53 protein-coding genes, 1 tRNA gene and 2 pseudogenes (1 of these 56 only partly in view) are annotated in these 56,977 nt (G+C 58.6%); 16 read left to right on the top strand and 40 right to left on the bottom strand.

Features of this window, described 5'->3' with window-relative positions:
• Positions 1 to 38 precede the first annotated feature (38 nt).
• Complete coding sequence (locus AB4P97_RS08720; RefSeq protein ID WP_042558993.1) at positions 39 to 572, bottom strand: MgtC/SapB family protein; 534 nt, start codon at positions 570 to 572, stop codon at positions 39 to 41.
• A 122-nt stretch (positions 573 to 694) separates the two neighbouring features.
• On the opposite strand from AB4P97_RS08720, the gene AB4P97_RS08715 reads away from it, so the two are divergent.
• The 3 genes from AB4P97_RS08715 (at position 695) to mapR (ending at position 4,217) form a co-directional block, all read left to right on the top strand.
• On the top strand, positions 695 to 943 hold the full coding sequence (locus AB4P97_RS08715) for a DUF3203 family protein (RefSeq protein WP_047300913.1): 249 nt from the start codon (positions 695 to 697) through the stop codon (positions 941 to 943).
• A gap of 195 nt (positions 944 to 1,138) precedes the next feature.
• Entirely contained in the window at positions 1,139 to 2,581 is a 1,443-nt protein-coding gene (ccoG, locus tag AB4P97_RS08710) for a cytochrome c oxidase accessory protein CcoG (RefSeq protein ID WP_047300934.1), read from the top strand.
• A 226-nt stretch (positions 2,582 to 2,807) separates the two neighbouring features.
• Complete coding sequence (mapR, locus tag AB4P97_RS08705) at positions 2,808 to 4,217, top strand: GntR family transcriptional regulator MpaR (RefSeq protein WP_042558991.1); 1,410 nt, start codon at positions 2,808 to 2,810, stop codon at positions 4,215 to 4,217.
• Between the two features lie 227 nt (positions 4,218 to 4,444).
• Here the strand turns inward: mapR and AB4P97_RS08700 are convergent, their stop codons facing one another.
• The 7 genes from AB4P97_RS08700 to tpx form a co-directional block, all read right to left on the bottom strand.
• On the bottom strand, positions 4,445 to 5,191 hold the full coding sequence (locus AB4P97_RS08700) for an SDR family oxidoreductase (protein ID WP_395602455.1): 747 nt from the start codon (positions 5,189 to 5,191) through the stop codon (positions 4,445 to 4,447).
• Between the two features lie 116 nt (positions 5,192 to 5,307).
• On the bottom strand, positions 5,308 to 7,389 hold the full coding sequence (locus AB4P97_RS08695; protein ID WP_395602454.1) for a putative bifunctional diguanylate cyclase/phosphodiesterase: 2,082 nt from the start codon (positions 7,387 to 7,389) through the stop codon (positions 5,308 to 5,310).
• 307 nt (positions 7,390 to 7,696) lie between these two features.
• The gene (locus AB4P97_RS08690) at positions 7,697 to 9,157 is read right to left on the bottom strand and encodes an efflux transporter outer membrane subunit (protein WP_047300910.1); all 1,461 of its coding nucleotides are present in this window, start codon (positions 9,155 to 9,157) and stop codon (positions 7,697 to 7,699) included.
• Positions 9,154 to 12,261 carry an efflux RND transporter permease subunit gene (locus AB4P97_RS08685; RefSeq protein WP_261735311.1) on the bottom strand — a complete coding sequence of 1,036 codons (3,108 nt, stop codon included), beginning with the start codon at positions 12,259 to 12,261 and terminating at the stop codon, positions 9,154 to 9,156. The genes AB4P97_RS08690 and AB4P97_RS08685 overlap by 4 nt, the downstream gene beginning before the upstream one ends.
• 79 nt (positions 12,262 to 12,340) lie before the next feature.
• A complete protein-coding gene (locus tag AB4P97_RS08680) occupies positions 12,341 to 15,442 on the bottom strand; it encodes an MdtB/MuxB family multidrug efflux RND transporter permease subunit (protein WP_042558986.1) in 3,102 nt (1,033 codons plus the stop codon).
• Positions 15,439 to 16,746 carry an MdtA/MuxA family multidrug efflux RND transporter periplasmic adaptor subunit gene (locus AB4P97_RS08675; RefSeq protein WP_042558985.1) on the bottom strand — a complete coding sequence of 436 codons (1,308 nt, stop codon included), beginning with the start codon at positions 16,744 to 16,746 and terminating at the stop codon, positions 15,439 to 15,441. The genes AB4P97_RS08680 and AB4P97_RS08675 overlap by 4 nt, the downstream gene beginning before the upstream one ends.
• A 186-nt stretch (positions 16,747 to 16,932) precedes the next feature.
• The gene (gene tpx, locus AB4P97_RS08670; protein ID WP_034155955.1) at positions 16,933 to 17,433 is read right to left on the bottom strand and encodes a thiol peroxidase; all 501 of its coding nucleotides are present in this window, start codon (positions 17,431 to 17,433) and stop codon (positions 16,933 to 16,935) included.
• Between the two features lie 167 nt (positions 17,434 to 17,600).
• Between tpx and AB4P97_RS08665 the strand changes: the two are divergent.
• A pseudogene (locus tag AB4P97_RS08665) lies at positions 17,601 to 17,852 on the top strand (YciI family protein); the annotation flags it as partial.
• Between the two features lie 120 nt (positions 17,853 to 17,972).
• Here the strand turns inward: AB4P97_RS08665 and AB4P97_RS08660 are convergent.
• The 4 genes from AB4P97_RS08660 to AB4P97_RS08645 form a co-directional block, all read right to left on the bottom strand.
• Positions 17,973 to 18,650 (bottom strand): DUF3313 domain-containing protein, encoded by a 678-nt coding sequence (locus AB4P97_RS08660; protein ID WP_395602453.1) that lies wholly within the window; start codon positions 18,648 to 18,650, stop codon positions 17,973 to 17,975.
• A gap of 470 nt (positions 18,651 to 19,120) precedes the next feature.
• A complete protein-coding gene (locus AB4P97_RS08655; RefSeq protein WP_047300903.1) occupies positions 19,121 to 20,095 on the bottom strand; it encodes a hypothetical protein in 975 nt (324 codons plus the stop codon).
• A gap of 222 nt (positions 20,096 to 20,317) precedes the next feature.
• On the bottom strand, positions 20,318 to 20,797 hold the full coding sequence (locus AB4P97_RS08650) for a DUF934 domain-containing protein (RefSeq protein WP_395602452.1): 480 nt from the start codon (positions 20,795 to 20,797) through the stop codon (positions 20,318 to 20,320).
• Positions 20,794 to 22,467 (bottom strand): nitrite/sulfite reductase, encoded by a 1,674-nt coding sequence (locus AB4P97_RS08645; RefSeq protein WP_273877042.1) that lies wholly within the window; start codon positions 22,465 to 22,467, stop codon positions 20,794 to 20,796. Before AB4P97_RS08645 ends, AB4P97_RS08650 begins: the two co-directional genes overlap by 4 nt.
• A gap of 240 nt (positions 22,468 to 22,707) precedes the next feature.
• Between AB4P97_RS08645 and ccoN the strand changes: the two genes are divergently transcribed.
• Both ccoN and AB4P97_RS08635 read left to right on the top strand, forming a co-directional pair.
• On the top strand, positions 22,708 to 24,135 hold the full coding sequence (gene ccoN, locus AB4P97_RS08640) for a cytochrome-c oxidase, cbb3-type subunit I (protein ID WP_115147994.1): 1,428 nt from the start codon (positions 22,708 to 22,710) through the stop codon (positions 24,133 to 24,135).
• 16 nt (positions 24,136 to 24,151) lie between these two features.
• A complete protein-coding gene (locus AB4P97_RS08635; protein ID WP_042558980.1) occupies positions 24,152 to 24,373 on the top strand; it encodes a hypothetical protein in 222 nt (73 codons plus the stop codon).
• 35 nt (positions 24,374 to 24,408) lie between these two features.
• Here AB4P97_RS08635 and AB4P97_RS08630 read toward each other — a convergent pair whose 3' ends face one another.
• The gene (locus tag AB4P97_RS08630; RefSeq protein ID WP_047300897.1) at positions 24,409 to 24,900 is read right to left on the bottom strand and encodes a hypothetical protein; all 492 of its coding nucleotides are present in this window, start codon (positions 24,898 to 24,900) and stop codon (positions 24,409 to 24,411) included.
• A 202-nt stretch (positions 24,901 to 25,102) separates the two neighbouring features.
• On the opposite strand from AB4P97_RS08630, the gene AB4P97_RS08625 reads away from it, so the two are divergent.
• The gene (locus AB4P97_RS08625; RefSeq protein WP_042558978.1) at positions 25,103 to 25,795 is read left to right on the top strand and encodes an aspartate/glutamate racemase family protein; all 693 of its coding nucleotides are present in this window, start codon (positions 25,103 to 25,105) and stop codon (positions 25,793 to 25,795) included.
• 1 nt (position 25,796) lies between these two features.
• Here AB4P97_RS08625 and AB4P97_RS08620 read toward each other — a convergent pair whose 3' ends face one another.
• The 14 genes from AB4P97_RS08620 to AB4P97_RS08555 form a co-directional block, all read right to left on the bottom strand.
• Positions 25,797 to 26,315 (bottom strand): GNAT family N-acetyltransferase, encoded by a 519-nt coding sequence (locus AB4P97_RS08620; RefSeq protein ID WP_042558977.1) that lies wholly within the window; start codon positions 26,313 to 26,315, stop codon positions 25,797 to 25,799.
• Positions 26,316 to 26,507: 192 nt separating this feature from the next.
• Entirely contained in the window at positions 26,508 to 27,488 is a 981-nt protein-coding gene (locus tag AB4P97_RS08615; protein WP_261735308.1) for a LysR family transcriptional regulator, read from the bottom strand.
• A 126-nt stretch (positions 27,489 to 27,614) separates the two neighbouring features.
• Positions 27,615 to 28,562, bottom strand: coding sequence for a peptidylprolyl isomerase (locus tag AB4P97_RS08610; protein ID WP_395602451.1), 948 nt, complete (start codon positions 28,560 to 28,562; stop codon positions 27,615 to 27,617).
• The gene (locus AB4P97_RS08605; protein ID WP_047300891.1) at positions 28,559 to 29,032 is read right to left on the bottom strand and encodes a YbjN domain-containing protein; all 474 of its coding nucleotides are present in this window, start codon (positions 29,030 to 29,032) and stop codon (positions 28,559 to 28,561) included. Before AB4P97_RS08605 ends, AB4P97_RS08610 begins: the two co-directional genes overlap by 4 nt.
• A 30-nt stretch (positions 29,033 to 29,062) precedes the next feature.
• A complete protein-coding gene (locus tag AB4P97_RS08600; RefSeq protein ID WP_395602450.1) occupies positions 29,063 to 29,692 on the bottom strand; it encodes a DNA repair protein in 630 nt (209 codons plus the stop codon).
• 17 nt (positions 29,693 to 29,709) lie between these two features.
• A complete protein-coding gene (locus AB4P97_RS08595) occupies positions 29,710 to 31,407 on the bottom strand; it encodes a putative porin (protein WP_395602449.1) in 1,698 nt (565 codons plus the stop codon).
• Between the two features lie 39 nt (positions 31,408 to 31,446).
• The gene (locus tag AB4P97_RS08590) at positions 31,447 to 32,151 is read right to left on the bottom strand and encodes an energy transducer TonB (protein WP_395602448.1); all 705 of its coding nucleotides are present in this window, start codon (positions 32,149 to 32,151) and stop codon (positions 31,447 to 31,449) included.
• A 3-nt stretch (positions 32,152 to 32,154) separates the two neighbouring features.
• A complete protein-coding gene (locus tag AB4P97_RS08585; protein ID WP_007915482.1) occupies positions 32,155 to 32,580 on the bottom strand; it encodes a biopolymer transporter ExbD in 426 nt (141 codons plus the stop codon).
• 11 nt (positions 32,581 to 32,591) lie between these two features.
• Positions 32,592 to 34,391 (bottom strand): DUF2341 domain-containing protein, encoded by a 1,800-nt coding sequence (locus AB4P97_RS08580; protein ID WP_395602447.1) that lies wholly within the window; start codon positions 34,389 to 34,391, stop codon positions 32,592 to 32,594.
• A gap of 12 nt (positions 34,392 to 34,403) precedes the next feature.
• Positions 34,404 to 36,002 carry a ShlB/FhaC/HecB family hemolysin secretion/activation protein gene (locus AB4P97_RS08575; protein WP_395602446.1) on the bottom strand — a complete coding sequence of 533 codons (1,599 nt, stop codon included), beginning with the start codon at positions 36,000 to 36,002 and terminating at the stop codon, positions 34,404 to 34,406.
• Positions 36,003 to 36,054: 52 nt separating this feature from the next.
• Complete coding sequence (locus tag AB4P97_RS08570) at positions 36,055 to 36,666, bottom strand: transposase (RefSeq protein ID WP_196304147.1); 612 nt, start codon at positions 36,664 to 36,666, stop codon at positions 36,055 to 36,057.
• Between the two features lie 285 nt (positions 36,667 to 36,951).
• Positions 36,952 to 38,160 carry a DSD1 family PLP-dependent enzyme gene (locus tag AB4P97_RS08565; protein ID WP_395602924.1) on the bottom strand — a complete coding sequence of 403 codons (1,209 nt, stop codon included), beginning with the start codon at positions 38,158 to 38,160 and terminating at the stop codon, positions 36,952 to 36,954.
• 74 nt (positions 38,161 to 38,234) lie between these two features.
• Positions 38,235 to 39,563, bottom strand: coding sequence for a D-arabinono-1,4-lactone oxidase (locus AB4P97_RS08560; RefSeq protein WP_395602923.1), 1,329 nt, complete (start codon positions 39,561 to 39,563; stop codon positions 38,235 to 38,237).
• Between the two features lie 76 nt (positions 39,564 to 39,639).
• The gene (locus AB4P97_RS08555) at positions 39,640 to 40,002 is read right to left on the bottom strand and encodes a cytochrome c5 family protein (RefSeq protein WP_042558965.1); all 363 of its coding nucleotides are present in this window, start codon (positions 40,000 to 40,002) and stop codon (positions 39,640 to 39,642) included.
• A 378-nt stretch (positions 40,003 to 40,380) separates the two neighbouring features.
• On the opposite strand from AB4P97_RS08555, the gene AB4P97_RS08550 reads away from it, so the two are divergent.
• Positions 40,381 to 42,006 carry an NADP-dependent glyceraldehyde-3-phosphate dehydrogenase gene (locus AB4P97_RS08550; protein ID WP_042558964.1) on the top strand — a complete coding sequence of 542 codons (1,626 nt, stop codon included), beginning with the start codon at positions 40,381 to 40,383 and terminating at the stop codon, positions 42,004 to 42,006.
• Between the two features lie 37 nt (positions 42,007 to 42,043).
• Positions 42,044 to 43,093, top strand: a complete 1,050-nt coding sequence (locus AB4P97_RS08545; RefSeq protein WP_042558963.1) for an FUSC family protein — start codon at positions 42,044 to 42,046, stop codon at positions 43,091 to 43,093.
• A 4-nt stretch (positions 43,094 to 43,097) separates the two neighbouring features.
• On the opposite strand, the gene AB4P97_RS08540 is transcribed toward AB4P97_RS08545, so the two are convergent.
• Complete coding sequence (locus AB4P97_RS08540; RefSeq protein ID WP_042558962.1) at positions 43,098 to 43,991, bottom strand: DMT family transporter; 894 nt, start codon at positions 43,989 to 43,991, stop codon at positions 43,098 to 43,100.
• Between the two features lie 149 nt (positions 43,992 to 44,140).
• Here AB4P97_RS08540 and AB4P97_RS08535 point away from each other — a divergent pair, with 149 nt between their 5' ends.
• Positions 44,141 to 44,578, top strand: coding sequence for an Lrp/AsnC family transcriptional regulator (locus AB4P97_RS08535; protein WP_042558961.1), 438 nt, complete (start codon positions 44,141 to 44,143; stop codon positions 44,576 to 44,578).
• Between the two features lie 57 nt (positions 44,579 to 44,635).
• Positions 44,636 to 44,962, top strand: coding sequence for a YceK/YidQ family lipoprotein (locus tag AB4P97_RS08530; RefSeq protein WP_042558960.1), 327 nt, complete (start codon positions 44,636 to 44,638; stop codon positions 44,960 to 44,962).
• Between the two features lie 65 nt (positions 44,963 to 45,027).
• Here AB4P97_RS08530 and AB4P97_RS08525 read toward each other — a convergent pair whose 3' ends face one another.
• Complete coding sequence (locus tag AB4P97_RS08525) at positions 45,028 to 45,699, bottom strand: Bax inhibitor-1/YccA family protein (protein WP_007915443.1); 672 nt, start codon at positions 45,697 to 45,699, stop codon at positions 45,028 to 45,030.
• Positions 45,700 to 45,821: 122 nt separating this feature from the next.
• On the opposite strand from AB4P97_RS08525, the gene AB4P97_RS08520 reads away from it, so the two are divergent.
• From AB4P97_RS08520 to AB4P97_RS08510, 3 genes are all read left to right on the top strand, one after another.
• Positions 45,822 to 45,909, top strand: a tRNA-Ser gene (locus AB4P97_RS08520).
• Positions 45,910 to 46,110: 201 nt separating this feature from the next.
• Entirely contained in the window at positions 46,111 to 46,320 is a 210-nt protein-coding gene (locus AB4P97_RS08515; protein WP_034156506.1) for a hypothetical protein, read from the top strand.
• A gap of 308 nt (positions 46,321 to 46,628) precedes the next feature.
• Positions 46,629 to 46,847: a hypothetical protein gene (locus AB4P97_RS08510; protein WP_395602445.1), complete on the top strand. Its 219-nt coding sequence runs from the start codon at positions 46,629 to 46,631 to the stop codon at positions 46,845 to 46,847.
• A gap of 125 nt (positions 46,848 to 46,972) precedes the next feature.
• On the opposite strand, the gene AB4P97_RS08505 is transcribed toward AB4P97_RS08510, so the two are convergent.
• Both AB4P97_RS08505 and AB4P97_RS08500 read right to left on the bottom strand, forming a co-directional pair.
• A complete protein-coding gene (locus AB4P97_RS08505) occupies positions 46,973 to 47,704 on the bottom strand; it encodes a hypothetical protein (RefSeq protein WP_100847995.1) in 732 nt (243 codons plus the stop codon).
• 327 nt (positions 47,705 to 48,031) lie between these two features.
• Positions 48,032 to 49,105, bottom strand: a complete 1,074-nt coding sequence (locus tag AB4P97_RS08500; RefSeq protein ID WP_395602444.1) for an NAD(P)/FAD-dependent oxidoreductase — start codon at positions 49,103 to 49,105, stop codon at positions 48,032 to 48,034.
• 191 nt (positions 49,106 to 49,296) lie between these two features.
• Between AB4P97_RS08500 and AB4P97_RS08495 the strand changes: the two genes are divergently transcribed.
• Positions 49,297 to 50,022 (top strand): hypothetical protein, encoded by a 726-nt coding sequence (locus tag AB4P97_RS08495; protein WP_200617215.1) that lies wholly within the window; start codon positions 49,297 to 49,299, stop codon positions 50,020 to 50,022.
• A gap of 31 nt (positions 50,023 to 50,053) precedes the next feature.
• On the opposite strand, the gene AB4P97_RS08490 is transcribed toward AB4P97_RS08495, so the two are convergent.
• The 3 genes from AB4P97_RS08490 to AB4P97_RS08480 all read right to left on the bottom strand — a co-directional run bounded on the left by AB4P97_RS08490 (position 50,054) and on the right by AB4P97_RS08480 (position 51,498).
• Positions 50,054 to 50,284, bottom strand: coding sequence for a hypothetical protein (locus AB4P97_RS08490; protein WP_395602922.1), 231 nt, complete (start codon positions 50,282 to 50,284; stop codon positions 50,054 to 50,056).
• A gap of 144 nt (positions 50,285 to 50,428) precedes the next feature.
• A complete protein-coding gene (locus AB4P97_RS08485) occupies positions 50,429 to 50,968 on the bottom strand; it encodes a lysis system i-spanin subunit Rz (protein ID WP_395602443.1) in 540 nt (179 codons plus the stop codon).
• On the bottom strand, positions 50,965 to 51,498 hold the full coding sequence (locus AB4P97_RS08480) for a glycoside hydrolase family 19 protein (protein WP_115146942.1): 534 nt from the start codon (positions 51,496 to 51,498) through the stop codon (positions 50,965 to 50,967). The genes AB4P97_RS08485 and AB4P97_RS08480 overlap by 4 nt, the downstream gene beginning before the upstream one ends.
• An 84-nt stretch (positions 51,499 to 51,582) precedes the next feature.
• On the opposite strand from AB4P97_RS08480, the gene AB4P97_RS08475 reads away from it, so the two are divergent.
• Positions 51,583 to 52,641, top strand: coding sequence for an acyltransferase family protein (locus AB4P97_RS08475; RefSeq protein ID WP_395602442.1), 1,059 nt, complete (start codon positions 51,583 to 51,585; stop codon positions 52,639 to 52,641).
• Positions 52,642 to 53,089: 448 nt separating this feature from the next.
• On the opposite strand, the pseudogene AB4P97_RS08470 reads toward AB4P97_RS08475, so the two are convergent.
• From AB4P97_RS08470 to AB4P97_RS08445, 6 genes and pseudogenes are all read right to left on the bottom strand, one after another.
• A pseudogene (locus tag AB4P97_RS08470) lies at positions 53,090 to 53,179 on the bottom strand (cell wall hydrolase); the annotation flags it as partial.
• Positions 53,180 to 53,237: 58 nt separating this feature from the next.
• Positions 53,238 to 53,621: a hypothetical protein gene (locus AB4P97_RS08465; RefSeq protein ID WP_395602441.1), complete on the bottom strand. Its 384-nt coding sequence runs from the start codon at positions 53,619 to 53,621 to the stop codon at positions 53,238 to 53,240.
• A gap of 2 nt (positions 53,622 to 53,623) precedes the next feature.
• Positions 53,624 to 54,385, bottom strand: coding sequence for a hypothetical protein (locus AB4P97_RS08460; protein ID WP_395602440.1), 762 nt, complete (start codon positions 54,383 to 54,385; stop codon positions 53,624 to 53,626).
• Positions 54,386 to 54,402: 17 nt separating this feature from the next.
• Positions 54,403 to 55,083, bottom strand: a complete 681-nt coding sequence (locus tag AB4P97_RS08455) for a hypothetical protein (protein WP_047301281.1) — start codon at positions 55,081 to 55,083, stop codon at positions 54,403 to 54,405.
• Positions 55,083 to 55,388: a hypothetical protein gene (locus AB4P97_RS08450; RefSeq protein WP_395602921.1), complete on the bottom strand. Its 306-nt coding sequence runs from the start codon at positions 55,386 to 55,388 to the stop codon at positions 55,083 to 55,085. Before AB4P97_RS08450 ends, AB4P97_RS08455 begins: the two co-directional genes overlap by 1 nt.
• A gap of 15 nt (positions 55,389 to 55,403) precedes the next feature.
• Positions 55,404 to 56,977 carry the final stretch of a host specificity protein J gene (locus AB4P97_RS08445; RefSeq protein WP_395602439.1) on the bottom strand. The gene runs 1,990 nt beyond the window's last position, so 1,574 of the gene's 3,564 nt are visible here — the last part of the coding sequence; its start codon lies off the right edge, out of view — the gene reads right to left on this strand; it ends in the stop codon at positions 55,404 to 55,406.

Here is a 56,977-nt window from a genome sequence, read left to right as displayed (position 1 = left end):
GAAACGATCGCTCCTACGCACAGTGTGGGAGCGATTGATTACAAGCGATCATCCTTCTGCTCATCCTTGTCAAAAGGCTGATCGTCCTTGTCGAAGATGCGCACGATCCTCGGCATCAGACTGAAAATCCCCAACGTCAGCAGGGTACTGAACAGTGCGGTCGCCTCCTTGCCCAACCCGGCTGCCACACCGATGGCTGCCGTCATCCACAACCCTGCAGCGGTGGTCAGGCCTTTGACGTGCCCTTCATCACCCTCCTGATTTTTCAGGATGGTGCCGGCGCACAGGAAGCCGATCCCGGCAATCACCCCCTGCAACACCCGGCTCATCGCGTCGGACTCTGCACCCGAGGTCTGTGGCACCAGCACAAACATTGCCGCACCCAGCGCCACCAGCATGTGCGTTCGCACGCCCGCAGCCTTGCCCTTTTGCTCGCGCTCGAAACCGAGAATCCCGCCAAGGATCGCCGCCACCAGCAGGCGCACGGTAATGCGCGTCAGTTGCGATGCATCACCGATGTCGGCGAATTCCGCTTGCAGCGTTTCCAGCACCTCTTCCCACCACGCGTTCATCGTCCAATCCTTGTTATGGCTATATAAGCGATGGACAGCGGCGACCATTAATCAGTTGCGCAGAACGATCTGCGAGTCCTGGGCCCTAACCTTTCAGATACCCGTGAAAAAAGGACCGCGTCATGACCGTTCGAATCGATGAAACCAATCCCGACTCAAAAGTGTGTTTTTTCACCGTTGAAAATGGCGAGGAAATTCGCATCTGCGACACCCTTGAGGTCCAGACAGATAGCGAAAAAGCCATGTCATTCGTAGAAATCGAAGCGCGGCGCGTCTACATCACCGAAGTAGAGGCCGACGCCTTGACTGTTGCAGGCGTCAAGGACGGGCGTAAGCATTTGAAGGCCGATACGAGTGATTCGGTGATTTGATTGACCTTGGTCAACACTTCGCGCAAACGTCTGGTTCAGGCGTTTGCGCCTTGGCCTGCGGGCTGCTTCAAGTTGTCGCAGGCGCTGCATCAAAGTTCATCTGATACGGTTTTTATTGAATTAGCTGAGTCTGTTATGCAAACAGATCGACACTCATAGTTCATCGGCCTGATGGAGGCTGATGAGCGAATGACCATGAGCGAACAAATCCCCGTCCGAACCGTAGAAGCAACCCCCACCATAGCTCCTCATATAAAAAAGGTGCCCGCACGCCCAATGAAGGCGACGGCCAAGTCCAGCGACAACCAGATTCATACCCGCAGTTTCACCGGCCTGTTCCGCACGCTGCGCATGAGCGGCGCGGGGTTTCTGTTTTTGCTGTTCTTTGGCACGGTGTGGTTGAACTGGGGTGGTCGTCAGGCTGTGTTGTGGGACCTCGCGGAAAGCAAATTCCATATCTTCGGCGCGACCTTCTGGCCGCAGGATTTCATCCTGCTCTCGGCCCTGTTGATCATCGCCGCGTTCGGCCTCTTCGCCATCACCGTGTTCGCCGGGCGCGTCTGGTGTGGTTACACCTGCCCGCAGAGTTCGTGGACGTGGATCTTCATGTGGTGCGAGAAGATCACCGAGGGCGAGCGCAACCAACGAATCAAACTGCAAGCCGCGCCCTGGGGCTTGAACAAACTGGCGCGCCGCGCGGCCAAGCACACCCTGTGGCTGGCGATCAGCGTGCTCACCGGCCTGACCTTCGTCGGCTACTTCACGCCGATCCGGCCGCTGGCCGAAGAACTGCTGACCCTGCAAATCGGCGGGGTCAGCTTGTTCTGGGTGCTGTTCTTCACCGCCGCGACGTACATCAATGCCGGCTGGCTGCGCGAAGCCGTGTGCATGCACATGTGCCCGTATGCGCGGTTCCAGAGTGTGATGTTCGACAAGGACACCCTGGCTATTTCCTACGACGTGGCCCGCGGCGAAAACCGTGGCCCGCGCAAACGTGATGTAAAACCGCTCGAGGCCGGGCTGGGCGATTGCATCGACTGCCAGTTGTGCGTGCAGGTGTGCCCGACCGGTATCGACATTCGTGATGGTCTGCAGATGGAGTGCATCGGTTGCGCGGCGTGCATCGATGCCTGTGATTCGATCATGGACAAAATGAACTACCCGCGCGGCTTGATCCGCTACAGTTCGGAGCGCGAATTGCAGGGCGGCAAAACACATCTGCTGCGGCCACGGCTGGTCGGTTACGTGGCGGTGCTGCTGGTGATGATCGGCGCACTGGCATTGGCCTTGGTGGAGCGGCCGATGGTGTCGCTGGACGTGACCAAGGATCGCGGATTGTTCCGCGAAAACGGTCAAGGTCAGATCGAAAACATCTACAGCCTCAAAGTCATCAACAAGACCCAGCAACGCCAGGATTACCGTTTGAGCCTGGTCGACGGTGAGGGCTTCCAGTTGCAAGGCAAAACCGAACTGAGCCTGGCGCCGGGTGAGATTGTCGATGTACCGGTGTCGGTGGCGATGACCACGGAGCGGCCGAGCAGCAGCTCGCAGACCTTGAGTTTCAAGATTGCCGACAGCGACGAACCTGAAGTTTATAGCGTGGCGAAAAGCAGGTTTGTCGCGCCGATGAATCGCTGAGTCGTTAGAATCTCTGCCCTCACCCCAGCCCTCTCCCAGAGGTAGAGGGGGCCGACCGAGGTGTCATTCGCTATGCATCGACCTGGGCGACCGAGTCGATTATGGGTTCAGAGAAGCGCGTACTTTCAACATTCAACACGGTCAGTCCCCTCTCCCTCTGGGAGAGGGTTAGGGTGAGGGGCAGTTGCCTGGCACCCCACACAGCCAACAAGCACCAAGGCCCTCGATGAAACGCTACGAAAAATTCGCCGAAGACATCGCAGAACTGATCCGCTCCGGCGTCCTGGGCCCCGGCCAGCGCGTGCCATCGGTGCGCTACGCCAGCCAGACTTACGGCGTCAGCCCGTCCACGGTGTTCCAAGCGTATTACCTGCTCGAACGTCGTGGTCTGATTCGCGCCCGGCCCCGCTCCGGTTACTTCGTCAACACCCATGCACCGAGCCCGTTCTCGGAGCCGGTGATCAGCAGCCACGTCAACGATTCCACCGAAGTCGATGTCAGCGAACTGGTGTTCTCGGTGTTGGAGTCGATCAAGGACCCAAGCACTGTGCCATTCGGCTCGGCATTTCCCAGCCCGACGCTGTTCCCGTTGCAACGGCTGTCGCGGTCACTGGCCAGCGCCGCACGGGAGATGGACCCGCGCATGGTCGTCACCGATATGTCGCCGGGCAACCCGCAACTGCGTAGACAGATCGCCTTGCGTTACATGGTCGGCGGTTTGATGCTGCCGATGGAGGAACTACTGATCACCAACGGCGCCCTCGAAGCGCTGAACCTGTGCCTGCAAGCGGTCACCGAACCCGGCGATCTGGTGGCCATCGAAGCCCCGGCGTTCTACGCCAGCCTGCAAGTGCTGGAACGACTGAAACTCAAAGCCGTGGAAATCCCCGTGCACCCGCGCGACGGTATCGACCTCGGCGTGCTCGCGCAGACGCTGGAACGCCATCCGATCAAGGCCTGCTGGTGCATGACCAGTTTCCAGAACCCGATGGGCGCGACCATGCCCGAGGCCAAGAAACAGGAACTGGTCGAACTGCTGCGCCGCCATCAGGTGCCGCTGATCGAAGACGACGTCTACGCCGAACTCTATTACGGCCAACAGGCGCCAAAACCGGCCAAGGCCTTCGATACCGAAGGGCTGGTGATGCATTGCGGTTCGTTCGCCAAGAGCCTGGCCCCCGGCTACCGCATCGGCTGGGTCGCTGCTGGGCGTTACGCGCAGAAAATCGAACGGCTGAAACTGATGACCTCGCTGTGCGCCTCGATGCCGGCGCAAGCGGCGATTGCCGACTACCTGCAACACGGCGGCTACGACCGGCACCTGCGTAAATTGCGCTATGCGCTGGAAGAACAGCAGAGCGCGATGCTGGCGGCGATTGCCCGGTACTTCCCGGCGCAGACGCGGGTCAGTCAGCCGGCGGGCGGCTACTTTTTATGGCTGGAATTGCCACCGCAGATGGATTCGTTGAAGTTGTTTCAGATGGCGCTGGCGCAAGGCATCAGCATCGCGCCGGGGCCGATTTTCTCGCCGACGCAGCGGTTCAGGAACTGTATTCGCTTGAATTACGGTAGCCCGTGGACCGAGGACTCGGAGAAAGCGATGGAGACGCTGGGGCGGATTGTGCGGTCGTTCTGAAAGTTTGAGGTTGATGGCACTGGCCTTATCGCTGGCAAGCCAGCTCCCACAGGATTCGATGTCGCTCACAAATTGCGTGTTCAACACAAATCACTGGGGGAGCTGGCTTGCCAGCGATGAGGCCAGACCTGACAAAACAAAAGATCGCAGCCTGCGGCAGCTCCTACAGGGGAACACAAATTCCTCTGTAGGAGCTGCCGCAGGCTGCGATCTTTTGATCTTGCTGTTTATCGCCCGCCCCCCAAATCAACAAACGTCCCGGTCGCATACGAAGCCTTGTCCGACAGCAACCAGATAATCGCCTCCGCCACCTCATCCGGGCGCCCGCCACGGGCCATCGGGATTGCCGATTCCAGCTTGCTGACCCGATCCGGATCGCCGCTCAGCGCGTGGAAATCGGTGTAGATGTAACCCGGACGCACCGCGTTGACCCGAATCCCCTCGCCCGCCACTTCCTTGGACAAACCAATGGTGAAGGTATCGAGCGCGCCTTTGGAGGCCGCGTAGTCAACGTATTCATTCGGCGAACCGAGGCGCGCCGCCACAGACGAGACATTGACGATGCTGCCGCCCTGCCCGCCGTGTTTGGGCGACATGCGCAGGATGGCGTGCTTGGCACAGAGGATCGGCGCCAGGATGTTGGTTTTCATGATTTTGAGGATGCGGAATTCGGACATCTCATCGACACGCGACTTTTGCCCGACGGTGCCGGCGTTGTTCACCAGCGCGGTCACTCGGCCCAGCTCGTTGTCGACCCGGTGAAACAGTGCGATCACTTCGTCTTCGATGCTGACGTCGGCGCGCACCGCGATGGCTTGTGCGCCCAGCGCACGGACTTGCTCCAGCACGCTATGCGCGGCCTGTTCGTCTGACTGGTAGTTGATGCAGATCCGATAGCCGTGTTCGGCAGCCAACAACGCCGTGGCGGCGCCAATTCCGCGCCCGCCACCGGTGATCACAATGACTTTATCCATGCTGGCCTTTCCCCCAAATGCACACGTAACCGTCGCGGGGAAGAATAACCGCCATTGGCCGGTTTTGCATGGGCTGCGTTGCGCCCGGGCTTACCCGAAAGAACCCGGGGGTGGGGTCATATCACCGCCAGCTTCTCGCCCCGGGCAATGTCACGCATGAACTGATCCGCCGGCAGCGGATGCCCCAGCAGATACCCCTGCAACGAATCGCAACCCAGTTGCGTCAGGAAATCCTGCTGCGAATCCGTTTCAACACCTTCAGCAACGATGCGCAAACCCAGCGCCTGGCCCAACGCGACAATCGCCGAAACGATCGCAGCATCGTCGCTGTCATGCTCCAGATCGCGGACAAATCCACGGTCGATCTTCAACTCGTTGGCCGGCAAGCGTTTGAGGTACATCAGGCTCGAGTAGCCGGTACCAAAGTCATCAATGGACAAATCGACGCCCATGTCCGACAACTCCTGCAACACCGTCATGCTCGCATCGGCGTCGCTCATCGCCGTGGTTTCGGTGATTTCCAGGGTCAGGCTGTTGGCCGGCAACTGGTGGGTCGCCAGCGCCTTGGCAACGCTGCGCACCAGCCCTGCGTGGCAGAACTGCAATGCAGAGAGGTTCACCGCGATGCGCCAGTCGGTGTAGCCGAGCACGTACCACTCGCGCATCTGTCGGCAGGCTTCGTTGAGCACCCATTCGCCGATCGGGATGATGACCCCGGTTTTCTCCGCCAGATCGATGAATTTGTCTGGCATCAGCATGCCGTGGATCGGGTGCTGCCAGCGCAGCAGCGCTTCGGCGCCGACCGGTCGACCGTTGGCGGCGTCGAATTTGGGTTGGTAATGCAGGCTGAACTGGTCATGCTCCAGCGCTGCGCGCAAATCCTGCAGCAATTGCAGCTGTTTGCGCGCATTGGTATTCATCGATACGTCGAAGAAACTGTAGCCGTTTTTGCCACCACCCTTGGCGTGGTACATCGCTGCGTCGGCGTTCATCAGCAATTCCTGGGCACTCTCGCCATTGCCAGGGTACAGGGCGATGCCGATGCTGGCGGAAATCTGCAAGTCATGTTCAGCCACGTGAAATGACTGCGCGATCAGCCCGACCTGGCGTGCTGCCAGGCCCAAGGCGTCGTCAGGCTCGGTCAGGCGCACCAGCAAGACGAATTCATCGCCGCCGATCCGCGCCAGCGTGTCGAGGCTGCGCAAATCTTCGCGCAGACGCACGCCAACTTCACGCAACAGTTGATCACCCATGTGATGGCCGAATGCGTCATTGACCGGTTTGAAGCCGTCCAGATCAATGAACATCAGTGCAAAGCAGCCACCCTGCTCATTGACCTCTTTCATCGCCTGATTGATGCGGTCGTCCAGCAGCATGCGATTGGGCAGACCGGTCAGGGTGTCGTGCAGCGCCAGTTGCGTGAGCTCGCGGTTAGCCACGGTCAAGGAGTGCGCGAGATCGGCGGTGCGTGCTTCAAGACGCGCGTCGAGTATGGAGGTCAGCAATGCAATCGAAAGCACCGCCAGCGTGGTGATCAGCACGAGACTGTCGAGGCCATTGCCTTTCAGACCATCAATCGTCGCGCCGCAGAAACTGCCGTCCGGAAACTGCGCGGCGGCCATACCCGTGTAATGCATGCCGACAATGGCGATGCCCATGATCACTGCAGCGCCAGCGCGAATCAAACGGACATAGGGCGAATGCTGGCGCAAGCGAAAAGCGATCCACAGCGCCGTCGCAGAAGCACCGACCGCGATCAACAGGGATGCACTGAACAGCGTCGGATCGTAGTCGATTCCCGGGGTCATGCGCATCGCCGCCATGCCGGTGTAATGCATGGCACTGATGCCGGCGCCCATGATCAGCGCGCCAAACGCCAATTGCAGAATTGGCAGTTTCGGCTGACTCACCAGCCACAAGGCAAAACCACAGGACAGCACTGCGATCAGCAGCGACAGCGCCGTGAGGGCGATATCGTAGCCAAGTTCGATCGGAAGCTTGAAGGCTAGCATGCCGATGAAGTGCATCGACCAGACGCCAATGCCCATGGCGAAACCACCACCGGCAGTCCAGAAATGCACGGCACGGCCCTTGGCGGTGGTGATGCGGCCAGTGAGGTCGAGCGCGGTGTACGAAGCGAGAATCGCGACACACAGCGAGATGAAAACCAGAGTGGAGGAATAACTACCGATGAGCATGCGGATTCTCGAGGCTACCCATACCGGCTTGCGTCCATTCTCGGTCGGGCAAATGCGGCGATTGTACTGATTGCACAGAAGAACGCACTGACAAAGTAACCATTTTGCCATCAACCCGATGAAACGCTTGTTTGATCCTCCTGCCGGGCTCTGGCCCGGCCATCAGAAGCCTTTAAGCCAAAGGCCTCCAGAGGATTTGCCCTGACTGTAGGAGCTGCCAAAGGCTCGGGCCACGATGAACGATCTTTTGATACTGATTGTAAAAAACAGGATCAAAAGATCGCAGCGTGCCACAGCTCCTACACAGTCATTCGGCGGGCAGGTCCCCATCCCATCCACCGCCCAACGCAGCAATCAGTTGCACACTGGCAATCAGCCGGCTCTGCAGGATATTCAGCACATTGCGTTCGTTACTCAGCGCCGTGGCCTGCACCACCACCACGTCGATATAGGCAATCAGCCCGGCCTTGTACTGGTTTTCCGTGAGGCGCAGCGAATCACGGGCAGCATCCAGCGCTTCCTGGCGCACCGCCGCTTCGTCCTCATACACCTTGAGTTGGACCAGATAGTTTTCCACCTCGCGGAAACCGTCGAGCACCGTCTGCCGGTATTTGGCCACCGTCTGGTCGTACACCGCTTCAGTGCGGTCGACCTCTGCCGAACGTATGCCGCCGTCGAACAGCGGCAAGTTCAGTTTCGGCCCCACCGACCAGAAGCGGTTCGGCAGGCTGATCAGGTCGTTTGACGTACTGCTGCTGTAGCCACCGCTCAGACTCAGCGACAGATCCGGGTAATAGGCAGCTTTGGCTACGCCGATGTTGGCGTTGGCTGCAATCACCGAGCGCTCGGCCGAGGCGATATCCGGGCGGCGCTCAAGCAATTGCGAAGGCAGGTTCAACGGCACCTGCGGCAGGTTCGGAATGGTCTGGGTTTCGGCGATGTCGAAGTTTGCCGGCGCTTGCCCGGTCAGCACGGCAATGGCGTTTTCAAACTGCGCCCGCTGCCAGATCAGATCGACCAGATCAGCCTGGGTACTTTTCAGCTGCGTCTGCGCCTGCGCTACCGCGTCACGCCCCGAAACGCCCGCGCGGTATTGGTTCTGAGTCATCTTCAGCGAACGCTCATACGCCGCAACCGTGGCTTCGAGCAACCGCTTCTGCTGATCAATGACCCGCAGTTGCAGGTAGTTCTGCACCAACTCCGACTGCTGGCTCAAACGCATCGCCGCCAGATCGGCGAAGCTCGCCTGGGCACTGGCCTCATCGGCTTGAAGCCCGCGGCGCAGCTTGCCCCAGATATCGGCTTCCCAACTGACGCCCAATTGCGCGTTGTAGGTATCGCGGATACCGCTGGAGGAACTGCTCAGGCTTGAACTGCTGCTGCCGGTGCCCTGACTGGAGCGTGTCTTGCCGACGCTCAGGTCAACACTGGGGTAAAACGCTCCACGCGCACTGCGCACCAAGGCCTGGGCCTGACGGTATTGGGCTTCCGATTGCGCGACCGTCTGGTTGGCATTGTTGAGTTTCTCGATCAGACCGTTGAGTTGCTGATCGCCGTACAGCTCCCACCACGCGCCGCGGGCCAGCGAATCGCTCGGGTTGGCCTGGCGCCAGCCTTCGGCTTCCTTGTATTGGGCGATTTCCGCTGTCTGTGGGCGCTGGTAGTCCGGGCCGACGGCGCAGGCACTGAGCATTGCCACACACAATGACAGGCTCAACAGGCGCGAGCCGCGAGCAGTGGCCAGATTGAAAAGCGAACGGTCAGTCATAGCGGAGTTTCCAGAGCGGCATCAGTACGCACTCCACGCCATTTGTTGAAGCGATGGCGCAGCTTGTCGAGATAGAGGTAAACCACAGGCGTGGTGTAAAGCGTCAGCACCTGGCTGAAAACCAGCCCGCCGATGATGGTCAGGCCCAATGGCTGGCGCATTTCGGCACCTTCGGCGCGGCTGAGCAGCAACGGCAAGGCACCGAGGATCGCCGCCAGCGTGGTCATCAGGATAGGTCGCAGTCGTTGCAAACACGCGCTGCGGATCGACTCCAGCGGAGTCATGCCCTGATGCCGTTCCAGTTGCAATGCGAGGTCGATCATCAGGATCGCATTCTTCTTCACCACGCCGATCAGCAGGAACAATCCGAGCAACGAGATCAGGCTGAACTCACCACCCAGCGCATAGATCGACAGCAACGCGCCAACCCCGGCCGAGGGCAGCGTCGACAGAATCGTCAGCGGATGGATGTAGCTTTCATAGAGCACGCCCAGCACCAGATACACCGCCAGCAGCGCGCCAAGAATCATGAACGGCTGGCTCTTCTGGGTCGCGGCAAAGGCATCGGCGGTGCCGGCCATTTTCGCGATGACGTCTTCCGGCAAACCGACCTTGGCAATCGCCCGCTCGATAGCGGCACTGCCCTGCTCCACGGTCACGCCTTCGGCCATGTCGAAGGAAATATCTTCGGAAGCGAACTGGCCTTCGTGGCTGACGCGATCGTCTTCGAGGCTGTTTTCATAGTGAGCAAAAGTCGACAGCGGCACCCGCGCACCGTCAGCGGTGATCACCTGTACTTGCTTGAGCGTCACCGGGTCCTGGGCGTATTTCGGATTGACCTCCATGACCACTTGATACTGGTTGAGGCTATCGTAGATCGTCGAAATCTGGCGCTGGCTGTAGGCGTTGTTCAACACCGAAGTGACCATGTCCATGTCCACGCCAAGGCGTTTGGCCTGGTCGCGGTCGACGATCAACGTCACCTGTTGAGCGCCCTTGCCTTCGCGGGCGTCGATCGCCGTCAACTCCGGCAAGGCTCGCAGCGCGGCGACCACTTTCGGATACCACTTACGCAGTTCACCGAGATCGCCGCTTTGCAGGATATAGCTGTATTGCGACGAGGTTTGCTCGCGGCCACCGCCAAATTGCAGATCCTGATCCGCCATCAGCATCAATTGCGCACCGGGCACCTTGGGCATTTCCTTGCGCAGGCGCTCGATAACCTTCTGCGCCGACAACTGGCGATCCTTGATCGGTTTCAGACGCACCAGCATGAAGGCGTTGTTGGTGCCGTTGCTGCCACCGATGAACCCGGCGACACTTTCTACCGCTTCGTCCTTGAGCACGGCGCGGCGGAAGATCTCCATTTTCGGCTGCATGACACTGAACGACAGACCGTCGTCGCCGCGCACAAAACCAATCAACTGACCCGTGTCCTGCTGCGGCATGAAGGTTTTCGGCACCACCACGTACAGCGCGACGTTGACGCCAACGGTAACAAACAGACTGAGCAACGTCAGGCGACGGTGGCGCAACACCCAGTCAAGGCTGGTGGCGTACCTGGCGACCATCCAGTCATTGGTTCTGCGACTCCAGCGTTGCAGGCGGTTTTCCTGCCCCGGCGTATGCGGCTTGAGCCACCGCGCACAGAGCATCGGCGTCAACGTCAGGGACACCACCAGCGAGACCACAATGGCCGCGGCCAGAGTGATGGAAAACTCGCGGAACAGGCTCTCGACAATCCCGCCCATGAACAGGATCGACAGGAACACCGCGACCAGCGACACGTTCATCGACAGCAAGGTAAAGCCGACTTCCTTGGCGCCCAGATACGCCGCCTGCATCGGTTTGACGCCTTCGTCGATGTGCCGGGAAATGTTTTCCAGAACCACGATGGCATCGTCCACCACCAACCCGGTGGCGAGAATCAGCGCCATCAGCGACAGGTTGTTCAGCGAGAAGCCATAGAGGTACATCACCGCAAATGTGCCGACCAACGACACCGGCACCGCCAAAGTCGGAATCAGCGAGGCGCGGAAGTTGCCCAGAAACAGGAACACCACCAGGATCACCAGCGCCACGGCGATCAGTAGGGTCATCTCGGCTTCGTGCAGGGTTGCCTTGATTACTGGCGAGCGGTCCATCGCCAGATTCAGCTTGACGCTGGCCGGCAACACCGCCTGCAGCGCCGGCAACTGTGCCTTTATCTCGTTGACCGTCTCGATGATGTTGGCGCCGGCCTGGCGGTTGATCACCAGCAGGACTGCCGCGTCATCGTTGAAGAAACCGCTGTTGTAACGGTCTTCGACACCGTCACTGACCTTGGCCACATCCTTCAGGCGCAGCGCGGCACCGTCGGCGTAGTGGATGATCAGCGATTCGTAATCCTTGGCTTTCTCCAGCTGATCGTTGGCCTGGATCTGCCACAGCCGCTGACCGTCCTCGACCGAGCCTTTCGGCCGGCGCACGTTTGCATCGGCGATGGTTTTACGCACATCGTCCAGCGCTACACCGTACTGGTTGAGTGCTTGCGGTTCGAGTTCGATGCGCACCGCCGGGAGCGAGCTACCGCCGATCTGCACCTCACCGACCCCCTGCACCTGCGACAGGCTCTGCGAGAGGATCGTTGACGCCAGATCGTAGAGCTGGCCCTTTTCGAGCACATCCGAGGTCAGCGACAGCACCATGATCGGTGCCTGCGACGGGTTGACCTTTTTATAGGTCGGCATGCTGCGCATCCCGCTCGGCAACAGATTGCGCGAAGCATTGATCGCGGCCTGCACTTCCCGCGCTGCGCCGTTGATGTCGCGGTCGAGATCGAATTGCAGAATGACCCGGGTCGAACCCTGACTCGAACGGCTGCTCATGGTGTTGACGCCGGCAATGGCGCCGAACGAACGCTCCAGCGGCGTCGCCACGGTGGACGCCATGACTTCCGGACTGGCACCGGGCAGGCTCGCCTGCACAACGATGACCGGGAAGTCCATTTGCGGCAGCGGAGACACTGGCAGCAAGCCGAAGCTGACACCGCCCAGCAGCATGATCGCCAGGCTCAGGAGCATGGTTGCCACCGGGCGCTTGATGAAAGGACCAGAAAGATTCATAGCGCCGAGCCCCAGGCTTCAAGCGTCAAGCTAAAAGCCAGGTATCTTGCAGCTTGAGGCTGGAAGCTCGCAGCTGCCTTCATACCGCCACCTCTTCGGTGTCGGCATTGGTTTTGCCAAAACGTCGGCCCAGACGGTCGAAATACAGGTAGATCACCGGTGTGGTGAACAGCGTCAGCACCTGACTCACCAACAAACCACCCACCATCACCAGACCCAGCGGTTGGCGCAGCTCAGCCCCGGAACCGGTGGCGAGCATCAATGGCACGGCACCGAACAGCGCCGCCAGCGTGGTCATCAGGATCGGTCGGAAACGCAGCAGTGCCGCTTGATAGATCGCCTCCTGCGGCGCCATGCCCTGATTGCGTTCCGCGTCGAGGGCGAAGTCGATCATCATGATCGCATTCTTCTTGACGATGCCGATCAGCAGGATGATGCCGATGATCGCGATCATGCCCAGGTCGTTGCCACTGAGCAGCAATGCCAGCAACGCGCCGACCGCCGCTGACGGCAGAGTCGAGAGAATGGTGATCGGGTGGATATAGCTCTCGTACAGCACGCCGAGCACGATGTACATGGTCACCACCGCCGCCAGAATCAGCAGCAAGGTGCTCGACAGCGATGCCTGGAACGCTTCGGCCGCGCCCTGGAACTGGGTCTGCACGCCGACCGGCATGCCGATGTCTTTCTGCACCTGTTCGATGACATCCACCGCATGCCCCAGCGCTACGCCCGGCGCGAGGTTGAACGACATCATCACCGCCGGGAACTGGCCGATGTGGGTGATCGCCAGTTGCGCCTGGCGCTCCTCGACATGGGCCAGACTCGACAGGCGCACCTGCGCGCCGTCAGTGGTCTTGACGTGAATCTGATCCAGCGCCTGCGGCCCGATCCTTTCCCCGGCCTGCGCCTGCAGCACCACGCGGTACTGGCTGGCCTGAGTGTAAATGGTCGAGATCTGCCGCTGACCGAAGGCGTCGTACAGCGCATCGGTGATGTTCGCCACCGACACACCGAGGCGCGACGCCGCATCACGGTCGATAACCAGATAAACCTGCAAGCCCTTGTCCTGCAAGTCACTGGCGACGTCGGTCAGTTCCGGACGTTGCGCCAGGGCCTGAACCAATCTGCCGCTCCATTGGCTCAACAGCTCGGAGTCTGGCGAGGACATGCTGAACTGGTACTGGGTGCGGCTGACGCGGTCTTCGATGGTCAGGTCCTGCACCGGTTGCATGTACAGACGAATGCCGACCAGTTTGTCCAGTTGCGGTTGCAGGCGCGCGATGATTTCGGTGGCGGTGAGATCACGCTCGCTGTGTGGTTTGAGATTGATCAACAACCGACCGCTGTTGAGCGTGGCGTTATCGCCATCGACGCCAATGTAAGACGACAGGCTCTGTACTGCCGGGTCTTCAAGAATGACCTTGGCCAATGCCTGTTGACGCTCACCCATGGCAGCGAAGGAAATCGACTGCGGCGCTTCGGAAATACCCTGAATCACCCCGGTGTCCTGCACCGGAAAGAAGCCCTTCGGCACGACCATATAGAGGAACACAGTCAATGCCAGAGTGCCGATGGCGACCAGCAACGTCAGCGGCTGATGCTTGAGCACCCAGCGCAGCATCCGACCGTACTCGGCGATCATCCAGTCGATACACGCGCCGCTGGCCCGGTAGAACCGGCCCTGCTCATGCTCCTCGGGTTCGCGCTTGAGCAGACGCGCGCACATCATTGGCGTCAGGGTCAGCGAGACTACGAGGGAAATCAGGATCGCCACCGCCAGGGTGATGGCGAACTCGCGGAACAGCCGCCCGACCACGTCTGCCATGAACAGCAGCGGGATCAGCACGGCTATCAGCGACAGGGTCAGGGAAATCAGGGTGAAGCCGATCTGCTTCGCGCCTTTTAGCGCGGCCTGCATCGGGCTGTCGCCCTCCTCGATGAAGCGCGAGATGTTTTCCAGCATCACGATCGCATCGTCGACCACGAAACCGGTGGCGATGGTCAGCGCCATCAGAGTCAGGTTATTGACCGAGAATCCGGCGAGATACATCACGCCGAAGGTACCGATCAGCGACAGTGGCACAGCCACCGAAGGAATGATCGTCGCGCTGAAACGGCGCAGAAACAGGAACGTCACCATGACCACCAACGCGATGGCGATGAGCAGTTCGTGCTGCACGTCGGTGACCGAAGCGCGAATGGTTTGGGTGCGATCGGTGAGAACAGTGACTTCGAGGCCGGCCGGCAAATTGTCGGTGATGCTTGGCAGCAAGGCTTTGATCCGGTCGACCACCTCGATGACGTTAGCGCCCGGTTGACGCTGAATGTTCAGCAGCACAGCCTGATTCAGGTTGGCCCACGCGGCCAGGCGCTCGTTCTCGGCGCCATCGACAATTTCCGCGACATCCTTGAGCCGCAACGGCGCGCCGTTCTTGTAGGCGAGGATCAGGTTGGCGTAGTCCTCGGGCGACGTCAGTTGGTCATTGGCATCGAGCATCGACACCCGGGTCGGGCCGTCGAAGTTACCTTTCGGCTGGTTGACGTTCGAGGCGCCGATCAAGGTGCGCACGTCCGACAGGTTCAGACCATTGGCGGCCAACGCCTCCGGGTTGACCTTGATCCGCACGGCCTGACGCTGACCGCCCGCGATGCTGACCATGCCGACGCCACTGATCTGGGCGATTTTCTGCGCCATGCGCGTATCGACCAGGTCATTGAGTTTGGGCAGCAGCATGGTTTTCGAGGTGATGGCCAGGGTCAGCACCGGGGTGTCCGCCGGGTTGACCTTGTTGTATACCGGCGGCGCCGGCAAGTCGGTCGGCAGCAGGTTGGTCGCAGCGTTGATTGCCGCTTGCACCTGTTGCTCGGCGACATCCATGTTGATGTCGAGGCTGAAACGCAGGGTCAGCACCGAGGCGCCGCCGGAGCTGGTCGAGGCCATTTGAGTCAGACCCGGCATCTGTCCGAATTGACGTTCAAGCGGCGCGGTGACGGCGCTGGTCATCACGTCCGGGCTGGCGCCGGGATACAGGGTCATGACGCGGATGGTCGGGTAATCGACTTGCGGCAGCGCCGACACTGGCAGCAGGCGATAAGCGATCAGGCCGGCCAGCACAATGGCCAGCATGCTCAGGGTGGTGGCTACCGGACGAAGGATGAACAGCCGCGAAATGTTCATGCGCCCTTCTTGGCCTTGTCAGTAACAGCGGCATCAGTCGGGGTGGCGGCGGACTTGCCTTGCAGGTGTTCGGTCGGTGTGGTCGGCACTTGATTGCTGTCGTTGACCACCTCCACTTCGCTGCCTTCCTTGAGGCGGTCGGTGCCTTCCAGCACTACGCGGTCGCCAGCGGCCAGGCCTTCAGTGATAACGGTGTTTTCACCGTCACTGGCGCCGATCTTCAACTGACGGATCGTGACTTTCTTGTCGCCATCCAGCGCGTAGACGAAAGTGCCGTTGGTGCCGAACTGAATCGCAGCGGACGGTGCCAACACGACGTTTTTCAGGGTGTCGGCCAGCAGGTGCACGTTGACGAACTGATTGGGGAACAGCGACTGATCACGGTTATCGTAACGAGCCTTGAATTTCAGGGTGCCGGTGGCCACATCGATCTGGTTGTCGAGGCTTTGCAGCACACCGGTGGCTTGCAGTTTGGTGTCGCCGCGATCCCACGCTTCAGCCGGCAGCTTGGCGCCGCTGCGGTAGCGGGCGAGCACGGTTTCGAGGTTGTTTTCCGGCAGGGTGAAGGCGACGCTGATCGGTTGAGTCTGGGTGATCACCGCCAGAAACGTGGTGTCGTTGGCCGCAACGAGGTTGCCGACGTCCACTTGACGCAGACCGACACGACCGGCAATTGGAGCGCGGATTTTAGTAAATTCGAGATTGAGTTTCGCGTCGTTGACAGCCGCCTGGTTGGTCTTGACCGTGCCCAGATACTGGCCGACCAGCGCTTCGGCGGTGTCCAGCGTCTGTTTGGCAATGCTGTCTTCCTTGAACAGACCGCGATAGCGCTCGACATCAACCTGTGCGTTTTTCAGTTGCGCCTGATTCTGCATCAAAGTGCCTTGCGCCTGAAGCAAGGCGTTCTGGTAGGAGCGCGGGTCGATCTCGGCAAGCAAATCGCCCGCCTTGACCATCTGGCCTTCCTCGAAATGGATTTTCACCAATTCGCCACCCACTCGACTGCGCACGTTAATGGTGTTGAGCGCAGTGACGGTACCGAGCGCTTTGTAATACAGCGGAAAGTCACCCGTAACCGCCGGCGCCACGCGCACAGGAATTGGCCCGGTGCCGCCGCCGAAGCCCGGCCGCATCATCCCGGAACGCCCGGCATGTCCGGCTGCAGCCTTCTCGCCGCCCTCCTTGTCGGCTGAACCGGCGGGCCAGAATTTCCAGCACAGTACGGCGATAACCAACAAGACAAGCAGGCTGAACAGCCAGCGACGGGAGTTGCGGGGAGACGATTGCATGGAGTGATTAACCATTGGGCGCGTGGGCTTCTTCTACGGGAGGCTGAACGATAAGCACTGACGGGAATTAAGCAAAGCAGCTTTACCGGCAATTTACCTTCAACTTACGTTTCAAGGTGTGAGTCAAAACACTGATACACAAATGAAAACGGCCTGGACAGGGCCAGGCCGTTAACAATTGTAAAAGCGCTGTTGCGCAGTTTACTTCAGTACCGCCAGAGCAGCGTCGTAGTTCGGCTCCTCAGCGATTTCCTTGACCAGTTCGCTGTGCAGGACGTTGTCGTTCTCGTCCAGTACTACCACGGCACGGGCGGTCAGGCCTTTCAGCGGGCCGTCGGCGATTGCAACACCGTAGTTCTCGATAAACTCGGCGCCACGCAGGGTCGACAGGTTCTGGACATTTTCCAGACCTTCGGCACCGCAGAAACGCGCCTGGGCGAACGGCAGGTCAGCCGAGATGCACAGCACCACGGTGTTGCTGATGTCGTTGGCCTGAGCGTTGAACTTGCGCACGGAGGTAGCGCAGGTCGGGGTGTCAACGCTTGGGAAAATGTTCAGCACTTTGCGCTTGCCGGCGAAGTCTTTCAGGGTGACGTCGGACAGATTGCCGGCAACCAGAGAAAAGGCTGGCGCCTTGGAACCGGCTTGTGGCAACTGGCCGTTGACTTGAACCGGGTTGCCTTTGAGGGTGACTTGAGCCATGACTTGAGTCCTTCTGAACGTTGTTTTAGAAAATCACGCAGGGGCCGAAGTTAACCACGAAATTGTTCGACAACCTATGCCCGCGCTGAAATTGTCATGTTCTGAAATGAAAACTGCATACAACTCGTAACCCCTGTAAGCGCAGCGTTCCGCAGCTCAAGGGCTTGGGTGAAAAACGCACAGTGACCGACGGCCCCTTCATCGAAACCAAAGAACTGGTGGCCGGGTACTGGATCTGGGACGTGAAGTCGAAAGAGGAAGCTATCGAATGGGTCAAACGCTGCCCCAACCCGATGCCGGGCCGTGACTTTGAAATCGAGATTCGGCAGATCTTCTCGGCAGAGGATTTCGGTGCCGAGTTCACGCCTGAGCTGCGGGAGCAGGAAGAGCGGATTCGCGAGCAAGTCAAAAAGCCCTGAGCAGTCCTCCGCGACCGCGACCTACTGTAGGAGCTGCCGCAGGCTGCGATCTTTTGGTCTTGTTTTAAACAATCAGAGTCAAAAGATCGCAGCCTGCGGCAGCTCCTACAGGGTGCGCGATTATTTAGCTCCAGCTTTCAGCTTGAGAAGGGACTGATGCAGATCCGAAGCCCAGCCATCGATCACGGCTTTGACGTCATTGGCCTGCATTACCTGCGAGTCGTTCTCCAGCGGTTTGCCAGTCCCTTTACGCACAACCTGAGCGACAACCTTGTTGGTGGCGCCATCCATGAACACCGCTTCAGTGGCCAGGGTAGTTTCCTGATCGCGGATCCCCGTGGCAGTGCTCACTGCCGCCGCCACCAGTGCAATCGGGATCACTTCATAAACCTGCAGGCCTTTGGTCTTGCTGCTCACAGCAGTGATCGCCGGACGCACCACAATCACCCCAGGGCCAGGGCCGGTAGCGAGTGGCAACGACTTGCCGAGCTCACGCTTGAGCGCCTGATCGTAGTAGCTGGTAATGCCATTGAGAGTCTGTTGCGGGACCTTGGCGGTCGCTTGTGGTTTGGGATAGAGCTGGCTCGGCTCGACGTAAACGCTGGTGAATTTGTTGACGTCGAGTTTCGGGTCCATCCAGCGCATCACCTCGGCGCCGGACGGTGACTTGGCCTCCTTCAGCTGACTGTAGTCCTTGAGAAACCCCGAATATTCATCGGGAGCGACGGTTTTGCTTGAGCAGCCCACCACGCCGAGGGTGGCGATGCACAGCGTGCCCATCATTACTGCTAGCTTCATGCTGTAACTCCTGTCAGAAGGCCTGGATGTATTGCTTGAGGGGGAGTTACAGGTATAGCTAAAACCGCGGCAATTGCGATTTGAAACCACAAAAAAAGCGTGATTCTGGAGGGATCGTCCAAGGTACAAACCGTTGGACCACAATGCGCGGCTCTCGCGGTGCAAAACGGCGAGGCATCAAGGGTGCAGGTGCTGTTGCGGGGTTGGAAGAGGATTTACATGGGTGACCCAGCGCTGAAGTGACCGGCTGGAGATTGTTGCCCCTCACCCTAGCCCTCTCCCGAGGGAGAGGGGACCGATTGGGGGATGCTCAGGAGATTCATCGACGAGAACAATGCTCTGTGAATCCATAGTCGACTCGGTCTTTCAAGTCGGGGTGGATCGTCGCACTACTCGGTCAGTCCCCTCTCCCTCCGGGCGGTCCGACGTTTCGGGAGGGTCAGGGTGAGGGGCTTTTGATCTTCAGCCCGTCACCAGGAAGAGGTTTCACCACTGCGCAACGCTATCTCTCGCCGGGTATTGGCGCGCATCGCCTTGTACAACGACACCGTGCCCACCAGCAAAATCGCAGCGCCAAACAGGAAGTCGATGTTGTACAACCGGAAATCCTCCACCGGCCCGATCAGCAGCACCCGCACCAGCGCAACACCCACCAGCGTGGCGAGGAAGTCGATCCCCGGCTCTTCGCGATAGAACACCAGCAACAGCGGCAGACACAGCACCAGCAGAAACAACAGCACCACGGCTTTGAACGAGCCCTTGCGCTCAACGCTGAATGCGCATTCGTGCGGGCCGTAGGCCTTGTAGTCTTCGTCGCGGATCAGCGAGGTTTTCTCGTTGATGTAGTCGACGCGGTTGTACTTCTGGATCGGCGTGAAGGTATTGGACATCTCCATCAGCGTGGTGATGTTCTTGAAGCGCAGGTCGATGCGCTCGCTGCCTTTTACGTAATACAACACCGGTTTGTAGCCGTAACGGTAGGTGTCGAACGGGAACTCGGTGACCTGCCCCTGCACGCCAATCGGACGCGGCTCAAGTTCGGCAAATGCGCTTTTGTTGGTGGCTGAGAGGTTGCGACTCAGGGGCTGGACCTTGACCTGCTCAAGGAAGATCGGCGTCGCGCCGTAGGACCACTGCAACGGTTCCAGACGCAGACGCAGTTCGTTGCGGCCCAGATCGTAGCGGTTGAATGTGCGTTCGGAGACCACCAGTGAACCGCCGAGCATGAACTCGCCACGCAGGTTATTGGTGACGCGCAAGGTCAGTTGATCCTTGCCCAGCAGCGCCGCTTCAGTGGACGGCGGCGTGCCACACCACGCGGTGCTTTCGCCGACACCGCCAAGTTGGCCGTCGCGGTTTTGATTGAATACATAAAAGTAACTGGCCCACAGCGTCAGCATCAAAAGCAACGCGGTGAGGCCCAGGATTTTCTTGCCCGGACTCACTGATCAGACTCCCTTCTTCGATTCTACCGTCCAGCCGAAAACCCGCTGGCGACGGCGACTCTACCAAAAGGCCACCATCGACCCAAGGAAAAATCCCGAATGAGCCAGGGTTCTAGGGGTTTCCCCGGTATGGCCAAGATCAAAAGATCGTAGCCTTCGGCAGCTCCTACAAGAGCTGCATTCCCATGCAGGAGCTGCCGAAGGCTGCGATCTTTTGATTCATTAGCGTCTACGAAACAACGGGCGCGGCTCGATGACTGAGCGGCCATACAGCACGCTCATCCCTGCCAACCCCTTCAGCGCATCCTCAGCCGATTTGTCTTCTCGCACGGCAAAACTGTCGAACCCGCACTGGCGCATATGGCTGAGCTGATCACGCAACACGTCGCCAATCGCGCGCAATTCCCCGGTCCAGCCGAAACGGCTGCGCAACAAATAGGCCTGGCTGTAGGCGCGACCGTCACGAAAACTCGGAAAGTCCAGCGCAATCAGGGGCAGTGACGCCAGCCAGGGCACGAGGCTTTCGGCGTCATCATCCGGGCCGAGCCACACGGCGTGGGTCGAAGGCCGTTCCAGCCAATGAATCAAAGGCAGAATCAGCAATCCCGAATCACTGGCCAACACAGGCTCGCGGACCAGCGTCCACGGATCGTCCGTGACTATTTGCGCCACGCCCTCCTGCAACCGCAGCAGATTGTTCATGCCGACACCTCCAGAGCTTTGGGATACACACGCTCCTTGAACGGCTCCAGTCCGATCCGCGCCAAAGTGTCGACAAACAATTCCTCACTCTCGCGATAACGCACAAAAGTGCCGATGATCCGCTCGATCACCTGCGGCACCTCTGCTGCGCTGAACGACGGGCCGATGACTTTGCCCAGCGCGCTGTGCTTGCCCTGCGCGCCGCCGAGGGTGATCTGGTACCACTCGCTGCCGTTCTTGTCGACGCCGAGGATGCCGATATTGCCGATGTGGTGATGGCCGCAGGCATTCATGCAGCCAGAGATGTTCAGGCTTATGTCACCCAGATCGTGCAGGTAGTCGAGATTGTCGAAACGCGCCTGAATCGCCTGGGTGATCGGGATCGATTTGGCGTTGGCCAGTGCGCAGAAATCCCCGCCCGGGCAGGCAATGATGTCAGTCAGCAAGCCGACGTTGGCCGTCCCCAGATTTAACTCGCACGCCAGTTGCCACAGCGCATACAGATCGGCTTTCGGCACATCGGGCAGGACGATGTTTTGCTCATGGGCGATGCGGATCTCGCCGAAACCGAAGCGCTCCGCCCAATCGGCGACCGCCAGCATCTGCAACTGCGTCACGTCCCCCGGCGGCGCGGCCTGACCGGGTTTGGTCGACAAGACTACGCTGGTGTAACCCGCCACTTTGTGCGGCTGCACGTTGCGCGCGACCCAGCGGGCAAACGCCGGGTTTTCGGCCAGCCGCGTGCCGTGATCCAGATCGGTGTCGGGCAGCGTGTGATACGTCGGTGGCACGAAAGCACTGGCAACCCGCTGATATTCGGCCTCGGTCAACTGCGCCGGGCCGTCCTTGAGGTGCTGCCATTCTTCTTCGACTTCTTTGGCGAAAGCTTCGATGCCCAGTGCCTTGACCAGAATCTTGATCCGCGCCTTGTACTTGTTGTCGCGCCGGCCATGGCGGTTGTAAACCCGCAGCACCGCCTCGACGTAGGACAGCAAGTGCTGCCACGGCAAGCCGTCACGGATCTGCAAACCGAGGATCGGCGTGCGTCCCAGCCCGCCTCCAACGATCACTCGCAAAAGCATTTGCCCATCGCGCCCAGGGTAAAGATACAGGCCGATGTCGTGCATCATGATCGCCGCGCGATCCTGCTTCGCCGAGCAGATGGCGATCTTGAACTTGCGCGGCAGGAAGAGAAATTCCGGGTTGATCGTCGACCATTGCCGGAGAATTTCCGCCAGGGGGCGCGGGTCGATCAACTCATCTGCCGCGACCCCGGCGAAGGCTTCGGTGGTGATGTTGCGCACGCAGTTGCCGGAGGTCTGGATCGCATGCATGTTGACCTGCGCCAGGCGTTCGAGAATGTCCGGCACCTCAGCCAGTTCGATCCAGTTGAACTGCATGTTTTGCCGCGTGGTGAAGTGGCCGTAACCACGATCATAGTCAGCCGCGATGCTCGCCAGCGTGCGCATTTGCGCGGCGCTGAGGGTGCCGTAGGGAATCGCCACACGCAACATGTAAGCGTGTTTTTGCAGGTACAGACCGTTTTGCAGACGCAGCGGCAGGAACTCCTCTTCGCTCAATTCCCCGGCCATGAAGCGTTCGACCTGATCGCGAAACTGCGCAACGCGCTCGAACACCAGTGCGCGGTCGTAATCGTCGTATTGATACATGCAGCGACTCCCCCAGTTTTCGTAACAGCACTATGACGGAGCGGCGCAGCGCGTTACAGATTCACCTGAACGGATAAAAACCGTATCAGGGCGCGTCAGATGGCCGCAGGCAGCACTTCAATCTGATCCGCATAAATGAAAGATTCCTGAGCCTGTTTTGTTTCCGGTGGGGTTTCTACAGTGCAACCCATGCCAGACCGGGTGGCCTGGCAAGACTTTGCAACCGTGGATGAACTGACCATGAGCACAGCAACAATCGGACAGGCTTATAACTACAAGGTCGTCCGCCAATTCGTCATCGCGACTGTTTTCTGGGGTGTCGTGGGCATGGCGATGGGGGTATGGATCGCCTCGCAACTGGTATGGCCAGAGATGAATCTGGACGTGCCGTGGACCACCTTCGGCCGCTTGCGACCGTTGCACACCAGCCTGGTGATTTTCGGGTTCGCCGGCAGCGCGCAATTCGCTGCCAGTTACTATGCCGTGCAGCGTACCTGTCAGGTGCGGCTGTATTCGGACAAGCTCGCCGCGTTCACGTTCTGGGGCTGGCAATCGGTGATCGTGATCATGTTGATCACCCTGCCACTGGGCTACACCACCACCAAGGAATACGCCGAGATCGAATTCTCCGGTGCCGTGTGGATGGCCGTGGTCTGGGTTGCCTACGCCGTGGTGTTCTTCACCACTGTGGTGCAGCGCAAGACCAAACACATCTACGTCGGCAACTGGTTCTTTGGCGCGTTCATCGTGGTGATCGCCATGCTGCACGTGGTCAACCACCTGGCGATTCCGGTCGACTGGTTCAAATCCTATCCGGTGTATTCCGGCGCGACCGATGCCATGGTGCAGTGGTGGTACGGGCACAATGCGGTGGGTTTCTTCCTGACCACAGGCTTCCTCGGGATGATGTATTACTTCGTACCTAAACAGGTCAATCGGCCGGTGTATTCGTACCGGTTGTCGATCGTGCATTTCTGGGCGCTGATCACCCTGTACATCTGGGCCGGCCCGCACCACTTGCACTACACCGCGCTGCCGGACTGGGCGCAGTCGCTGGGCATGGCGATGTCGCTGATCCTGCTGGCGCCAAGCTGGGGCGGGATGATCAACGGGATGATGACGCTCTCGGGCGCTTGGCATAAGTTGCGTACCGACCCGATCCTGCGCTTTCTGGTGCTGTCGCTGGCGTTCTACGGGATGTCGACCTTTGAAGGTCCGATGATGGCGATCAAAACCGTCAACGCCCTCTCCCATTACACCGACTGGACCATCGGCCACGTTCACGCCGGTGCACTCGGCTGGGTGGCGATGATCACCTTCGGTGCGACGTATCACATGGTGCCGAAAGTGTTTGGCCGCGAGCAGATGTACAGCACGCCGCTGATCAACCTGCACTTCTGGCTGGCGACCATCGGCACGGTGCTTTATATCGCTTCGATGTGGGTGAACGGCATCACCCAGGGCCTGATGTGGCGGGCGATCAATGAGGACGGCACGCTGACCTATTCATTTGTCGAGGCGCTGCAGGCCAGCCATCCGGGGTTCATCGTGCGCTTTGCTGGTGGGGTGTTCTTCCTGACCGGGATGCTGCTGATGGCTTACAACATCTGGCGCACCGTGCGGGTCGCGGACGTGGCACTGGCACACCGTGAAGCGCAGATCGCCTGAGGCAGGGAGCCGGGTCATGTTCGAATTTTTCTTGAATGGGTTGGGCGTGGTGTTTCTGTGGCTGGCGGTGGAGTACTGCTTGCGCCGTGAAACCGCAGACAGTCTGGATGAGGCGAGCATGGTGCCGTTTGCCGATGATCCGGAGGTGGCGCGAAGGGTTGAGCTGGCGACGGGCAAGGCCGTGAAAGCGGTGGCGCCGGAGGTGGCGAAGCCGGGTTGGGTCAACCTGGATATGTAACCTCCTGCAGGGGGAATGCGTGTTTCCTTGGGGGCTCAGCCGCGGTCTCGAGGAATCAGGCTCTGCAACTGCAACGCCAGGAAGTCTGCATCAAACACAAAGGTATCCGGGTCTTTCAGGCCGTTGGTCTTGCGCCACTGCCACTCCCCGTCCGGCAGGCCCACCAGCGAAATACTGCCGTAGCGCGCCGCTGTCAAACCCATCACCGCCAACGAAATCTGTCCAGAACTGCCCATCACATCGGGCACGAACTCCACCGGTTTGCCGGCAATCACAATGGTCAGTTTCTCGGTCTTGAAGGTTGAAGTCTCGACCGGTGTGCTCGGGCCGAACGCGACATACGCCTCACGGCTGACCTCCAGCAAACCCGGTGCCTGCACCGGTTCAAGCCATTGCTGAATCTGCCCGAACAATTCGGTAATCCGTTTCGCCCATACCTGCGACTGCGTTTCGAACAGTTGCTTCTTGTGCGACTCACTCTCGGCATAGTGACGAAGCATTTCGCCCAGTTGTTGTACGTCGTTCATGGGTACATTCCTCTGAGGAGCCTGCGATACCTGATAGTGACAGATCGAAGCACTGGCGTACGTTTAACCTCGAAAGCGACCACCGAAACACTTTGCATCTGGATGATCAGTACAGTTGATTTGCGCTGGCGCACGCTGGTGAACAAATGGAGACTCGGCTCCAGCCCGGCCTATCGCCTGGGCACCTGCCTGGGGAAATCGAATGCGCACCATCGGCCTGATCGGCGGCATGAGCTGGGAGTCCAGCGCCGAATACTATCGCCTCATCAATCAGCAAATCCGCGATCAGCTCGGCCCGCTGCGGTCGGCTCAGATGCTGATGTACAGCGTCGACTTCGGCCCGGTCGAACAGGCCCAGCATGCCGGGCGTTGGGACGACGCGGCAGCGATCCTGGTGGACGCCGCACGCAGGCTCGAAGCGGGCGGCGCCGAATGTGTGGTGCTGTGTACCAACACCATGCACAAGGTGGCCGAACAGATTCAGGCGGCAATCAGCATTCCGTTTTTGCACATTGCCGAACCCGCGGCGCAAGCGGCGTTGAAGATCGAGGCGCGTACGGTCGGGCTGTTGGGCACGGCGTTCACCATGGAGCAGGACTTTCTCAAGCAGCGCTTGATCGCCCAGGGCTTGACGGTCGTGGTGCCGGACGACGCTGAGCGCAAAGAAGTGCACCGGATCATCTACGACGAACTCTGCGTCGGCGTGATCAGCGAGGCCTCGCGCAAGATCTACCAGCAGGTGATCGAATCCCTGACCGCTCGCGGCGCCCAGGCAATCATTCTGGGCTGCACGGAAATCGGCATGCTGATCAAACCCGAACACAGCGCCCTGCCCCTGCTCGACACCACCGAGCTGCATGCGCAGTCGGCGGTGGCGTTCGCGCTGGGCGACTGAGTCAGGTTTTCGGACGATTACGCAGGCGGGCCATGCTCAGGGTGTCGACCCATTGCCCGTCGCGTACCGCGTAATCACGGAACAGGCCTTCGGTCTCGAAACCGAACTTGCGGTAGAGACCGATGGCCGCCTCGTTGTCGGCGTACACCGACAGCTCGACGCGGTGCAGATTCATCCAGTTGTCGGCCACATCCAGCGCTGCCGCCAACAACGTCGAACCAACGCCCTTGCCCTGCCACGCGGTCGCGACACCCATGCCGAAGCTGCCGGCGTGGCTGCGGCGAATCCGCGAAAAATGCTCCAGGCCCAAGTGACCGATCACTACACCCTGATGGAGCGCCACCAGTTTCACCGCCCGCTCGTTATCGGCTTGTATCCGCTGGCGCCAAACCTCGGCGGACTGAAACGGCATCTGCAACACCTGCCGGGCGACGGCGGCATCGTTGTACAGCGCGGTGACACCCTCGACGTGGGATTCGTTGAAACGCTCGAGGTGAATGGCGGGGTCGTGGTCAGGCATGGCAGATCCTTCCTGGATCGATGTGTGGCTGGCCACTCTAAACCAGTGCGATTGCGTCTGGCGAATATCAAACGGTGGGAGCTAGCCTGCTAGCGATAGCGTGCTGACAATCAGCATCTTTGTCGACTGACACACCGCAATCGCTAGCAAGCTAGCTCCCACAGGGGGAATGGGGGATGCATGGGGTTTGGTTCAGGGCTGGAACCATTCCTGGCGCTCATTGAAGGTGTGGTGGATGAGTTCGATCAGGGTTTGCACTTCGCTGACATTCTGCGAGTCGGCATTCACGGCCAGCCAGGCATTCAGTTGCATCGGCTGCTCAAACAGGCCCGGCAGCGCCACCAGCCCACGGTCATAGCGACTCATGTACATGGGCAGCAATCCGATGCACGCGCTGCAACGGATCATCTCCAGCATCAGTTCGTAGGACTGCATCTGCACCACTCCGGCCAGACGCTGTTCCACCAGCTCGTTCCACGGACGAAAGCTGTCGATCTGTCGGTCGTGCTGCCATTGCACCAACATGAAATCAGCGAGGTCGTCAGGGCTGTCCGGGCGTGCAGTGACACGCGAATAGCGTTTGGCGATGTGCGGCAGGTAGTCCAGACACGCCAGCCGTTGCGGTTGATGGGTGGCGAAGGACGGACCGGGGCTGGGTGAGTCTCCGGGAGCAAGCCACAGAACGACGTCGGCGCTGACCGCGCGCAAGGACAGTTCACTGTCGAGCGCGATGATCTCAAGGCGCACACTGGCGTTGCGGCGCAACAGCGCGATCAGGTCGCGGCCGAGAATGTCGTGCAGGATCGACTCGGCGACGGCGAGGCGAATCAACGGCTGCTCGACCACCGGCAGTTTGCGTTCGTGAGCCAGGGCGGTCAGTTTGGCCTGCAACTGCTGGCCTTCACGGGTCAGGCTCAGCACACTGCCCTGAAAACTGAACAAGGTGTGCTGGAGTTCATGCTCAAGCTGCGCCAATTGTTTGCGCAGCAAGGTCGAGCGCACGTTGAGGCTACGCGCGGCCTGCATGAAGCAACCGCAGCGGGCGCTGACCAGAAAGTACTGCGCGACCTCGGTGTCAATGCTCGCGGCTTGCGCAAGCCAGGGTTCGCTATGGTCCTGCGCCCAGCACAAATCGGCGCCGCCCTGTCGTCCTGCGGGTTCGGTGAATGACATCGATGACTCCCTGTCGATCTTTGTTGTTTGATGGCTACCAGCACTTTGAAAATATTCTGAACCCAATGGAGAACCCTGTGGGAGATGGCTTGCCAGCTCCCACAGGGGTCCAGTGTTGAACCTGGATTACTGTTTTTCCTCAAGGACTTTGTTGAGTTCGGCACCATCGATACTCAGCGTCGCGGTGTTGAGCATCCCGTCCAGATAAGCCTGGGCAATCTGCTCCTGGCGCTGGGCACGCAACGCCTGAGTCAGCTGGTCGCGCAGTTCATCCAGCGTCGCGGTGCGCGCCGGTTGCTGCTCGGTGAGCTTGATCACATGGAAACCGGCCGCACTTTGCACAGGGTCAGAGACTGCACCGACCTTGAGCCGCGCCACCACGCCACGCACCTCCGGCACCAGTTGCTGCAAGGGTTGCAAACCGCTGTCGCCGCCACGTTCGGCCGTCACGCGATCCTGCGAATACTGGGTCGCCAGCGCCGCAAAATCCCCCGGCGTGGCCTGCGCCTTTTTGCTCAGTTCCGCAGCCTGTTTGCGCACCGCATCTAGGTTCTGCGGATCGTTCACCCCGAGGAAAATCTGGCTGACCCGATACAACGCCGGGGTCTGCCAATTCGCCTTGCCTTCGTCATAAGCCTTTTGCAGCTCGGCCGTACTCGGATAGTCGGCAGGCACCTCGCTGACCGAACGCAGATAATCGCGGAAGACGATTTGCTCGGTCGCCGCTCGGGTCTGTTGCGCGACGTCCGGACGCTGCGCCCAACCCTGCGCGTCGGCCTGTTCCAGCACCGCTTTCTCGGCGAGTCGTGCGCGGATCAAACGCTCCAGCGCTTCGCGATTGCCGCGCAGTTGCTCACGGGTCGCGGGTGGAACGGTTGCCAGCAACGCCTGCAATTCCGCCGGTGTGACCTGCTGACTGCCCAACCGAGCCACCGCCGGCCCCGTAGCAACCGCCGCCACCGACGACGATTGTTGGGCGGCGACCGGGTCATTGCCCGATCGCACCACCTGCGCCACGGCCACCACCAACAGCGCTACAGCTCCCGCGCCGATCACCATGGCTGGTTTTTTCACAGCGCGACTTCCTCTTGCTCTGCGACAGCCACTTTGGCGGTCTGGGCCGTTGCACCGCTCTGGGCGAAATCACGCAGATAGACGATGAACTCCTGCAACAGGCGATCCCACAATTCGAGGTTGCCACGCAGGTGGTCGTTGCTCACGCCGGCGGCCAGCAGCACGTCCATTTCCATCACCAGAAACTCGCCCTGCAACGACAACCGCGCAAAGCGCCGGGTGGCATTCCACTGCTCGGCCACACCTTGCGGCAACTCACCCTGCACGCGCAGCGCACAACTGAACGTGAAATCGACGTAACTGCCCTGCTCCACCGCAGGGTTGCCGAAACGCACGGCGTAACCAATGCCCTGGCTGGCGCTGAGCAACTGGACGATGCCGTTCTGTTCAGTCTGATTGACGCGATAACCGGCGGCTTGCAGGACGTCGGTCAACGATTGCGGGGAAACGTGGCTGATCAATTGAGTCATTGTTTCTTCCTTGTTTATCAGGCTTTTTAATCAGTGCGAGAGCGCGGCTTGCGGCGTGTCGAATTGAGTCTTGTAGAGGTCATCGCCAAACCCTTGGGCCAGTTCTTCGAACTTGACCCGTGCGCTGCCCGCAAAGGGCTGGCGGATCTTCATCACCTCGGCGACATCGATGTTTTCGTAGGCCGTGAGGATCTGTTTGGCGACGCCGTACATCTGCTGATTTTTGGCTGAACATTGCTGCACTTGTGTGTCACGTTCAGTCAATTGCGCTTGAAGCTTAGACCGTTCTGCTTCTTTGGCACGGGCCATGACAAGCAACTCGTCATAGGCCTTTTTGAACTTGCCGGTCTGCTCGTTGCTGGCCGCCACTTGCGCCTGCGCCTGGCTGTGCAGGCTCTGCTGCTGCCCGACTAGCTGGTCGGCAAGGCTTTTGGTCTTGGCCAGTTCAGCGGTCAATTGCTTGATTTGCGCCTGCGCGGCCTTCACCTCGTTCTGCGCCGCCAATTGTGCGGCGCTGGCCTGGGCCTGCTGACTTTGCAGGGCCTGGAGCTGCTGGGTGGTGCTGCGCAATTGCGTGCGCAAGCGTTCTTCCATGCCTTCGGCACTGGCACCTGTGGCGATCAACATCCCAAGCCCCAGCCACAAAAATCGCGTACGCATAACCCTCTCCCGGCGCCTTAGAAGCGCGTGTTGATCTCAAGCTGCAAGACGTCGATGTCGAACGGCGCGCCATACACCGCCTCGGTACTCATCCAGCGACCGGTCGCCGAGACGTTCTTCGCCAGACCGTAGTTGCCTCCGAGGAAATACCCTTTGGCATTGGTGCCACCGAGGTGGAATGACGAATCGTTGAAGCCGTCCGGCAAGGCATCCGGCTGGATGTACTTGTAGCCGGCGAAGAGGTTCCAGTCGCCCTGCTTTTTCAGGTCCAGTTCATTGCCGAGAGTGAATTGCACCATCCAGGCATTGGCGCCGCTTTCGATCTCGCCGTTGCTGTCGAGGTTGTTGACGATCTGTCCGGCCGAACGCTTGCGCATGTCGCCTTCGTCGTAACTGAGGTTGTGGATGTAGTTGCCCTGGCTGCGCAACTTGAAGTCTGCCGGCAGATCGGCGTCCCACACCAGGTTCAAGTCGAGCAGGTTGAACTCGGACGCGAGACCGACGAATTGCGGTTGCGCGGTGGTGGTCGGGTTGAGCGGGTTCGGCGTGATGTCACGCAGCAGGAACACGCTGTTGCCCTTCTGCATGAACGCCGCGCGGCTGCCGTCGCTGTCGCAACCGGGTGCGCCGGCCCACGGTTCGCAGGGGCTGGAGCGCTGGCCCTGGATATCGTCGAAGCGGTAGTAAGCCAACGCACCCTTCAAACGGTTGTTGCTGTTGATCGCCCACTTGGCGCCAAGCTGCGCGCCGTACAGCCATTTGTTGTCGCTCTCTTCCTTGTCGAAACCGTTGCTACTGCTGGTGTCGTTGGTGTAATCCACCGGGAACGCACCGACGGTTCCGAACACGCCCCAATCGTGGTTGAGCTTGTGGTCGAAAATCGCTGCCACGCCATCGAAGTTGAGGTCGTTGGAATAAAGCATATCGGTGGACATGAAAGGGTTGGCGAAGCGGCCACCGGTCAGGGTCAGTTCTTCTGTCGGCTTCCAGTTCAGGTAACCCTGATCGAGCCAGATATCCTTTTTCGCGAAGCCGCCGCCGAGGTTTTGCGTGGTCGACACCGGATTGTTGTCGGAGCCGGTGCCAATGCGGATACCTGCGGTCCATTCCGGCGAGATCACCGCTTTCATGCCAAGGCGCGCGCGGATGCGGAACTGGTTTTCGCGATCTTCGCGGGTGTTGAGCAACGGCGGCAGGCTGGTGCTGCTGTTGGGGTTCACGTCGTACGGGCCGTTATTGTTGAGCTTGGCGAAGTCGACGATTTCGTTGCTGTTGTTGCCTGAGTAGTAACGCGATTCGTCACGCAGACGAATGTCGCCGTCGAAGCTGATGCGTGAGGCCCATTCCGGGAAAGTGTTGGGCGCTGCCCAGTTTTCCTGTTTGGCGGTGGCCATGACTTCGGCTTTGACCTGATCACGGATCTGGTCACGCACCGCCGCAGGCACGTACTGCACACGCACGTCGCCCGGCGCTGCAACCGGCCCGGCTGCGACCGCCGTGGAGGCCGCAGCCTGCCTGGCTTGTGCGGCTTCATTTTGCGCCTGAGCGATCAGCGCGTCGGCCTTGTCCTGTTTCAGAATGCCCTGCTCGACCAGCAAGCGGATCAGATTGATCGTGGCGTTCTCCGAGGGCGCAGGCGCTGCCACGGCCTGACCGACCAGGGTCGCGATGACCATGCCGACCGCCAGGGACAATCGATTCACGTTGGAAATCATCTGCACACAACTCCTTTTGGCAAAACTGTAAGAATTCGGTTAACCCGGACGCCGCCCTTGCAGGGACAGGCGCACGGGCAAAGTCATGGAGGCCGGTGGCCGTTCGCTTAAGTGCGGCGCATTGCGCAGCGCCGCTAAAACCTGGGTGTCTATTTCAGGATTACCGCTGGACTTGATCAGCTCGACCCGGGTGATTTCACCGACGCTGCTCAGCCAGACATCAGCCTGCAAGGTGAACGCGAGGTTGCGCAGGTCTGGGTTCTCGCGCAGCAGCTTCTGAAACGTGAACGCCAGAAACTGGCTGTACGTGCCCGTCCCCAAGCGTCCGCCCCCGGCACCCGCCATGCCGCCACCCTTGCCGGCGCCGATGTTGAAAGCGTCGTTGCCGGACTGAGCATCGCCGTCCATTTGCATCGGGTTGGCCAGATCGTCCACCGGCGATGGCGGCGCCTCTTCTTCAGGCTTGACCTCTTCGGGCTCAGGCGTCGGCTCGGGCTCGACGACTTTTTCTTCCACCGGGGTTTCTGGTTCGGGTGGTTTCTCCGGCGGCGGTGGCGGTGGTGGCGGCAACGGAATGATCGTCGGCACCTTCGGCGCTTCGCGGCGGATACCGCTCATGTCGTTGGCCCACAGCCACAGCAGATACGCGGCGAGCGCGCCGAGCAGCAGCCCGGCGCCCCACTTCACAAAACGCAGCGGCGACTTTTTCACGGGCAGCGGTTCGATGGGCAGTTGTGCGGTCATGTCTCAGCCCTGACTCGGTTTGCCGGTCACGAGACCGACCTGGGACAGTTCGAGCCGGCGCAACAGATCCAGCACCTCGATGACCTTTTGGTACTGCACCGTCGCATCGCCGCGCACAATCACCGGAAAATCCGGACTCTGCGCCTTCTCGATGCGCAAGCGTTCCTCCAGCTCGGCCAGTGTCACCGGGTAGGCATCGAGGAACACCTGGCCGCCATCGTTGACCGAAATCGCCTTGGTCTTGGCCTCCGACAGCGACACCGAAGCGCTGGCCTTGGGCAAGTTGATCTGGATGCCGGAGACCTGCGCGGTGGCGGTGAGGATGAACATCACCAGCACCACCATCAGCACATCGACCAGCGGAGTGATGTTGATGCTGTCCACCGCTGCATCTTCATCATCGTCGTGGGAGGCATTTACGGACGCCATGTCAGTGCTCCTCAGGCCAGTACGGAAGTGTTGGCGTGATGGCCGCGCTGATGCGCCGACTCACTGAACTGGCTCTCGCCATGCATCTCCGCCAGACGGGTGATGAACTCGTCGACGAACACGCGCATGTCGGCGCTGACTTCCTTATTGCGGGTGATCAGGCGGTTGTAGCCAAACAGCGCCGGGATCGCGACGAACAGGCCCATGGCGGTGGCGAGCAAGGCTGCGGCCATGCCCGGGGCGATGGCGTTGATGTTGACGTCACCGGCCATCGCGGTGCCGAGAAACACCACCATGATCCCCAGCACGGTGCCGAGCAGGCCGATATACGGGCCGCCGGCAATGGCGTTGGACAGGGTCGAGAGTTTTGAGCTGAGGGCTTGATTCTCGCGGGTGCGTACGCCGTCCATTGAGCAGCGGATGGCTTCGATGGTCGCGGCAGAAACTGAAGACGTATCGGCGCCCTGCTCGCGGCGGGTGCGAATCTCTTTCACCGCCACCAGATACAGGCGCCACAGCGAAGAATGCTGCAAGCGCTGGGCGAGTTGGGTGTCGTCGGCGAACATTTCAAGACGTGTGCCGACCTTGGCGAACTGCTCGCGGAAATCCTCGTTGGCTTTGCTGACACGTCCCAGGGTGCGGTTCTTGCGCAGCATGATGATCCACGACTGGAACATCATCAGCACCAGCACTGCGATGATTACCCAGGCGTCCACCGGCACCGCGTTGAGCAGAAAACCAAGGCTGCCGAAACCGTAACCGGACTGCTCTTCATCGACGCCGTAAGCCACCAGTTTCGACTCGGCACCTTGCGACGTTGCGTCGGCCAGCAACAACGGCGCCGGACGCGCGACTTTCGACAGGCGCAGCTCATCGATCGCACCCACGAACGGCTGGAAAGGACCTTCTAGCAGATCCGCCCCCACGGCCATGACCGAGTTGAACGCCGGCATCGCCAACGCCAATGTCGCCCCTTCGCGACCGTTGATGAACAGCGTGACTTTGGCGCCTTCAGCGGTGAGTGCAACGTGTTGCCATTGGCCCGGATTCAGCGGCTGAGTGGCGACGGCGCGCTGGCCGTCGATTTCCACAAACGGCACGCCTTGGTTGGCGCCAATCAACAGGCTGTTGGCGCCTTCACGGCGGGCCAGAATCAATTGCTCGCCAGTGGCCTGGTCCAGTCGCAGCCAGGCACTGAAGGTGAATGCGCTGCCAGCGTTGTGTTGCAACGAAGGGCTGGCCGGCAGCAACAGTGGTTGGCCGCTGAACTGCAACGCTCGCCCCACTACGCCGTCAATCGCCGCGCCGGTCGCGCTCTGCGCGGTGTTGCCGTAAGCGGTGGTGTCTTTGGCCGGGGTGCCGGTGGCGCCGTCGAAGTGATAAAGCGCCGTGTAATTGGGGTCAAACGTCAATTGGCCGTTGCCGGTCGCCGGAGCTTTCTGGTTGCCGTAGTACATCCAGATGTCCTGACGCTGGCCGCCCTCGACATTCGGCACATCGACCCAGATCAGCGCCATGCCCATCAGCGCATCGAAGCTTTCGATCTGATGGTTGAGCACGGTTTTGTCATCGGCCGAGACAAAGCGCAGGTCCGAACCATCCTCTTTCACCCCGTCGAAGGTGAAGTTGCCGGTGTGCAGACGCACCAGCAGCGCGGTGCGGCCAATTGGCTGATTGATTGCCGCACCTTGCGGCGTGGTGTCGACGGCGATCTGTTTGCGGTAATGCCAGTCGTCCTGCCACCAGGCCTGAGCCGTGGCCGGGAGCACGAAGCCCAGGCAGATCAACAACGAAAGAATGAGGCGCTGCATGAACGTGCTCCTTTAGAAAGTGGCTTGAAGGTTGAAGTGCAGGCGCGATTCCTGTTTCGAGGTGTTCGGCCCTTCGAGTAGCGGGTAGCCCCAGTCGAGGCTGCCGGACAGCCATTTGCTCAGGCTGGCGCGGGTGCCCAGGCCAACGCTTGCCAGGGCGTAATTGGCGTCCTGATCCGGCAGTTCGTCGCGCAGGTAGAGTTGCGCGCCTTCGGCGAAGGCGTAGAAACGCCAGTCCTGCATCCACGTGCCGGCGAACCTGGCCAGCGATGGCGTGCGCAGTTCCTGGCTCAGCAGGTAGCCGTCATCGGCAGTGCGTTCGGCGGCCAGATAGCCACGTACCGACGTCGCCCCGCCGGCGGAGAACTGTTCGTTGGAAATCAGTGGCCCCGAGGCGAGTTGAAACGCGGCCTTGCTCGCGCTCTGCCAGTCGCTGTCGAAGGTCCAGGTGTAACTGGTGTCGCCCTTGAGCACAGCGAAACTCGGCTTGGCGCGGTAGCGTTTGTAGTCGAAGTCTTCGTCATCGCTGCCGTAGCCGAAGACGCTGCGCGTGGCCGCGACCAGACTCAGGCCGAGGCCAAGCTGGCTTTTTTCGGTGTAGCGATAGCCGTTGTAGGCGAAGGTGAATGGCGCGTACTGCAGCGGCACCTTGTCACTTTCGCCGGACAGGGTCAGGCGCTCGTCGAAGTCTTTGAAGTCGATGCCGGCCGACAGCGAATTCGACCAGTTGCCGCTGGACGGCAGCGTGTAAATGGCCGACACACCATAGGAATGACCCTTGCCCAACACATTACTGCCGCCGATGGTGGCGACGTTGCTGTCGGACTGGTAACCGGAGAACTGCACACTCCAGCGATCCGTGAGTGGCGCGGTGTAGGAACCGGACCAGACCTTGGCGTTGTCGGTCTCTTGCGGTGCAGTGAAAAACGTCAGGTTGACGCTGTGACCGAGCTGCCAAAGGTTGTTGTAACCGAGGCTGGTGACGGTGCGCAGTTTTTCAGTGTCGGCGCTGTAGTCGTTGTTCAGACCCACGCTGGCGGTCCAGGGGTTCTGGTCTTCGACCTGTAAATCAACGTCCATGGTGCCGGGGCGCTGACCTTCGCGAACCAGCGGCATGACCTGGCGGCCCGGGGTCTTGTTCAGTCGCGCCAGTTCGCCCTGGACCTTGGCGAAGTTCGGCACCTCGCCTTCCTTCAGCGCCGGCACGTCGTCGCGGATATCCAGCGGCGAATAATGTTTGGCGCCGACCACACGGACTCGTCCGACCTTGGTTTCGCTGACTTGCAGATAGACAATGCCGTCCGCTACCGCTTGCTCCGGCAACTCGACGAACACCGATTGATAGCCGCGTTCCTGATAGGCCTTCTGCAACGCGTCACGCGCGCCTTCGATGTCGGCCAGAGCTTTTTGCGGGCCGAGAAACGGGTACACCGCCTCTTCAATCGCCCGTGCATCGAGCACCGTATTGCCGCGCACGAAGTATTCGTTGACGTCGACCAGACGCTGCGCCGCTGCACTTTCGCCAGCCTCTTCGGCCAACGCCGGCTGCACGCCCGCCGTCACCAGCAGCCAGCCCCACAGCACCAGCCGTGACGTGAAAATCTGTTCCACACTACCCCCTGAAATTCGCGTTGACGTGTCGGCGTTCAAACGCCCTGTTGCATCAGTTATTGGCTATCGAGGCGCCGGCATGTTTGCCGAGCCAGGTGTGCAACAGCGCGAAGTTCAAGGAGAACTCGGGCATTTGCAGCAAGGCGCCACAGAACACTTCGCCGATGATTTTCTGGATGAGTTGCACCGCACGCGGGTTGTTGAGCAGCGTGGCGATGTCGCGACTGAGGACGTTGAAACTCCAGACTTTCTGGTTCAGGCCCAGGCCTACGAACCAGCGGAACAGCAGGTTGTAACTGAGCTGTTCATAGAGTTGCTGTTCGCTGGGCACCGAATACAGCAGTTGCAGGAGCAGGATGTGCATGACCGTTTGCGCGGGAATGAGCATGCCGGGTTCGGCATTGAGGTCGTGCAGAACGTCGCGGTGGGTATCGAGCAAGTCCTCGATCTGTGGGCGCAGCAAAACCAGTGAATGGCCCGGCGGAATGTAGCTGGAAACCTCTTTCAAGGCGCCCTGCCAGTCATCCTGCGAGACGATCCAGACCCACGGCGCGCCGTAGCGATACACCGAAACCGGCTTCTTGCGCGCGGCTTCGACGATCTTCGACAGGCGTTGATCGAGTTCCTGCATGCCCACTTTCGAGTAGCGTTCCATAGTCCCCACTGCCTCACTCCCGGCGTCCCGCCTCGGCTTGTGAAAAGCGCCCCGTTGGGGCCCTCAAGCGCGTTACATAGGCATGACCGGACAGGCGATGGGCTACCGAACTTTTGTCATAAAAGCTTCATTACTCGAAAGTTTGAATGGGGTCTCACATACACCACAAAACCCTGTGGGAGCTGGCTTGCCAGCGATGGCGGTGTGTCAGCCAACTACCAAGGTCGCTGACCTGACGCCATCGCTGGCAAGCCAGCTCCCACAGGGGACGTGGCGTTCAGCGTGGATTCGTTTTCAGGTATAAACCGCCCAGCTGTCAACAATCTTGCCGCCACGCACCGCCAGCAAATCACCGAATTGCAGGAGGACGGCTTCGGTCTGGGTCGGGCGCAGGAAGACTTGATCCTCGATCTTCAGGCCCACCGCATCCGAGCCGTTGACCATTTCCTGATTCGAACTGCGGCCGTAAACAGTGTTGCTTTGCAGTCCCTGCGGCGATTCGAACTCGGCCATCCAGTTGCCGCCGTAGATGAAAAAGGTCTGTCGCTGATTCTGGTCCCACCACGAGAACAGTTTCGACTTGTCGTCCAGCGCCGGGATGTTGACCGCTCCGGTGCTTTTCAGCACGGGCGTGGCAATGTAAGTGGCCGGTACATGATCGACCAGGGACGGGAGATCGTAGTGCGTCGGCTTGAGCATTGCCGTACCGACTGAAACTTCCGTGCTCAGGGTTTCCTTTTCATGGATGCGATAACTCGGGCTGCCAGCGGTGTTCAGGCATAAACCGTCATGCCACAACCCCGGAAACTGCTGGCGGGTGAAATCAACGCAGCGCTGATAAATCACCATGACCCTGGCAAACAATTCCTCGGGCGAACCCAGAATCCCCGGCACACCCATGCCCACGAACGGGTCGTAACCCATGAACCCGGAAAACTGCAGGTGCTGCGGGTTGGCACTGATCAGCGCGAGCATCTGCCCCAGCACGTTCACGTCACTGACCCCGCCGCGATGCAGGCCCACATCCAGCTCGATGTTGATGCGCATCCGCGTGCCCAAACCCTGCGCCAGCGCCAGGTACTGCTGCAAACGCTCAGGGCTGTCGAGCAGCCATTGCAACTGCCTGGCAGGATCAAACGGACCTTTGTGGATCTGATAAAACAGCTCGGCCGAACGCACCGGCAACGGTTTGCCGAGCAAGATATCCGACTGCGCAAACGTCACCGCATCGTGATTGAGAAACGGCTGATGAAACGACATCAGTTTTTGCGTTCCGACACGTTGCGCGATATAGCTGAGCAACCCTGGCGATGGCAGCGACTTCTCCACCAATCGCAACTGCTTGCCGCCACGTTTGACCGATTGCATGACCACGTCGATGTTGTGATCGAGACGATCCAGATCGATCAGTAGCACCGGGCGCATCGGCCCCTTTTCCCTCAGTTCTTTATTCAGCGCCCGGAAATAGTCGCTATAAGGCCCGCCGCGATCCCCCGGCCGCAACCACGCGCCGACGCCCACCAATAAAGCCCCGACACCCAACGTGCCGAGCACAAAGTTACGTCGATTGACCGCCATCAGCTCACCCCCAGAATCGACGACAAATGCGCATTGAGAAACCGCCCGCTCGGATCAAGCGCCTCGCGCACCTGGGCAAACTCACGCCAGCGCGGGTACAGCGGTTGCAGGTTTTTCGCGTTGAGCGTGTGCAACTTGCCCCAGTGCGGGCGGCCGTTGTATTTCCAGAAGATGGGCTCGACGGCCGCGAACAGATTGTGATGGTCCATCTGGTAATGCTGGTGCACCGAGATCGAACAGCTGTCGCGACCCTCGAACATGCTCAGCGGGATGTCGTCGGCCTTGACGTAGCGATACTCGATGGGAAACCAGGTGCGCAGGTCCTTGTCATGTATCAGCTTGAGAATCTCGCGCAGGCAGGCCGGGCCGTGTTCGGCAGGCACCGAGTACTCCATCTCGTTGAAGCGCACGGTGCGTACGTTGGCATAGATGTCGAACGAGTCGCCGACCCGGTCATCGAAACTCGCCAGATGCCGCAGGCTGTTGAGCATCGTACGGCGCAGCTCGGGAAAATCGCTGGCGTACTTGTCAATCTTTTCAATCAGGGTGACGAACTCGTTGCCGCCCTCCTCTTCGGGACTGATCGGCGGCGTGGCCGGGTCGTCCGTTTCGTTGAGGGCGATGGACAAGGCGTAGTCGGAATGGGTGACCACGAGCATTTCCCAGTGCTGATTTTCGCGGGTGTTGGTGTCGAGGTCTTCCAGCAGCTCTTCGGTTTTAGCGATCCACTGGCGTTCGCGCAGGCGATAGGCCGGGCGGTTTTGCAGGCGAATTTTTGTTGCCACACCGAGTGCACCGAGGGATACGCGGGCGGCATTGAACACCTCAGGATGGCGCTGGCTCTCACAGTCCAGCACCTCGCCGCTGGCCGTCACCAACTGCATGCCGCAGACGTGGGCCGAGTAGGACTGGAAGTTTTTGCCGGTGCCGTGAGTCGAGGTGGCAATCGCGCCGGCGAGGGTCTGATAGTCGATATCGGCCATGTTTTGCAGCGCTTGGCCGACGTCCTTCAGGGGCATGCCCATGCGCGACATCGGTGTGCCGGCGGCGAATTCGGCCTGCAGGTTTTTCGGGTCGTGATCGAGCAGCCCGGTGAAGTAGCTCAACGACAACAGCGTGCCGTCGGTGGGCACCAGGGCGCTGAACGAATGCGCCGAGCCGACCGGACGAATCGTGCCTTGAGCCTGACGAATCACTGCCGTCAGCTCATCCAGATTTTTCGGCGCCAGACGCGCCGCCGGCAGGCAGCTCTGCGCGCCCGACCAGTTGCGCCAAGGGATCAGCCGTGGCGCGCGCATCAATTGGCCCAATGCCGGGTTGCTCGCCAACGCACTGAACGCGCCAACAATGCTCGCCCGTTGCAACAACTGACGCCGTGTCAGATCCATCGTCATGCGCGCACCCTTATTCTGGAAGAGGCTGGTCGGCCATGAAGCCGATCAATTGCAGGAACTGCTCTTGCGAACACTCAACGCATTGGCCCATCGGTGGCATGCCGTTGTAGCCGTTGATGGCATGGTCTAGCAGTGTGTCGGCGCCCTGCTGGATGCGCGGTTCCCAGGCTTTGCGGTCGCCGGTGAGCGGCGCATTGGCAGCCGGGTTGGCGTGGCAGAGTTGGCAACTGTTGGCGTAGATCTGCGCCAGCGCCGGGTCGGACGGGGTAGCGCTGTTGGCGATGCTGGAAGTGACCGCCGGTTTGGCATCGTCGCCGCATCCGTGCAGCATCGTGGCCAACGCCAGCAGCAAAGTGATCGGGATTGCCCGCATAACGATCCTCAAGGGTGGCCCCACTTATTGTTGTGATCACACCTTAAGACAGCGACGCCAGAGGGTTGAGGGCATTGCGGGACAGCGAGGGGGACTTCGACGGCCAGTTGGGCTCACTTCAGGATTGGGCACACCACAAAACCCTGTGGCAGCTGGCTTGCCAGCGATAGCGGTGTGTCAGTCAATGAAGATAATGAAAGTACCGGCCACATCGCTGGCAAGCCAGCTCCCACATAGTTCGCGTGTTGCTAGCCCCTCTGTTCTGCGCCTTTGCGTGACATTCGAGTGACATTTACGGGTTTAAATTTCGCCGCATTCAGGCGTATAACCTGTACAGACTTTTTGATCTGCACGCGGACATCAACACGGGGTAGCGACATGACCACAGCAAACATCCTTGCCAACCTGTTCCCTTCTGTCAGCGACATCCCGGAAAAATACCGCCTCGACGGTCAGGTCGAGCAACGCGAATACCTGGTCGACGGTGAATTGCGCCGCTGGGACGGCCCGCTCGCCACGGTTCGCAGCCCGGTCTATTTGCACGGCGACAATGGCGATGAGCAAGTGATTCTCGGCAGCACACCCCTGCTCGACGCCGACACGGCCCTCACCGCGCTGGACGCCGCCGTCCGCGCCTACGACCGTGGCCAGGGCCTGTGGCCGACCATGCGTGTGGCCGAACGCATTCAGCACGTTGAAGCGTTCCTCGGGCGCATGCGCCAGCAGCGTGACGCAGTGGTCAAGCTGCTGATGTGGGAAATCGGCAAGAACCTCAAGGACTCGGAAAAAGAGTTCGACCGCACCTGCGATTACATCGTCGACACCATCAATGCGCTGAAAGAACTCGACCGCCGCTCCAGCCGTTTCGAACTGGAGCAGGACACGCTCGGGCAAATTCGCCGCGTGCCGCTCGGCGTGGCGCTGTGCATGGGCCCCTACAACTATCCGCTGAACGAGACCTTCACCACGCTGATTCCGGCGCTGATCATGGGCAACACCGTGGTGTTCAAACCGGCCAAGCTTGGCGTGCTGCTGATTCGCCCATTGCTCGAAGCATTCCGCGACAGCTTCCCTACCGGTGTGATCAACGTCATCTATGGCAGCGGCCGCGAAACGGTCAGCGCACTGATGGCCAGCGGCAAGATCGACATCTTCGCCTTCATCGGTACCAACAAGGCCGCCAGCGACCTGAAGAAACTGCACCCCAAACCGCACCGCTTGCGCGCCGCACTGGGGCTGGATGCGAAGAACCCCGGCATCGTCCTGCCGGAAGTCGATCTGGATAACGCCGTCAGCGAGGCGGTCACCGGGTCACTGTCGTTCAACGGCCAGCGCTGCACCGCGCTGAAAATACTGTTTGTCCATGAGGACGTGGTCGACAGCTTCATCGAAAAATTCAACACCAAACTGGCCACGCTGAAACCGGGCATGCCGTGGGACAGCGGAGTGTCACTGACACCGCTGCCGGAGTCGGGCAAGGTCGATTATCTGCATGGGCTGGTCGCGGATGCGCGCAGCAAGGGTGCCGAAGTGGTCAACCCGAATGGCGGCGAGTCGCGCGAGTCGTTTTTCTACCCGGCGGTGCTGTACCCGGTGAACCCGCAGATGCGCGTGTATCAGGAAGAACAGTTTGGCCCGGTGGTGCCGATCGTGCCGTACCGTCACCTCGATACGGTGATCGACTACGTGCTGGAATCGGACTTCGGCCAGCAGTTGAGCATCTTCGGCACCAACCCGGTGGCCGTCGGACGGCTGGTCGACACGTTTGCCAATCAGGTCGGCCGGATCAACCTCAACGCCCAATGCCAGCGTGGCCCGGACACTTATCCGTTCAACGGCCGCAAGAACTCCGCCGAAGGCACGCTGTCGGTACACGATGCGCTGCGGGTGTTTTCGATCCGCACGCTGGTGGCCACCAAATACCAGGACAGCAACAAGGATCTGATCAGCGAGATCATTCGCGGACGCGATTCGAGCTTCCTGACCACCGACTACATCTTCTGACGAGGACCTTGCACTGAGTACGTTCAGCACCCACCGAATGCCACCGCTGTTGCGCCGAATCCTGCGTCCGCTGCTGGACCCGTACCGGCGTTACCGCCACGCCCGACTGATCCACGCGGTGCGGGTGGCATTGGGGTTGCTGGCAACCATCCTGCTGACCACCGGCATCAACCTGCCTCATGGCGAGTGGGCATCGGTGACCATGCTGGTGGTCATCGGCGGTTTGCAGCACCACGGCAACATCGGCAAAAAAGCCGCCGAACGCGCCACCGGCACCTTGATCGGTGCCGGCGTCGGTTTGTTGCTGGTGGCGCAGGAGGCGTGGCTCGGCATGCCGTGGCTGACCTACTTTGCCATGGCCGTGGTGTGCGGCTTCTTCTCGTATCACGCCATCGGCAAGGGTGGCTACACCGCCCTGCTCTCGGCGATCACCGTATTTATCGTCGCCGGGCACGGCGACAACCCGATCACGGATGGACTGTGGCGCGGGGTCGACATCCTGATCGGCATTGCCCTGGCGCTGGCATTTTCCTTCGCCCTGCCGCTCTATGCGGTGTATTCGTGGCGCTACAACCTCGCCGATGCCCTGCGCGATTGCGCCACGGTATACGGACGCATCATCAGCGGCCAACCGGTCAGCGCCGACGAACATCTGAAACTGATGGGCCGCCTGGGTGCGGTGATGGTGCAACTGCGTTCGCTGATGCCGTCGGTGTCCAAGGAAGTGAAGATTTCCATGACCGAACTCGATGCCATCCAGCGCAACCTGCGTATGTGCATCAGCACACTGGAGATCCTCGGTAACACGCGCCCCGACGGCAACGACCCCGAAGCCATGGCCCATCTGCAATCAGCGTTGAAAGCCGAGCACCGGCAGATTCGCGTGCAATTGATTGGTATGGCTCGCGCACTCAAGTCGGGAGCGACGCAGCGTCTGGATCGGCCAGCGGAGTTGCCGGACGCCAGCCTTGACGCACCGGTTTATAGTGCTTTGGATGGCTATCGATTGCTGACCCGGCAACTCGCCGCAAACATCGGCGAGTTGCGCCAGCGCCTGGCGAAAACCGCGCCGCGATGGAATATTTGACGTTTTACTGCGCAGCCAGTCGCCGAGCCTTGAAACCCCAGCCCTGTTGCATGCCCGCAGCGGCCAGCAGAATCGCTGCCACGCCCACCCATTGCAGGATTTCCAGGCGATGACCGAAGGCTAACCAGTCGACGAAAATCGCTGCAATCGGGTAGATGAACGACAGTGCGCCCGTCAACGCTGTCGGCAACTTCTGAATCGCGCCATATAGCAGCACGTACATCAGGCCAGTGTGAACGATGCCCAGCGTCACCAGGCTGGCCCATGCACTCGGCGCTTGCGGCAGTGCCGAAAAGTGTGCGAACGGCGCGAGCAACAGCACGCCGGTGCAGACCTGGATCAGCGCAATCAAGTGCGGCGGCGTGCCCGTCAGGCGCTTGATGATCAACGCGGCAATCGCATAGAGAAACGCCGCGCCCAGTGCCAGAGCAATGCCCAGCAGATACTGACTACCTCCATCGCCTTGCTGGCCGTGGGCACTGACAATCGCCAGCATGCCCATAAAGGAAATTGCCAGCCAAAACAGCTTTTGCAGGGTGATTTTCTCGCCGAGGAACAGCGCCGCCAGTCCGACCAGCATGAACGGCTGCACGTTGTACACCGCTGTACCGATGGCGATCGAGGCCCGGGAATAAGACGCAAACAACAGCACCCAGTTGCCGACAATCGCCACGCCGCTGAGCACAGCCAGCAAGAATGTAGTGCGTGTCAGTAAGCCGGGGCGCAAAAAACCGAAAATCGCGCAGATCAACAGCAAAGTGCCGGCCCCAAACACACAGCGCCAGAACACTACGTCCAGCACCGGTTGCCCGGAAACCAGGACGAACCAGCCGATCGTCCCGGATATCAGCATGGCCGCGGTCATTTCAAATGAGCCGCGACGGATCGGGTTGTCCATCATCAATCTCCTCAGCGTTTGGCGAATGCGTGGCAAAAGTATGCCAATCCGATGCCGGGCCATTCCAGCGCAAAAAGCAGGCTAAACTCGGTTTCTGCCTTTTTTATCGAGGGTGGTTTTCATCAATTGCCTAATGCTGGAGATTGACCATGACCGATGACATCGACCAGATCCTCATCAGTGCCTTGATGGAGGATTCGCGGCGCTCATTAAAGGCCTTGGCGCAAATCAGTGGCCTGTCGTCGCCCAGCGTCGCGGAACGCTTGCGCCGACTGGAAGAACGCGGCGTGCTCAAGGGCTACACCGTCGAAATTGACCCCAAGTGTTTTGGCTATCAATTGCAGGCCATCGTCCGTGTGCGACCGCTGCCGGGGCAGCTGCAAGAAGTAGAGCGGCAGATTCTGTCGATTCCCGAATTCACCGAGTGCGACAAGGTGACCGGCGAGGACTGTTTCATCGCCCGCCTGCACGTACGTTCGATGGAACAGCTGGATACCCTGCTCGATCGCCTTAACAACCTGGCCGAAACCAACACGGCGATCGTCAAGAAGACACCGGTCAAGCGCCGACTCCCGCCAATGGCATGAATGCTTTTTGCCCTCGTTCGGCGTAGATTGAGATTTTTGCGGCTAAGGATTGGCGGTATGAGAATTCAGGCAGTGATGTTGGCGACGCTTATGCTCGCCGGTTGCGGGACCGTGCAGACGGTAGTGCGCAGTGATCAAGCCGCGGCGGACTATCTGAAAGACAAGAAATCCCACTGCGGCGCCGTTCCGCGGATCTACAGCGGCGTGACCTATGATTTCTGTCTGCTGCACGCAGAGCGGCCGGATGATGTCGATGCGTTCAATTACAACAACGCAACGCCCGGCGTGCTGGTGGATGCCGCGTTGTCGGGGGTGCTGGACACACTGCTGTTGCCTTACACGATCTATAAGCAACAAGCCGATGGCAGCATCGTGATCAATTGATCACCTTTTCTGCAGGCAACAAAAAACCCGCCTAGGCGGGTTTTTTGTTATTTCATGGACTGCGATCAGTCATCGCGGCTCATGATGCCGAAGATCTGCAACAAGCTGATGAACAGGTTGTAGATCGATACATACAGGCTGATGGTCGCCATGATGTAGTTACGCTCGCCGCCGTGAATGATGGCGCTGGTCTGGAACAGGATGCAGACCGACGAGAACAGCACGAAACCTGCGCTGATCGCCAGTTGCAGGCCGCTGACCTGGAAGAAGAAGCTTGCCAGCGTTGCACCCAGCAGGACGAAGAAACCGGCGGTGATGAAACCACCCAGGAAGCTCATGTCCTTGCGGGTGATCAGCACGTAAGCCGACAGACCACCGAACACCAGTGCCGTCATCGCGAACGCGGAGCTGACCACTTCAGCGCCACCCTGCATGCCCAGGTAACGATTGAGGATCGGGCCGAGCAGGAAACCCATAAAACCGGTCAACGCAAAGGCGGACACCAGGCCCCACGCGGAATCACGAAGTTTGTTGGTAAGGAAGAAAAGCCCGTAGAAGCCAATCAGCACCACGAAAATGTTCGGGTAGCCAACACGCATCTGCTGGGCAACGAACGCCATCACGCCGCTGAATGCGAGGGTGAGAGCGAGTAGACCATAAGTGTTGCGCAGGACGCGGCTAACCTCTAGCTGCTCAGCCTGCACGCTGTTATTAACTGCGTAATCCTGTTCGCGCATGGCGACACTCCTGTTGGTTTGAAACGTTCAGTCGCAAAGATCATAACAGACGCTCTGTAACAAGCCATGCAGAGAGTTTGACAGTGTGTTTCATTCAGGTATTATGGCGCCCGCAACGCAACGGAGGTGTGGCCGAGTGGTTTAAGGCAACGGTCTTGAAAACCGTCGACTGTAACAGGTCCATGAGTTCGAATCCCATCGCCTCCGCCATATTTGGTACCGACAAAGCCCTGATTATTCAGGGCTTTGTCGTTTCTGAGATCTGAGATTTTTGCGGCTTTTTCCGATGCGTTACAAAACTTTTTGCAACGCGTTACAAAACTCCCCCCTCTCCGGCGTCCTGCCGATCGTTAAAAAACTCTTCATGTAACACGGTGCTACGCTGGTTCTTTGGCTACCAAGGAAACCAAAATGCCCAACTCAGACCTGCTCCCTTCCCTGCTCTTCAAGATCAACGAAAACCAACTCGCCCTCGAAGCCGCCATCATGGAGCTATCGAATTGGGTTGAGCAGCGAGGGTCGGCCGATGTCGCCGAGAACGTCCGGGGCGCCCTCTGGGCAATAGACAAGAACGAGGAATTCATCAAGATGACGCTTGCGGTTTTGATGACACCCGAGTGACCGTTATCGGCCGATAATGTAAAGCGGATAGCAATGGAGCGAGCTGGGCGTTCACTTGGAGGTGGGCTACAGGCCCTTAAAGGTAGCGAGTTCGAGTCTCTCCTTCACCGCCAAATTCTAAAAACGCAATCCCCTTATTTTTCTAGAGAAAGTCGGGGGTTTGTGGTTTTTGACGTTTGTAGAATGGCAACATGGGACAGATGTGGCATTTTAGGGCGGAAATAGCCCTCAATAAATGATTGCGTGGGCTAATCTGTCCTGGCGGGACGAATGAGGCTTTACGAACCTTTCGCTCAAGGATGATCCACATGCCAAGTAATTCAGAAGGCAACATCGCCACTGCTGATGCGTTGACGTTGCTCTTGCACAACCAGCATGCTCTCGGTGCGGCGATTGAAGAGATTACCAACTGGATTTCAGGGGCTGGTGCAGACAATGTTGCTGATAACGCAATTGCAGCTCTGGAAACCCTGGACACGAATGCAAAAGGGATTACGGATGCGATTATGCGGTTACGGAGTTATTAGCGAGTCGCGTCAAGGCACCAACCGTGCCGACTTTAATTGTCCGACAATAATCTAGATTTAAAAACGAACACGGGATACTAAAAAGAGCCGCGACCTGCGCGGCTCTTCTCTTCGTCTGCTATAGATTATAGGGATTGTAATGAGATGCTGGCGCTCGTTGAGTCTTGCTGGCTATCTGCATCCATCCAGACCCATTGAGTACCGTCGCCCTGCAAGTTATTACTGATGTTTTGAATCTGAGTGGCAACAATGGTCACTGCCCCTTTTTCCGAAGCAGTAGGTCCAATGTTAGTGACTTGCCCGACCAGTAAGCCATTTGAAGTTTCATTCACAACAAATACGGTTGCAGCGGCCTCGCGGAACTGGCACGAAATGAACTGTGTGATTTTGCTAACAATTGTCAGATTCATCCATTTCGAAGGCGGCACGGAATAGTAGCGATTATATTTGTTAAACGGGTACTGCTCCCCGTTAGCCTGCAACGAGTTGTTGTTTAGTCCGCTCGTATTCGTTGGCATGCTGGTACTGCCCAACCACACCTCAACCTGTGCAATGCCGCTGTTACTAGGCAACGAAACTGAGATTGTCTGAGTGTCAGTGCCGGAAACGAATCCCAGCGATGCCAAGCCGGCATTGGCGGTGGTGCCGGGGACAGTGATGGTTGCAGGAGGCTGGCTATTGCTCCATACAACATTTACGGCTGCATTGTTATCGCTGCCGGCGGAATTATAAATGAAAATTCCGTAAATCTGCCCCGGACGCAACGTCGTGCAAGTGGCCGTATCACCTGCATTTAAAGTGATCCGTTGACCGCCATTCCAGTTAATTTGTGATGCCGCAATAGCGAAGCTTTCCATGGGGTAGTCCTTTAATAGTTTATGGCATGAGTTGGTGCGCAAGATATCCATACTTCCATTGCGCGTTACGAGAATAGATCCGATATAGAAAAGTGCCTCCAATTCTTTAGAGTTATTGGCTATTAAAGGGTGATGGCTAAAAGCCATTTTCTTTTTCGGCCGTAAGTTATTGGTCTTCCGTTATTTAGCGCCCGAGAATGCGGATTGTTTCGCTCTTAATCGTCAAGCGCTTAGAAATAAGCTAACTATGGTCACAGCAGGCCATAAGCAGCGACGTCCGGTTGAAGTGGACACAGTGGCCGATTGCTGCCTTACAAGGGAAACCCCCTACGCTTGCAAAAATCGATCGGGCCGGCATGGGCAAAGGGCACTGGACACCTTGTCATCGATGATCTCCTCGCTGGCCAGACGTACCACTGCCGCCGCCAAAGTAATTCCAGGATGCATTGCGCAAACGTAGACGCCACCCACTTTGGGTAGATAACCGATGATGGGGATGCCATCGGCAGGCATGGGCCTGAGTCCGACACAAGCCCGTTCCAGATCTATGGAAACAACACCATGGAGTTCGTTCTGGATCGTCTTGGCAGTTCGAAGCGCTATCGCTGCCGGCTGATTGTCCACGGCGTCGTCCAGGTAATCCTCTGCTGCCAGCAACGTACCATCCGAACTTTGCCTCACTTCCATTTCAGGGCTGGAGATGAGGGTATGCACGAGGTTGGGTTGTGACTTGTAACGGATGAAAATGGCAGGAGATGCCTCTATTGGCAGGGACACTCCAAGCATGTCTGCCAGCTTCGTGATTGCTGTCCCGGCTGCCAGTACGACAATATCGGCATCGAGGATGCCTATTGTTGTTTCGACTCCAGTCACCGTTGCACTCTGGGTTACAAAACCGAGCACTCGCGTCTGAGTGAGAATCTTCGCCCCATAAGCCTGGGCACCTGCGATCAACGCATGCGTAGCTGCCACTGCGTCCAGCGCTCCTTCTTCAGCCGCATACAGAGCAGACTGGGGAGGGTTCTTGAGATTTGGTTCCAAGTCGAGAATCTGCGATCGAGATACCATGTTTGCCGAAGCTTGGTGACCTGAGATTGGCAGCGCTCCAATCGCCATCACGCTGGAAGACAAGGCGCCTGTCCATCTTATCTCCAGACCTGGCAGCTGCGTTTCGAGTTGGCGGTACTCCTTGATGGCACAACCGCGCAGTTGCGCGATTGGGTCGGGTTCAGAGCGTGAGGCATTGAGCCAAGCGAATGAGCTGCCAGTCACTCCCGAAGCTATATTTTCAGCTTCTACCAAAGTGACATTCGCGCCTTTACCTGCCAAGTGATACGCCAATGACGCGCCAACGATGCCTGCACCAATGACAACGACTCGTTTGCCCTGACCATTTCCCATATCAACCCCCGTTTTGTTGATGTGCCGATGGTACGACAGCTGGATGATTTCATTACATGAGAACCTGATCGTTCAGCTTTTTGAACGTCTGCTTCTGGCCCTTTAATCGCAGCTCGTCGCTTCTTGCTCGCTCTACGGCCGAACCTCGATTACTGTACATGCATACAGCATTTGTACAGTGAACCCCTGTCATGAATTTCGACCAGGCCAAAACTCTGAGGCTCCAGCAATGGCGCGCAACTCTCGATGACCAAGACTTCCGCATGCAAAACCCGGAGGGCCACCGGGAAACCCTCTACGGGATGGCAGCCACGCTCCGCGATGAGGGCCTGATCAACAAGCTTGAGCAGTTCGACATGAACGAAATGGCAGACGCCGCGTATTGGCACGCCGTCGAGGAGCTGCAGAATTCGCCCAGCCAATACCGCGGAGCCTCGACCTATGACGTTGTGCAGTTCGACAACGAAAAGCTGCTTGGTACTATCAGCCGCTCGATATTCAACTTCGCAAGTGATGAGCCTCGCGGTGCCTCCTTCGCTTATGACGGGAAGGTTTATTCCGACACGGACGGGGTAAGGCTGACCTTAGGGCTTTCCCGAAAAATTGGGCGGATTTCAGGCCTGGTTCTGGAAATGAACGGGCGTCGGTATCAGTTGATCGAGACCGAGCGAATGATTGCCGGGATTGCCCACCGCCCTCTCTCTGACTCTGACGCCTATCGGGCTCTGGTAGACGCCGCTCAGGTTGCGCAAGAGGAACGGGATCTTCATGCCTTTGAAAAGATACGACCTCATATCGAGTCGGCAGCCTTCTGCATCTGCCCAGCTTGTCTCGACCGCTTTGGTGCACGCGAAGATTGCCAGATGTGCGCTGGAAACGGTTTTGTGACGAAGTCGGCGCCTGCGGGTCTGCGCTGAAGGACGTGCTTGATCATGCCAGTTAATTGATTTAACCCCACGACAGAGTTTTCAGGCGTTCCACCAAAGCGGCTTCGAAAATGATGTACAAGCGTTCAGAATCACCGGCGCGCAAAGCCCCGCCGGTTTCCAGTCCAAGTACGAAGCCATCCGCCCGTGCCCCCGCCTTCACAGCGATGATCATCGAGTCTGCCCGGACAATTTGCGCCAACAGCCGATCGGCTTTTCGTTGCATCTTCTCGCTCAGCACCACGCCTTCCACGTCAGCCACCTATTACCTTCACTACGACATCCAATACATGACAGAAAGAACGACTGAAACCCAGATAATCGTCATCACAATTGAGTAGCCAATCAGCTGCTTGTCCATGTCCATCAATCATCCAATCCGAATCTGAATGATGGTTTACGGATGCCCACTTCGCAACAATGGTGCCGAGCCATCACTCAGCGTGCGTACGTAATCCTGGCAGGCTTGAAGCGCAATTAATCCCCGGTCGCCGGTGTCGGCGATGGCAATAATTCGTTGAGCATGCGCCGGGTCAAGTCGGGCGCGTACGGCTGCATGATCCACGCCGCCGGAGCCGGAGGTGGGTGGCATGTTGCAGCCTTTGACAACGTCGGTTGCGTCGATGAGGACTGACAGCCGCAGATCAGCAGTGGCAAGGCGATCACGCAGGCGAGCCTGGTCTTTTTGCGCATTGGTCATTTTCTCGAAGTGGGTTTTATCGCTGGCCGCAAGCTCCTGCTCGAGCGCCAGACGCTTGTCCTGCTGGGCCTGCTGTGCGGTGGCGGCGGCCTGGGTCAGTTGGTTGAAGGCTTCAGCGTTCAGCCGCGCCTGCTCGGCCAAACGCTGGCCGTAGCGCCAGTCCTGAAACTGCCAGGCGCTGGCGAATCCGGCGAGCAAGAGTGCCAGCAAGCCAATCAACCTCCATGGGGCGGTCACGCCAACACCGCCTGTGCCTTCTCCCAAAGTTCCAGGCGATCAGCTAAGCCGTTCAACCCACCGTTGATACGCCGGGTTATGGTGTTGAACTGATCCCGATCAGCCAAGTCGTTCAGCCCATTCTGTTTCCAGAACCACGCCGCCGACATCGCGGCGTGCTGCGGCAGTTCGAGCAATTCGGGATGGGTGATTAGGTCAAGCCCGAGCGCCTCGCCGCATTTGGCGTAGTTTGCCCGTCCGGTAATCTGGATTAGGCCGCGCCCACAATACTTCCTGCCATCACCGGCCACGGTGTTGCCCAAATCTTCGCGTCCCTCATACCTGCGTTGGGCGGCGGTTGGCCCCCAAATCTCGCGGACGTAACGTAGCTGGCCAGACTCATGCCCAATCTGAGCAATGAAGGCAGCGGCGCGTTTGGTGCCGACGATCTGGTACCGCTGCATTGCCGTGCTGAGGACTGGTGCAAAAACGCCCGCTTGGCTGCGGGCGTTCGGGAGGATCTGCAGTAACTGCTGCGGTGTGATTGACATGGGAATCTCCAGAAGAAGCGATATACTCGCGCTACGTCTATTTCAAATACCTGAAAAACAATATTCAGAAGGAATTGCCATACGATGTTTGGCACATTACGGTTCATTCTCGCTATCTTTGTGGTTGTCGCCCACCTAACCGAGACGGTCAAATCAGTTTCGCACCTTGGGGTATTTGCGGTATTCGGCTTTTACATAGTTTCAGGCTATTTAATGACAGCAGTCCTAAATAAAACCTACAAATTCGACTTCAAAAGCTTTGCTTTAAATCGCTTCCTTCGTTTATTTCCCGTTTACTATCTTGTGGTTTTCGTAACTTTGATTGCATTTTACTTACTGCCTAATGCCGAGGCTTTCCATGTCGTTTGGTATGCTCGCGACAGGCTGCAAGACATTGCAGGAAATATCGCAATATTTCCGTTTGAGTTCTACGACGCCTATTTTCGAATAGTCCCGCCAGCATGGTCTGTAGCGGTTGAGCTTGTATGCTATTTTCTATTATGGCTCTTTATCGCAAGAAGCAAACGGACGGCACTAATCAGTGTTGGCTCGGCGGCGACATACCACGTTGCCAGCCTAGCCCTTGGTCAAGAGTGGTCGGCTAGGTACTTCCCTTTCTACGCAGCGATACTTCCATTTTCAATTGGCGCATGTATCTATTACTTTAACGATAAAATTTCGAGCTTTCCTACTAGCGTCATAAGACAATTCTTCTTCACTTCAACAACACTATGGATTATCAACCTCATAGTGAGCGGACAAGTATCAGGGCTTGGAGGCGAACACTTTAACTTGTTTTTCTACACAAACCTTTTACTCCTTGTCTTTATGGTGGCACCGCTTACAACATCGGCTTTCGACGGCCAACTTAAGAGATCAGGCAAAATTCTTGGCGATCTTGCTTACCCAGTATTCTTAACCCACTGGGTTGTTGCTTTCATAATTAGCAGTCTGTTTTTAGATGGGCAGCATAGAGGATGGTCTTTGTTCGCAGCATCTGTGCTGCCGGTGATACTGATCTCATATGCTATTTCAAGGACAGCTGACAATTTGGTAGAACCCATGAGGGACTCTGTGAGAAATCGTATATTACGAAATTCACCAAAAACATTCGGGTCAGCTAAAACAGAAAGGGCAAAGTAGCTCAGGCCGGAGGCGAAGGCCAAGCGGGGTCGGCGACGCTAAGATCAACCAATTGCATTGACCGGTAGTAGAGCCTGCCATGCTAGGGCAATTACCGTCTCATCATCAGTAGCGTCGCCAAGCTGCAGAGAAACAAGGGCAGGTGCCATCTTTTGAGACGCCTGGCTAAGCAACCAATTCTACTGCATCTGGTTGGCACTAATGTTTTCTGCGGGAGTTGCTGGGATAACCGGATCTGCGGTGGTGCAGTGAAAACACCATCAGCGTAGCTCCATCCTGGCTGCGCTGAATCAGACTCTACAGCGATAGTACCTTCAGGCGGACTCCATCCAGAACTTTCGTTTCCATCCCAAACAACCACGCCATCAACGACGCCAGTTGCCAAGTCTACAACTGCATAGTTGACCATGTGTTCACCACCAGTTTATTAAAAACCCAGGCATGCCAGCACCGCCACTTGCAAGGCCGCTCCTTCGCCGCGCGCCTCGCCCCATAGTGTGCGAGCACGGACGTCGCGATCTTTTTCAGTTATAGGCATCACTTGTCTCCAGGCAAAAAAATACCCGCTCGATGGCGGGCTATCTACGCTTCGACAATCACTCATCAGGAGGGGATTCGCCCTCGGATGATAGCGGCTCTTCTTGTACTGGCAGCAGCTCCACCGGCGCAGAATCCGGCACCAGAATGTGCAAAGTAATCATATGCAAAAGATCATATGGCTTATTATCTTTTGTAACAGCAACTCTAAGAATATTATCTTCAAATTTTATTTCGACATCAGCCTTACTATCTATTTGGTTTATCGTATAACCCCAACCGACATTGATTGGTGGAAATGGAACCAAACCTAAAGAACCATAAACATTATAAACACCCTTTGAAACTCTTTTCGATTGAACCACACTATTACTCACCAAGCTTACAAAATCGTAAATTTCACCAGTTTCGCCTATGATATTAACCGCCGCTCTATTATTCATAATTAAATACCTTTAAGTGTCCCATCGGATGCTCGCGAAGTGTTAAGCGTGTCATACATAAGTCGCCAGCTACCCCAAACACCACCGACCATAGCGCGAGCGAATAATGCACCTGATGTCTGTATAAACAATTGAGAACCGGTGTTTGCATCAGTACCAGCATTAGTCATTAGATGGCCAGTCGATGTTCCAAATTGAGGATTTACAAACTGGCCATAATAAACACCACCAGTTCTATAGTTTAATGGTGATTGATTCAATCCAACAAATGGTGCGTTATCGCGATATCCAAGACCACCATATCCTGTGAGTAGTACGCGACCGGGGCTTGAGTCCGTAAGAGATGCGACAAGCTGTGCTGTTGCAGAAGTTCCAAGCCCTAGCTCAGTTCTAGCTGTAGCCTGGGTATTTCCGCCAGTGCCACCCTTGTTTACGGGCAATATGTCGTAATTACCAGTGGTGCCGAGCGCGGCCATTTTTTGGCCGTAGCTGTTATTCCAACTCCGAACCTCGTCGACAAGGCCCTTCGGATAACCCTGAACTGGCATCACTGCGTAAGTCGCGCCGGAGGCTGTCGCCCCCAGATAAGGCGGATTGATCGAGATAACGGTATCGCTCGCGACGTTCGATAGCTCGTATTGGCGCCCGTCCGGGCCGACAAAGGCGTCACCGACCCGGGTATTCGCAGCAAAAGCAGTGTTTACACCGGTGACGACATTCGAATTTTGGGTAACCGAAACCGTTCCCAATCTGTGCCAGGGCATGGTTGCATCCTATGAGATTAAGCGGCTTGTTTTGCGAAAACAGCCGGGAGGAAAAAGTTGAACGGGTTATTGGCAGCGACAGTTACGGCGTAGAGCGTGCCGTTAGAAAAATCCCAGGTGCAGTAAAGCTGCCGAGGCATGTTGCCTCCGGAAACCATCTTCATTCCGAAATTGTTGATCAGCATGAATTCGTTTAGCGGGAAGTTGAACGGCACCGAGTAGTAGTTTCGGTACAACCCCTGATCGGTCAGGTCGTATTTCACGTAAGTCCAGTTTTGGAAAGCACGCGTGAAGGTGGCGTTGGGTGTTCCTGAGTCGAAAAGCATTTTGCCTGCGCCATCCCAGAGCCGCATGCCGTATTGAGCCACGGCCTGCGCTGCAAAAGCCGCAACAAAGTAGCGACCGTTTGGCTGTGCAGTGGCGGTGCTGTAAGCCCGGACATAGAAACCGGTCCAGTTGCCCGCCGAGCCGATCAACCTCATGTTGCTCAACCCGGCGATCCCAGCCACGGTGTCGGGCCTCACGAATACGAGCGGTGGCTCCTGTGATGTCACCGGTCTGGCGAAGTAGGTCGTGGACCCCATACCCCCTTCTTCCGTCGGCGCGTATCGGCCGCTGGCAATTACCATCAGCCTGGCAAACTCCGAGTCGATGGTGACGACATTGCTGTTATTGGTGAACTCGAGTCCAAAGACCATTAATTGAACCTCATTACGATCAGTCGCATCGTCCCCGTCGCGACATAGCTCGCGGCATAGCCTCTGGTGTGGTTGTAGACCCGGGCGACGTTCTCGACGAGTTCGGTTTCAAACTGCTGTTGCTGGTCCGTGTAGGTGCCGACAGGAACGACAATGGCGGAGCCGTTCGCGGGTCCTACTCCCGGCACCGAGAAGTCCTGATTGGACTTCCCGCCGGTGAACGTCACCAACGTTGAAAGCACAACCCGAATGGTGAACGAGTTCTCATCGACCTGGAGCGCTCCGTCGGCGCCCCAGATCCGCATTCCATGTGCCATTGATTACCCCAGATAGCCGAGACGAACGCGCAGCACATTGTTGGCGTCGTAGACCGAGACGTTCAGTGAGTTGATCACCAGACGCCCTTGGCCGGGAACGATGCCGTTAATTTCGAGTGTGCCGTCTTTGTTCAGGATCCAGCCTTGCTGGCCGGCGATGTAGTTGGTCGAACTGATGTAGCTCCCGATCTTGGCGTTGGTGATCGTGCCGTCCTGAATGAACGCCGAGTTCATGAACACCTGCCCGCCCTGCACCGCAAACGGCACCGCAATCGCGCCGCCGGCAATGGTGTTGACGATGGCGAAACGATCAGCACTGACCAGGAACTGGCTCTGCAAGCCTGCCCCGGTGTTTTCAATGCCGAGACCAATACCCGCCGCGACGTACTGCCCATTCGCCGTGACCTGCATTTTCACTGACCACATCGTGTTCAGCTTGCCGGCCGTGTCCGCGTAGGCGTTCGATGTTTGCTGAATGGCCGCCGAGTTCTGCCCGACGGAAACATTCAACTGGTCGATCTTCGTCGCGGTCACCGACTCGTTTGTGGCAACCACCTGTTCAAGCTCGGTGATGTTCGCCGCGTTCGCTCCGATCTGAGCATCAAAAGTAGTGATGCGCTGGGCCATCGCTTCGTTTTCAGAAGCCCTGACTTTGCTTTCGGTAGCAATCGCTACTGTGCTGTTCCAGCCATTCATTAAATCCGCCAGATCACCGCTTCCATCATCCTCGCGATATGCCGCGCGCAGGGTTTGTGTGGCTGTAGCCTGGGCGGCGACCGCGCCGTCGAGTTCGATTATCTCGGCGGTGTTCGTTGCAACCTGCTGAGCCAAGCCATTGGCTGTCTCCACCGACTGTCCGACGTCGATCCAATATGTCGGATTCGGTGGCGGCGTCTCCACCGGTACCGCCTTCGCAGCCTGATAGACCCTACCGTCAACAACGATCATCAGGCCCTTGAGATAGGTCTGCTCTGGCTCATAGCCCTTCAGCCCGTCGAGCGCATCGATCTGCGCCTGCAGGCCTGGAATCTTCTCGATCTCTGCCAGCAGATCCTCACCTAGCTCCGTCTCGGTAATCTGACCGGCAATCATTGCGAGAATGTCTCCAGCATTCGAGCTGGACTGACCCTGTACGCCCAAGCCGATCGGGTACCACGGCCCGATATTGCCGATCTTGTCGACGATGCGACCCCAGAAGTAGAAGGTCACGCCTGCAGACAGCCCCAGCATGGAGAAGTCACTCTGCGGATAGGCCAGATCGGTCAGCTTGGTCGCGGCCTCCAGCGAGGTCGTCGGCCCGTACCAGATCTCCGTGCGCTGACTATCCTCGGCGCCAGCAGGGAAACCCCACTTCAGGTAGATACCGAACAGCAACGGTGTTGCGGTCAGGTACGCCAGCGCCGGCGGCACCCCCTGCTTACCGCTGAGATTGGTCAGGATCGAGTTGCGCCACGGCGACGTGATGTCGAACGCGCTCACCGCACGAACCCGGGCCACGTAGGCACCGGCATAAATGCCGACCACGTCCACGTTGGTCATACCGGTGCGCTGCAGCTTGATCCAGTTGCCGCTGTCCT

Source organism: Pseudomonas sp. A1230 (assembly GCF_044218825.1).
Taxonomy (GTDB): Bacteria; Pseudomonadota; Gammaproteobacteria; order Pseudomonadales; family Pseudomonadaceae; genus Aquipseudomonas; species Aquipseudomonas iridis.
This window is presented reverse-complemented; position numbering and strand designations above follow the sequence as displayed.

Coding starts and splice junctions, on each gene's coding strand:
- AB4P97_RS08720 (WP_042558993.1), bottom strand. CDS start 572: ATGAACGCGTGGTGGGAAGAGGTGCTGGAAACGCTGCAAGCGGAATTC.
- AB4P97_RS08715 (WP_047300913.1), top strand. CDS start 695: ATGACCGTTCGAATCGATGAAACCAATCCCGACTCAAAAGTGTGTTTT.
- ccoG (WP_047300934.1), top strand. CDS start 1,139: ATGAGCGAACAAATCCCCGTCCGAACCGTAGAAGCAACCCCCACCATA.
- mapR (WP_042558991.1), top strand. CDS start 2,808: ATGAAACGCTACGAAAAATTCGCCGAAGACATCGCAGAACTGATCCGC.
- AB4P97_RS08700 (WP_395602455.1), bottom strand. CDS start 5,191: ATGGATAAAGTCATTGTGATCACCGGTGGCGGGCGCGGAATTGGCGCC.
- AB4P97_RS08695 (WP_395602454.1), bottom strand. CDS start 7,389: ATGCTCATCGGTAGTTATTCCTCCACTCTGGTTTTCATCTCGCTGTGT.
- AB4P97_RS08690 (WP_047300910.1), bottom strand. CDS start 9,157: ATGACTGACCGTTCGCTTTTCAATCTGGCCACTGCTCGCGGCTCGCGC.
- AB4P97_RS08685 (WP_261735311.1), bottom strand. CDS start 12,261: ATGAATCTTTCTGGTCCTTTCATCAAGCGCCCGGTGGCAACCATGCTC.
- AB4P97_RS08680 (WP_042558986.1), bottom strand. CDS start 15,442: ATGAACATTTCGCGGCTGTTCATCCTTCGTCCGGTAGCCACCACCCTG.
- AB4P97_RS08675 (WP_042558985.1), bottom strand. CDS start 16,746: ATGGTTAATCACTCCATGCAATCGTCTCCCCGCAACTCCCGTCGCTGG.
- tpx (WP_034155955.1), bottom strand. CDS start 17,433: ATGGCTCAAGTCACCCTCAAAGGCAACCCGGTTCAAGTCAACGGCCAG.
- AB4P97_RS08660 (WP_395602453.1), bottom strand. CDS start 18,650: ATGAAGCTAGCAGTAATGATGGGCACGCTGTGCATCGCCACCCTCGGC.
- AB4P97_RS08650 (WP_395602452.1), bottom strand. CDS start 20,797: ATGAACAATCTGCTGCGGTTGCAGGAGGGCGTGGCGCAAATAGTCACG.
- AB4P97_RS08645 (WP_273877042.1), bottom strand. CDS start 22,467: ATGTATCAATACGACGATTACGACCGCGCACTGGTGTTCGAGCGCGTT.
- ccoN (WP_115147994.1), top strand. CDS start 22,708: ATGAGCACAGCAACAATCGGACAGGCTTATAACTACAAGGTCGTCCGC.
- AB4P97_RS08635 (WP_042558980.1), top strand. CDS start 24,152: ATGTTCGAATTTTTCTTGAATGGGTTGGGCGTGGTGTTTCTGTGGCTG.
- AB4P97_RS08630 (WP_047300897.1), bottom strand. CDS start 24,900: ATGAACGACGTACAACAACTGGGCGAAATGCTTCGTCACTATGCCGAG.
- AB4P97_RS08625 (WP_042558978.1), top strand. CDS start 25,103: ATGCGCACCATCGGCCTGATCGGCGGCATGAGCTGGGAGTCCAGCGCC.
- AB4P97_RS08620 (WP_042558977.1), bottom strand. CDS start 26,315: ATGCCTGACCACGACCCCGCCATTCACCTCGAGCGTTTCAACGAATCC.
- AB4P97_RS08615 (WP_261735308.1), bottom strand. CDS start 27,488: ATGTCATTCACCGAACCCGCAGGACGACAGGGCGGCGCCGATTTGTGC.
- AB4P97_RS08605 (WP_047300891.1), bottom strand. CDS start 29,032: ATGACTCAATTGATCAGCCACGTTTCCCCGCAATCGTTGACCGACGTC.
- AB4P97_RS08600 (WP_395602450.1), bottom strand. CDS start 29,692: ATGCGTACGCGATTTTTGTGGCTGGGGCTTGGGATGTTGATCGCCACA.
- AB4P97_RS08595 (WP_395602449.1), bottom strand. CDS start 31,407: ATGATTTCCAACGTGAATCGATTGTCCCTGGCGGTCGGCATGGTCATC.
- AB4P97_RS08590 (WP_395602448.1), bottom strand. CDS start 32,151: ATGACCGCACAACTGCCCATCGAACCGCTGCCCGTGAAAAAGTCGCCG.
- AB4P97_RS08585 (WP_007915482.1), bottom strand. CDS start 32,580: ATGGCGTCCGTAAATGCCTCCCACGACGATGATGAAGATGCAGCGGTG.
- AB4P97_RS08580 (WP_395602447.1), bottom strand. CDS start 34,391: ATGCAGCGCCTCATTCTTTCGTTGTTGATCTGCCTGGGCTTCGTGCTC.
- AB4P97_RS08555 (WP_042558965.1), bottom strand. CDS start 40,002: ATGCGGGCAATCCCGATCACTTTGCTGCTGGCGTTGGCCACGATGCTG.
- AB4P97_RS08550 (WP_042558964.1), top strand. CDS start 40,381: ATGACCACAGCAAACATCCTTGCCAACCTGTTCCCTTCTGTCAGCGAC.
- AB4P97_RS08545 (WP_042558963.1), top strand. CDS start 42,044: ATGCCACCGCTGTTGCGCCGAATCCTGCGTCCGCTGCTGGACCCGTAC.
- AB4P97_RS08540 (WP_042558962.1), bottom strand. CDS start 43,991: ATGGACAACCCGATCCGTCGCGGCTCATTTGAAATGACCGCGGCCATG.
- AB4P97_RS08535 (WP_042558961.1), top strand. CDS start 44,141: ATGACCGATGACATCGACCAGATCCTCATCAGTGCCTTGATGGAGGAT.
- AB4P97_RS08530 (WP_042558960.1), top strand. CDS start 44,636: ATGAGAATTCAGGCAGTGATGTTGGCGACGCTTATGCTCGCCGGTTGC.
- AB4P97_RS08525 (WP_007915443.1), bottom strand. CDS start 45,699: ATGCGCGAACAGGATTACGCAGTTAATAACAGCGTGCAGGCTGAGCAG.
- AB4P97_RS08515 (WP_034156506.1), top strand. CDS start 46,111: ATGCCCAACTCAGACCTGCTCCCTTCCCTGCTCTTCAAGATCAACGAA.
- AB4P97_RS08510 (WP_395602445.1), top strand. CDS start 46,629: ATGCCAAGTAATTCAGAAGGCAACATCGCCACTGCTGATGCGTTGACG.
- AB4P97_RS08505 (WP_100847995.1), bottom strand. CDS start 47,704: ATGGAAAGCTTCGCTATTGCGGCATCACAAATTAACTGGAATGGCGGT.
- AB4P97_RS08500 (WP_395602444.1), bottom strand. CDS start 49,105: ATGGGAAATGGTCAGGGCAAACGAGTCGTTGTCATTGGTGCAGGCATC.
- AB4P97_RS08495 (WP_200617215.1), top strand. CDS start 49,297: ATGAATTTCGACCAGGCCAAAACTCTGAGGCTCCAGCAATGGCGCGCA.
- AB4P97_RS08480 (WP_115146942.1), bottom strand. CDS start 51,498: ATGTCAATCACACCGCAGCAGTTACTGCAGATCCTCCCGAACGCCCGC.
- AB4P97_RS08475 (WP_395602442.1), top strand. CDS start 51,583: ATGTTTGGCACATTACGGTTCATTCTCGCTATCTTTGTGGTTGTCGCC.
- AB4P97_RS08465 (WP_395602441.1), bottom strand. CDS start 53,621: ATGAATAATAGAGCGGCGGTTAATATCATAGGCGAAACTGGTGAAATT.
- AB4P97_RS08460 (WP_395602440.1), bottom strand. CDS start 54,385: ATGCCCTGGCACAGATTGGGAACGGTTTCGGTTACCCAAAATTCGAAT.
- AB4P97_RS08455 (WP_047301281.1), bottom strand. CDS start 55,083: ATGGTCTTTGGACTCGAGTTCACCAATAACAGCAATGTCGTCACCATC.
- AB4P97_RS08450 (WP_395602921.1), bottom strand. CDS start 55,388: ATGCGGATCTGGGGCGCCGACGGAGCGCTCCAGGTCGATGAGAACTCG.